Below are 49,265 nucleotides of genomic sequence, written 5' to 3' on the forward strand. Positions count from 1 at the left end.
GAGGGCTGGATGCTTTTGTCGTCCGGTCGTGGGGATCTGGAGGGTCTGCGGGGCTGGGGCCTTTTCGGGACCGTTGGCGACATGGATGTCGCCATCGAGCCCCCATGGATGGGTTCACGGCGTGTCCCGAAAAGGCCCCAGCCCCGCAGGCCGTGCAGCAACCGCAAACAGCCGACACCACCCAAAAAAGAAAGGCGGCCCGAAGGCCGCCTCTCCAACACACACAAGACACCGCAGCAGGAAATCAGAGCGCCTCGATAATCCCCGCAGCGCCCATGCCCGTGCCGATGCACATCGTCACCATGCCGTACTTCTGCTGGCGACGACGCAGGCCGTGCACGATCGTCGCGGTGCGGATCGCACCGGTCGCACCGAGCGGGTGGCCCAGCGCGATCGCGCCGCCCAGCGGATTGATCTTCGACGGGTCCAGCTGGCTGTCGCGGATCACCGCCAGCGACTGCGCCGCGAAGGCCTCGTTGAGCTCGATCCAGTCCAGCTGATCCTTCGTCAGGCCCGCCTGCTTGAGCGCCTTCGGGATCGCCGCGATCGGGCCGATGCCCATCACTTCCGGGCGCACGCCGGCCACCGAGAACGACACGAAGCGCGCCAGCGGCGTCAGCCCGTAGTCCTTGATCGCCTGCTCGGAGGCCAGCAGCACCGCGCCGGCACCGTCGCTCATCTGCGACGAATTGCCCGCCGTCACCGAACCCCCGAACTGCCCGTTGCGGAACACCGGGCGCAGCTTGCCCAGGCCTTCCAGCGACGTATCCGCGCGCGGGCCTTCATCGGTATCCACCCGCTTCTTGCGCAGCGCGATCGTGTTGCCCGCCAGGTCCGGCACGTGCGACATGATCTCGTACGGGCTGATCTCGTCGCGGAATTCACCAGCGGCAATCGCCGCCAGCGCCTTCTGGTGCGACGCCAGCGCGAACGCATCCTGCTCCTCGCGCGATACCTTCCACTCCTCGGCCACCTTCTCGGCGGTGATGCCCATGCCGTAGGCGATGGCCACGTGGTCGTCCTTGAACACCGACGGCGACAGCGCCACCTTGTTGCCCATCATCGGCACCATCGACATCGACTCGGTGCCGCCGGCCAGCATCAGGTCGGCGTTGCCCAGGCGGATCTCGTTGGCCGCCAGCGCCACGGCCTGCAGGCCGGAAGAGCAGAAGCGGTTGATGGTCTGCCCGGCCACCGTGTTCGGCAGGCCGGCCAGCAGCACGCCGATGCGCGCCACGTTCATGCCTTGCTCGCCCTCGGGCATCGCGCAGCCGATGATCGCATCGTCGATGCGCGCCAGGTCGATGCCCGGCGCCTGGGCCACGACCGAACGCAGCACGTGCGCCAGCATGTCGTCGGGGCGGGTGTTGCGGAACATGCCCTTCGGCGCCTTGCCCACCGGGGTACGGGTGGCGGCGACGATGTAGGCGTCCTGGATCTGCTTGGTCATTTCATTACTCCGGAATTCGAAGAAGGCCGCAAGCGCTGCGCATCAATTGCGCAGCGGCTTGCCGGTCTTGAGCATGTGGGCGATGCGGGCCTGGGTCTTCTCCTGCTGGGCCAGCTCCACGAAGTGCTGGCGCTCGAGCTTGAGCAGCCATTCCTCGTCCACCAGCGCGCCACGGTCCACTTCGCCGCCGCACACCACGGTCGCGATGCGGCTGGCGATCTCGTAGTCGTACTCGCTGATGAAGCGGCCCTCCAGCATGTTGACCAGCAGCATCTTGAAGGTGGCGATGCCGACGTCGCCGGCGACCTGGATGCGGTTGGCGGGCATCGGCGGGCGATAGCCACCCTCGGCCAGCGCCAGCGCCTCGGCCTTGGCGATGTACAGCGACTCGAAGGTGTTGAACACCACCTTGTCGGTCTGGCGCAGCAGGCCCAGTTCCTTCGCATTGACCGCCGAGTTGGACACCTTGGCCATCGCCACGGTCTCGAAGGTCTTCTTCAGCTCGGCGAACACGTCACCGCCCGGGCCGGCCGCTTCCGACGCGCGCACGGCCAGTTCCTTCAGGCCGCCACCGGCCGGCAGCAGGCCCACGCCGGCCTCGACCAGGCCGATGTAGCTCTCCAGCGCGGCGACCGTCTTGGCGCTGTGCATCTGGAATTCGCAGCCACCACCCAGCGCCAGGCCACGCACCGCGGCCACCACCGGCACCAGCGAGTACTTGATGCGCTGGCTGGTGCGCTGGAAGTTGGCGACCATCGCCTCGAACTCGGCGATCTTGCCGGCCTGTAGCGCGCCCAGCGCACCGGCCAGGTCCGCACCGGCGGAGAAGGGCTCCTTCTGCTGCCAGATCACCAGGCCCTTGAAGTCCTTCTCGGCGCGGCCCACCGCTTCCTGCAGGCCATCGAGCACCTGGTCGGAGACGGTGTTCATCTTGGTCTTGAAGCCGACCACGGCGATGTCGTCGCCGTCATGCCACATGCGCAGGCCGTCGTTCTCGAACACCGTCTCGCCCGGGCTGAACTTCTCGCCCAGCAGCGGATCGGGGAAGCGCTGGCGGCGATACACCGGCAGCGAGGAACGCGGCAGCTTGGCGTCGCGCGCCGGGCTGTAGCTGCCCTCGGCGGCATGCACGCCGTCGCGGCCGTCGAACACCCAGTTCGGCAGCGGCGCGTTGCTCATGCTCTTGCCGGCGGCGATGTCGTCGGCAATCCACTGCGCCACCTGCTTCCAGCCGGCGGCCTGCCAGGTCTCGAACGGGCCGAGCGACCAGCCGTAGCCCCAGCGGATCGCCAGGTCCACGTCGCGCGCGGTGTCGGCGATGTCGGCCAGGTGGTAGGCGCTGTAGTGGAACAGGTCGCGGAACGTCGCCCACAGGAACTGCGCCTGCGGGTGCTGGCTCTCGCGCAGCTTGGCGAACTTCTCGGCCGGGTTCTTGATCTTCAGGATCTCGACCACTTCCGGTGCCGCGGCGCGGTCGGCCGGGCGGTAGTCCTGCTTGGCCACGTCGAGCACGACGATGTCCTTGCCGACCTTGCGGAAGATGCCCGCGCCGGTCTTCTGGCCGAGCGCGCCCTTGGCGATCAGCGCTTCCAGCCACTTGGGCGACTTGAAGAACGCATGCCACGGGTCATCGGGCAGGGTGTCGGCCATGGTCTTGATGACGTGGGCCATGGTGTCCAGGCCGACCACGTCCGAGGTGCGGTAGGTCGCCGACTTCGGGCGGCCGACCAGCGGGCCGGTCAGGCCGTCGACTTCGTCGAAGCCCAGGCCGAACTGCTCGGTGTGGTGGATCGTGGAGAGGATCGAGAACACGCCGATGCGGTTGCCGATGAAGTTCGGCGTGTCCTTGGCGTACACCACGCCCTTGCCGAGCGTGGTGGTCAGGAAGGTTTCCAGGCCTTCCAGCACGGACTTGTCCGTGCCCTTGGCCGGGATCAGCTCGGCCAGGTGCATGTAGCGCGGCGGGTTGAAGAAATGCACGCCGCAGAAGCGGTGGCGCAGCTGCTCGGGCAGCACTTCGGCCAGCTTGTTGATGCCCAGGCCGGAGGTGTTGGAGGCCAGCACGGCGGTATCGGACACGAACGGGGCGATCTTCGCGTACAGGTCCTGCTTCCAGTCCATGCGTTCGGCGATCGCTTCGATGATCAGGTCGCAGCCGCGCAGCTGTTCCAGGCCGGTGTCGTAGTTGGCCGGGGTGATGGCCTCGGCCAGGCCCTTGGACGCCAGCGGCGCCGGGCTCAGCTTGCCCAGGTTGGCGATGGCCTTGAGCACGATGCCGTCGGCCGGGCCTTCCTTCGCGGCCAGGTCGAACAGCACGGTGTCGACACCGGCGTTGGTGAGGTGCGCGGCGATCTGGGCGCCCATGACGCCGGCGCCGAGGACGGCCGCGCGACGGACTAGCAGGGGATTGGACATATCGATAAACCCTTGATGGATAACGACTACGGTGTGAACGGCTTAGGGTTGCACGCGGGCCAGGAAGCCGGCTTCCGCGAAACGGATCAGTTCGCGCGCCGCATGGGCGCGGTGGTCGGCCTCGCTGACGCCGGGCGGGCGCTTGATCAGGCCGAAGTCGGCCATGGCGTAGGTCAGGGCGCCGGCGAGGAAATCCAGCCGCCAGTACAACGCTTCCTTGCCCAGGCCCGGCACGCAGGCCGCGATGGCCTTGCCGAACTCGCGCAGGACGTGGCCGTAATGGTCGGAAAGGAACTTGCGCAGGTTGTCGTTCTTCTCGGCATAGGCGCGGGCGATGACGCGCACGAAGGCGCCGCCGCTCTGGCGGTCCTGGGCCATGGCCAGCGCCGGCTCGACGAAGGCGGCCAGCACGGCCGACAGGTCCCCCGGCTTCTCCCGGCGGGCCTGTTCGAGCTGGTGCAGGCGGGCGGCGGTCATTTCGTCCATGCGGCGGCGGAACACCTCGTTGACCAGGTTTTCCTTGGAGCCGAAGTGGTAATTGACCGCCGCGATGTTGACGTCCGCGTGACTGGTGACCAGGCGCAGCGAGGTCCCGGCGAAACCGTGCTGGGCGAACAGCTCCTCCGCCGCGCCGAGAATGCGGTCCTTGGTGGAGAAGTGGGCGGGCTTGGGCATGGTCGGGGCAGGGCATCAATCAAACGATTGTTTGATCCTATACCCTGCCGTATGGAAGTGCATTGTGCGATGCAGCATGACTGCCGTCGGAACCGCCGCCCGCCCAGTATGCAAAGGCCGCGCCAAGGCGTTAGAATTGTCCATCGCAAGTTCGGCTAAGCCCGCGTTTTGACGCGGGTTTTTTTCATGTTAACCTCGGGCCAGTCAGTGGCCCGCCCTCGGGAGATTTTTCCATGGCGCTGGAGCGCACCCTGTCCATCATCAAGCCCGATGCCGTCGCCAAGAACGTCATCGGCGAAATCTACAGCCGCTTCGAGAAGGCCGGCCTGAAGGTCGTGGCCGCCAAGTACAAGCAGCTGTCGCGTCGCGAGGCCGAAGGCTTCTACGCCGTGCACCGCGAGCGTCCGTTCTTCAACGCGCTGGTGGAGTTCATGATTTCCGGCCCGGTGATGATCCAGGCGCTGGAAGGCGAGAACGCCGTGGCCGCGCACCGCGACCTGCTGGGCGCCACCAACCCGAAGGACGCCGCGCCGGGCACCATCCGCGCCGACTTCGCCGATTCGATCGACGCCAACGCCGCGCACGGCTCGGATTCGGTCGAGAACGCCGCCATCGAAGTGGCGTATTTCTTCGCCGCCACCGAAGTGGTTTCGCGCTAAAGAGAAGTGCCGTGAACGAGGTCGTCCGCCAACCCGAGCCGCGTGAACTTCCCGTCGTAGAGGGGAAGGTCGCCAAGCAGAACCTGCTCGACCTCGATCGCGCGGGCCTGGAGCAGTTCTTCGCCGAAACCCTCGGCGAAGCACGCTACCGTGCCCACCAGGTGATGAAGTGGATCCACCACCGCTACGTCACCGACTTCGACCAGATGACCGACCTCGGCAAGGCGCTGCGCGCCAAGCTGCATGCGCATGCCGAGGTCGTCGTCCCGAACGTGGTGTTCGACAAACCCTCCGCCGACGGCACCCACAAGTGGCTGCTGGCGATGGGCGTGGATGGCAAGAACGCCATCGAAACCGTGTACATCCCGGACAAGACCCGCGGCACGCTGTGCGTGTCCTCGCAGGTCGGCTGCGCGTTGAACTGCACGTTCTGCTCGACCGCCACCCAGGGCTTCAACCGCAACCTGTCCACCGCCGAGATCATCGGCCAGGTGTGGGTCGCGGCGCGCCACCTTGGCAACGTCCCGCACCAGCAGCGCCGCCTCACCAACGTGGTGATGATGGGCATGGGCGAGCCGCTGATGAATTTCGAAAACGTCGTGCGTGCGATGAACGTCATGCGCGACGACCTGGGCTATGGCCTGGCCAACAAGCGCGTGACGCTCTCGACCTCCGGCCTGGTGCCGATGATCGACCGCCTCTCCGTGGAGAGCGACGTCTCGCTGGCCGTGTCGCTGCACGCGCCGAACGACGCGCTGCGCGAGACGCTGGTGCCGCTCAACAAGAAGTACCCGATCGCCGAGCTGATGGCTTCCTGCGCCCGCTACCTGCGTGCGAACAAGAAGCGTGACTCGGTCACCTTCGAATACACCCTGATGAAGGGCATCAACGACCAGCCCGAACATGCCCGCCAGCTGGCCAAGCTGATGCGCCAGTTCGACAACGCCGTGCAGGCCAAGGACTCGGGCAAGGTCAACCTGATCCCGTTCAATCCCTTCCCGGGCACGCGCTACGAGCGCTCCGGCGAGGAACAGATTCGCGCCTTTCAGAAGATCCTGCTCGATTCGCAGGTGCTGACGATGGTGCGCCGTACCCGTGGCGACGACATCGACGCCGCGTGTGGCCAGCTCAAGGGGCAGGTGATGGATCGCACCCGCCGCCAGGCCACGTTCCTCCGGCAGCTGGAAGCCCAAGACGGCCATGACGCGGCGGCATGAGCTGACGTTGCTGCTCCTGATCGCGGCCGTGCTGGTGACAGCCGGTTGCGGCACCGGTTCGCGCACTGCCAAGGCCGGCAAGGTCAAGCGCATCGAGAGCGTCGCCCCGCGCTATGACGTGCGCGACGATCCCGCCACCCGCCAGCGCCTGGCGCGGCAGGAAAAGCTCGGCTTGGCGGTGAACCGCCTGCAGGGCAACGACATCGCCGCCGCCGACGCGCTGGTGCGCGAAGTGATCAAGCAGGACCCCCGCCTGGCCGACGCCTATACCGTCCAGGCGCTCGTGCGTGACCGCCAGGGCGATGCCGCCGGCGCCGGCGAGGCGTACCGCAAGGCGGCCGAACTGGCCCCCGACCAGGGCGACACCCTCAACAACTATGGCGCGTGGCTGTGCGGCAGCGGCTTCGCCGCCGAGGCGCTGGTGTGGTTCGACCGCGCCCTGGCCGCGCCCAATTACCGCACGCCCGCGGCCGCCCTGGCCAATGCCGGCGGCTGCGCGCTGCAGTCGGGGCAGGGCGAGCGTGCCGCCTCGGACCTGGACAAGGCGCTGCAGCTGGACCCCACCAACGCCTACGCGTTGGAATCGATGGCGCGCTACCAGGTGTCACAGCGTCACTATTTCGAAGCGCGGGCCTTCAACGAGCGCCGCCTGGCGGCTGCACCGGCCACGTCTTCCGTGCTACAACTTGCTATTCAGATTGAACACGGGCTAGGCGACAAGGCAGCCGCCAGCCGATATCAGCAGCGGTTGGTCCAGGAGTTTCCGCAGACCAGTACCGCCAACCCGGGGGCCAAAGCATTGTGATCAGTGAGTCCAATCCGAACCCTTTCGAACAGGAAAAGGGATGCGGACAGTACCTGCGTGAAGCGCGAGAGGCCGCCGGGCTGACGGTGGACCAGGTCGCCACCCAGCTGCGCATGCCGGTGCAGGTGGTGCGGTCGCTGGAGCAGGAGGATTGGCAGCGCCTGGGTGCCCCCGTATTCGTTCGCGGCCAGCTGCGCAGCTATGCGCGGTTGTTGAACGTCAACCTGGAACCGCTGCTGCAGCAGGCGCGCCTGGAAAGCATCGAGCCGGTCAAGCTGGTCAGCCATGCGCATACGCCGCGCGGGCGCCGGTTGTTGGAAAGCTTCGCCCGCCGCGCCGTGTATGTAGTGATCACCGGCGTGCTGGTAGTGCCGATCTGGTACGCCATCCGCAGCGTCCCGGGCGAAAGCCCGCGCAGCAACACCGCCTCGCTCGACGTCGTGCCGGGCGAAGCGGCTGCCGGCAGCGTGGCCAGCGAGCAGGCCGCCGATTCGGCTGCCGCACCGGGCACGTCCCCGGCCGCGACCACGCCGGCCACCGATGCCCCCAAGCCTGCGACGCAGACCACCCCGTACATCGCCTCCTTGACCCCGATGCCGCGCAGCGCCACCGCGCCGTCCGGCGCGGGCCTGTCGCTGCATTTCACTGGCGAAAGCTGGATCGAAATCCTCGCCCCGGATGGCAGTGTCGTCGACAAGGGCCTGGTGCGCGCCGGCGAGGATCGCAGCTACGAAGCCGGCCGCGTCGGCCGCGTGAAGCTGGGCAATGCGACGGCGGTAGAGGTTCAGCAAGGCGGCAGTATCGTCGACGTGAAACCGTTCCAGCGCGCTAACGTGGCGCGTTTTGCGGTATCCTCCGACGGCTCCGTGGTGCCCGCTGCCGAGTGACGTTGCAGGCTGCAGGCACCGCGGTTTTTCGTTTCCCCTTTGATGCTCCGGATCCGGCAAGGACGGGGTGAGAGTACGCATGGCGATCGACGATCTGCTGGACGAACACGAACAAGGCGAACGCGTTCGCTCGTGGTTGAGGAAGAATGGCGCCGGCTTGATCGGCGGTGTCGTGGTGGGCCTGGGGCTGATCCTGGGCGGGCAGTGGTGGCAGAAGCAGCAGCTCTCCCACGCGGCCGAAGCCGGCCGCCGCTATGACGCGGTGGTCAAGGGCGTGGAGGCCGGCAAGCTGGACGACGCCGCCAAGGCGATGCAGGAACTGTCCGCGGCCAAGGCCGCCGGCATCTATGTCGACCTGGCCGCGCTGGACCTGGCCAAGGCACAGGTCACCGCCGGCAAGAACGACGAGGCGATCAAGACCCTTCGCAACATCCAGGCCGACGGCGCGCTCAAGCGGGTGGTCGACCAGCGCCTGGCCAAGCTGTTGATCGACGGCAACCAGGGCGCCGAGGCGGACAAGCTGCTGGCCGGCTACGACGACGGCATCAGCCTGGAAATCCGCGGCGACGCGGCGCAGGCCCAGGGCCAGCGCGACGCGGCCCGCGACCTGTACACGAAGGCCTTGGCCCAGGTGGCGGTTGGCGCGCCGCAGCGCGCCCTGCTGGAAGTCAAGCTCACCGATGCGGGCGGCACCGTGCCCGAGCCCGCGGAGCAGATCTGATGAACCAAGTGAAGTTGAAGCAACTGGCGGCCATCGTGCTGCTTGGCGCCGCGCTGAGCGGCTGCAGCACGGTCAAGGGCTGGTTCACCAGCAAGGACGCCGCCGCGAAGAAGGCACAGGAACCGGCCGAACTGGTCGATTTCAAGCCGACGGTCGAAGTGCGCAAGATCTGGTCCACCGGCATTGGCAAGGGCGAAGGCCGTATCGGCGTGCGCCAGCATCCGGCGGTTGCCGACGGCCGCGTGTTTGCGGCGGCGGTGCAGGGCGGCGTCGTGGCGCTGGACCTGCAGACCGGCAAGCAGGTCTGGGAATACAAGCCCGAGAAGGTCAAGAAGAAGCCGAAGCTGGGCCTGTCCGGTGGTCCCGGCGTGGGCGAGGGCCTGGTGGTGATCGGCACGCTCGACGGCCAGGTCATCGCGCTCGATGCCGCCAATGGCAGCGAGAAGTGGCGCGCCCGCGTGCCGAACGAAGTCATCGCCGCCCCGGCGATCGCGCAGAACCTGGTGTTCGTGCGCAGCAACGACGGCCGCGTGACCGCGTTCGAGGCCAGCAATGGCCAGCGCCGCTGGTTCCATGACAAGGAATCGCCGTCGCTGACCGTGCGCGGCAATGCCTCCGTGCTGGCCGGCCCAGGCGTGGTGTTCGTCGGCAACGACGACGGCACCGTCGACACGCTGGCCATGCAGGACGGCCGCCCGCTGTGGTCGCAGGCGATCGGCGTGCCGGAAGGCCGCACCGAGCTGCAGCGCATGGCCGACGTCGATGGCACCCCGGTGCTGGAAGACCGCATCCTGTATGCCACCAGCTTCAAGAACGAGACCCTGGCCATCGATGGCCCGACCGGTCGCCCGGTGTGGTCGCGTGACCACGGCGGCGCGGGCGCGGTGGGCGTGTCCTCCGGCCTGGTCGTGGTGGCGGACAATGCCGGCTCGGTCTGGGGCCTGGACAAGGGCACCGGCTCGGCGATGTGGTCGCAGGCCGCACTGGCCCGCCGCTCGCTGACCGGCGCGGCGATCCAGGGTGACTACGCCGTGGTCGGCGATTACAAGGGTTACCTGCACTGGCTGCGGCTGGACAACGGCGAACTGGCGGCGCGCGAACGTGCCGGGCACGACGCCCTGGTCGGCCAGCTCATCGTCGTCGATGGCATACTGCTGGTGCAGAACACGGACGGCAAACTGATCGCCTTCCGGCTGGCCCAATAAGACAGGAGTGACGCGATGCTGCCTTTGGTCGCCCTGGTTGGACGGCCGAATGTCGGCAAGTCCACTCTATTCAACGCGCTGACGCGCAGCCGCGACGCGCTGGTCCATGACCAGCCCGGCGTGACCCGTGACCGCCACTACGGCGTGTGCCGGCTGGAAGGGCAGGAGCCCTTCATCGTCGTGGACACCGGCGGCATCGCCGGCGAGGAAGAAGGCCTGGCCGGCGCCACCGCGCGGCAGGCCCGCGCCGCGGCCGGCGAGGCCGACCTGGTGCTGTTCGTGGTCGACGGCCGCGAAGGTGCCTCGGCGCTGGACGATGAAATCCTGGCCTGGCTGCGCAAGCTCTCGCGGCCGACCCTGCTGGTCATCAACAAGATCGACGGCGTCAACGAAGACGCCGTGCGCTCGGACTTCGCCCGCTACGGCTTCGCCGACGTCATCACCGTCTCGGCCGCGCACCGCCAGGGCCTGGACGACCTGCTCGACGAAGTGCGCGAACGCCTGCCCGAAGAGGGCGCCGGCGAGCTGCTGGACGAAGACCCGGCGCGCATGCGCATTGCCTTCGTCGGCCGCCCGAACGTGGGCAAGTCGACGCTGGTGAACCGCCTGCTGGGCGAAGAGCGCATGATCGCCTCCGAAGTGCCGGGCACCACGCGCGATTCCATCGCCGTGGACCTGGAGCGCGACGGCCGCCAGTACCGCCTGATCGACACCGCCGGCCTGCGTCGCAAGGCGCGCGTGGAAGAGGCGGTGGAGAAGTTCAGCGCCTTCAAGACGCTGCAGGCCATCGAGCAATGCCAGGTCGCCGTGCTGCTGCTCGACGCCACCGAAGGCGTCACCGACCAGGACGCCACGGTGCTCGGCGCGATCCTGGAAGCCGGCAAGGCGCTGGTGGTGGCCATCAACAAGTGGGACGGCCTGACCGAATACCAGCGCGCCCAGGCCGAAGACCTGCTCTCGCGCAAGCTGAGCTTCGTCAACTGGGCCGAAGCGGTGCGCATCTCGGCCAAGCATGGCTCGGGCCTGCGCGAGCTGTTCGCCGCCATCCATCGCGCGCATGCCTCGGCGACGAAGGAATTCAGCACCGCCGAAGTCAACAAGACGCTGGAAGTGGCCTACGAGACCAACCCGCCGCCGAGCATCCGCGGCCACGTCTCCAAGCTGCGCTACGTACACCCGGGCGGCAGCAACCCGCCGACCTTCATCGTGCACGGCACGCGCCTGAAGGTGCTGCCGGAGTCGTACAAGCGCTACCTGGAGAACTTCTTCCGCAAGCGCTTCAAGCTGGTCGGCACGCCGGTGCGTTTCATCTTCCGCGAAGGCGCCAACCCGTACGAAGGCAAGAAGAACGAGCTGACCGACCGCCAGATCGCCCGCAAGCGGCGGCTGATGCGCCACGTCAAGGGCAAGTGACCGCGGCCGCGCCGATGGCCGATTTCCCGAGCCGCATTTCCGTTGACGGAGCGCAGGCGCTGCTGCGCGAGCTGGCCGCGTCGCGTCGCATGCCGGTCGAGCAGCTGGCCACCGCGCGCGCCGATGGGCGCGTGCTGGCGGCCAACATCGTCGCCGACATCGACCTGCCGGCCTTCGACAACAGCGCGATGGACGGCTTTGCCCTGCGCCATGCCGATGCGGCTGGCGGCCAGCTGCGGCTGGTCGGCGAGCAGTTCGCCGGGCGCGCCGATGCCGCGCCGCTGGGCGAGGGCGAATGCGTCCGCATCACCACCGGGGCGCCGTTGCCGCCCGGTGCCGACACGATCCTGGTCCGCGAACTAGCACGCGAGCAGGATGGCATCGTCCATTTCGATAACGTCCCTGCGCCTGGCAGCTTCGTGCGCCGGGCCGGCGAAGACGTGCGGGCTGGCGATGTCGTGCTGCAGGCCGGCAGCGTGCTGACCGCCGCGCGGATCGGGCTGGCGGCCGCCATCGGACGCGCGCAGCTGCCCGTGTTCGCCCGGCCGACCGTGGCGGTGTTCGCCACCGGCGACGAACTGGTCGAACCGGGCATGCCGCTGGGACCCGGCCAGATCTACAACGCCAACCGCGACCTGTTGATGGCGCGCCTGCGCGAGCTGGGCTACACGCCGATGGCGTGGCCGACTCTGCCGGACGACCCGGAGCGCATGGAGACCGTCCTGCGCGACGCGGCGGCGGCCTTCGACGTGATCCTGACCTGCGGCGGCGTCTCGGCCGGGGAGAAGGATCACCTGCCGGCGCTGCTGCAACGCCTCGGCCGCATCCACTTCTGGAAGGTCCGCATGCGGCCTGGCATGCCGCTGCTGTGCGGCGAGCTGGACAAGGCGGTGGTGCTGGGCCTGCCGGGCAACCCGGTTTCGGTGCTGGCCACCTTCACCGCGTTCGCGCAGCCGCTGCTGGAGGGCCTGCAAGGCCGCACCGAGCCGGCACTGCGCCTGTATGCGGCGCTGGACGCCCCGTGGGACAAGCGCCAGGAGCGACTCGAACTGCTGCGCGGGCGGCTGCACTGCGATGCCGGAACCGGCCAGCTGCGGGTGACGCCGAACGCGGCCGACGCCTCGCACCGCCTGCGCGGCGCGGCGGACAGCGACGTGCTGCTGGTGCTGGGCGAAGGCGCGCGGATGTACACGGCGGGCGAGGTGGTCGAGGTGATCCGCTACTGAGCGGCCACCCGACGCGACGCAGCGATCCGCACCGCGCACGTCGCCCACGCGGCTTTGCGCGGATAATGCGCGCATGAGCATCGAACAGATCGACCCGGCGCAGGCGCGCCGCCGCTCCACCCAGGGTGTGCGGCTGATCGACATCCGCGAAGCGCACGAACGCATCGACGGCCAGGCCGAAGGCGCGCTGGCGCTCACCCGCGCCGAACTCGAAGCCGCGCCGGGCGAACATCTCGGTTCCCCCGACCAACCCGTCATGCTGATCTGCCAGACCGGCAAGCGCTCGCTCGCCGCCGCCGAGGCGCTGCATGCGCTGGGTTGGCCGCAGGTGGTCTCGGTGGCCGGCGGCACCACGCGCTGGCGCGCCGAAGGCCTGCCGCTGGTGCGTCCGCAGCTGCCCGCCGACCAGCAGGATTTCCTCGAACGCTATTCGCGCCACCTGCGCCTGCCGCAGGTCGGCATCGAAGGGCAGCGTCGCCTGCAGGCCGCACGCGTGCTGGTGGTCGGTGCCGGTGGGCTGGGCTCGCCGGCGGCGTACTACCTCGCCGCGGCCGGCGTCGGCACGCTGCGGCTGATCGACGACGACGTGGTCGACCGCAGCAACCTGCAGCGGCAGATCCTGCACACCGACGCGCGCGTGGGCATGCCCAAGGTCGATTCGGCCACGCTGGCGTTGCAGGCGCTCAATCCCACGGTGCACGTGGAAGCCTTCGTCGAGCGCCTGCGCGCGGAGAACGTCGAGCGCGTGCTGGAGGACGTGGATGTCGTGCTCGACGGCTCGGACAACTTCCCGCTGCGCTACCTGCTCAACGATGCCTGCGTGAAGCTGGGCAAGCCGCTGGTGTACGGCGCCGTGCAGCAGTTCGAAGGGCAGGTGAGCGTGTTCGACGCCGGCCGCCATCGCGGGCAGGCGCCGTGCTACCGCTGCCTGTTCCCTGAGCCGCCTTCGCCGGAATTCGCGCCCAACTGCGCCGAGGCCGGCGTGTTCGGCGTGCTGCCGGGCATCGTCGGGCTGCTGCAGGCCACCGAGGTGCTCAAGCTGCTGCTCGACCTCGGCGAGTCGCTCACCGGCCGCCTGCTGGGCTTCGATGCGCTGGCGATGCGCTTCCGCGAACTGCGCCTGCCGCCGGATCCCGATTGCCCGGTGTGCGCGGCCGGGCGGGCGTTCCCCGGCTACATCGACTACGCCGCGTTTTGCCGCAGCGCCGACTGACCGGCTTCACCTGCCATCCACCGCGATGAATCGATCGCGGAAGTGAAGCCGGCGGCAATTGCTCTTCACCTGCATCGCATTGGCCAAGTCGCAGGCTGTTGTCATGCGATTTTCCCCATTCCTCGTGCTGGCCTGCGTCGTCTCGGCATCCGTGCCGACGGGGGCGTTCGCGCAGGTGGATCCGAACGATCCCGCCGAAGCGCGCACCCGCTATGAAGCGCCAGTCGCCAAGGCGGCCGGTTCGGACATTCCCGGCTGGCCGCAGGCGAACACGCGCGAGCGTGCGGGCCTGGGCCTGCTCAGCGTGGTGGACCAGTACCAGGCGGACCTGTCTCGCCTGGCGCTTGATCGCGGCCTCGCCGATCCGGTGCATGCCTGGGCCGAACGCATGCTCGCCGACCATGCCGCCGCCCGCGGGCGCCACGACCCCTGGTTGCCTGACCTGGGCCAGCCGCGTGCACAGGCCTGGATGCGCCGCGGCCAACGCCAGCTGGCGGCTTTTCGCGCCGCCGAAGCGGACGACGCCAGCCCGCATTACGTCCGTGCCATGTCGGTGAGCCTGGCCGAGGCATTGCAGCTGCTCGACGAGGAACTCATCCCCCAGGCCAGCTCGCCGCGGGTCCATGCCTATCTAAGTGGCCTGCGCGAACCCTTGGCCGACGACCTGGCCGCCGCCCGTCGCCTGATGGCGCGCGACGGCGCCGCAAACGGAGCATCGCCATGAAACACGAAGCACCGACCCCGCCGATGCCGCCTTCGCCCGAGAAGCCGGCCAAGGAACACCACAAGGAACAGAAGCGCCAGGACGAAGCGCTGGAGGAAACCTTCCCGGCCAGTGATCCGGTCTCGCCGTTCATCCCGGCCAAGGCGCCGGATTGATGGCGGCACGGGCGCTGAAGATCGCCACGTTCAACATCAACGGCATCACCGCGCGCCTGCCGCACCTGCTGGAGTGGCTGGCGCGCGAGAAGCCGGACGTGGTGGCGCTGCAGGAGCTGAAGGCCCTCGACACCGCGTTCCCGCGCGCCGCGCTGGAGCAGGCCGGCTATGGCAGCCGTTGGATCGGCCAGGCTTCCTGGAATGGCGTGGCCGTGCTCGCGCGCGGCCAGGTACCGGAAGAAGTGCGACGCGGCCTGCCGTGGGATCGTGGTGATACCCAGAGCCGCTATCTTGAAGTGGACGCGCACGGGCTGCGCGTATGCGGGCTGTACCTGCCCAACGGCAACCCGCAGCCGGGTCCGAAGTTCGACTACAAGCTCAAGTGGTTCGCGCGGCTGATCCGCCATGCGCGCAAGCTGGCCGAATCGGCGCAGCCGGTGGTGATGCTGGGCGACTTCAATGTCGTGCCGACCGACGAGGACATCTACGACCCGAAGGGCTGGCGCAAGGACGCGCTGTTGCAGCCGGAGAGCCGCGCGGCGTGGTTCAAGCTGCTCGACCTGGGCTGGACGGACGCGCTGCGCGCGATCCATGGCGACGCCCGCATCTACACCTTCTGGGATTATTTCCGCCAGCACTACGAGCGCGACCGCGGCCTTCGCATCGACCACCTGCTGCTCAATGCCGCCCTGGCGCCGCGCCTGCGCGATGCCGGCGTGGACCGCTGGGTGCGGGGGCTGCCCAAGGCCAGTGACCACGCGCCGACCTGGATCAAGCTGGCGCGTTGACCTTCACCCGCGCGCGACCGGGCCCGGCGTAGCGTCCGGCGCGTTTCCCAGCCGAGGAAGCCTCGATGAGCGATGACAAGCAGCAGGCTGGTCCACGCGACCGCGAACGCATCAATCTTTCCGAAGACTACGAGGTGCGCTACTGGATGCAGGCCCTGGGCGTGAGTGAGCAGAAGCTGCGCGAGGCGGTGCATACGGTCGGCACCTCCGCAGCGGCCGTGCGCGATTACGTTCGCAAATAGGCCGGCCGCGTGAGCCTGACCGAATACCGGCGCAAGCGACGCTTCGACCAGACGCGCGAACCCGAGCCGGGCAAGCGGGCCCCCGCCGGCCGCCGCCCGATCTTCGTGGTGCAGCTGCACCATGCCAGCCGCCGCCACTATGACTTCCGCCTGCAGGTGGGCGACGCGCTCAAGAGTTGGGCAGTGCCGAAGGGGCCCAGCTACGACCCGAAGGTGAAACGGATGGCGGTGGAGGTCGAGGACCATCCGCTCGATTACGCCGGTTTCGAAGGCGAGATCCCGAAAGGCCACTACGGCGGCGGCCATGTCGCGCAGTTCGACCATGGCGTGTGGTCCAGCGAGGGCGACGTGGAAGCGCAGCTGGCGAAAGGGCACCTGCGCTTCGAGCTGTTCGGCGACAAGCTCAAGGGCGGCTGGCACCTGGTGCGCTCCGGCAAGCCCGCGCGACAGCCGCAGTGGCTGCTGTTCAAGGACGACGATGCCTATGCGGGCTCGCTGGAAGCGGACGACCTGCTCGCCGGCGTCACCGCGCCGCCGGCTGCCGATGCGGCGCGCGCCGGCCGTGGCAAGGCGCACAAGCTGCGGCGCGAACGCGTGGAGACCGCGCGGCCGAAGCGGCGTCGCGATTGGGCGTCGCGCGCGGCCAAGCTGCCGGGCGCGCGCAAGGCCAAGCCGCCGACGGCCGCGTTCGAACCACAACTGGCCAGGTTGGGCGATACACCGCCGGAAGGCGAGCAGTGGCTGCACGAGATCAAGTGGGACGGCTACCGCATCCTCGCCACGATGGCCAAGGGCGAAGCGCAGCTGTGGTCGCGCAACGCCTTGCCGTGGACGGCGAAGCTGCCGGAAATCGCCGCCGCGGTGGAAGCACTGGGGCCGATGTCGCTGGCGCTGGATGGCGAACTGATCGCCGGGCAGGGGCGCAAGGAGGATTTCAACCTGCTGCAATCCACGTTGTCGGGCGAGCGACCGGGCAAGCTCGTGCTGGCGCTGTTCGACCTGCTGCACGTGGATGGCATCGACATCTCCGCCGCGCCGCTGCGCGCGCGCAAGGCGCTGCTGCAGGAGATCCTCGAACATGCCGGCAGCCCGCACCTGGCCTTCAGTTCGCATATCGAGGCCGACGGCGCGGGCGCGTATGCGCTGGCCGGCGAGCAGCACTTCGAAGGCATCATCTCCAAGCGCGCCGACCGGCCGTACCACCCCGGTCGCAGCGACGACTGGCGCAAGACCAAGCAGCTGGCCAGCGATGAATTCGCGGTGGTGGGCTACACCGCGCCGCGCGGCAGTCGCCAGGGCTTCGGCTCGCTGCTGCTGGCCAAGCCGGATGCCGAACACGGCTGGCGCTACGTGGGCAGGGTGGGAACCGGCTTCACCGACGCGATGCTCGCGCAGATCAGCGAGCGCATCGGCAAGGCGGGGGGCGCCAAGCCCACGGCCCACGTGGGGACGACCGATACCGACCTGCGGCACGCGAAATGGTTCGCGCCGCGCTTCGTGGTGGAGGTCTACTACCGCGGCATCGGGCGTCAATCGCTGTTGCGCCAGCCTTCGTTGAAGGCCGTGCGCGAAGACAAGCGGGTGGGCGAGCTGCGCGACAGTGATCGTGCGCCGGCGAAGCAAGCGCCGGCGAAGCAACCCGCCGCCACCGCCCGTGGCAGGAAGCAGCCAGCCGCGCCCGAACTCCCCGCGCTCAGCAGCCCGTCCAAGGTGCTGTATCCGGAAGACGGCATCACCAAACAGCAGGTCTGGGACTACTACCGCGCCGTCATGCCGTGGCTGCTGCCGGAGATCGCGGACAGGCCGTTGTCGATCATCCGTTGCCCGGCCGGCACCGGGCGGGCCTGCTTCTTCCAGAAGCACCACACCGCCGGGCTGGAGCGCGTCGATGCCGTGCGGTTGAAGGAAGAGGGTGGCCATGCCGGCCAGTACCTGGTCGTGCGCGACGAGGCGTCCGTGATGGAACTGGTGCAGTTCAACGCGCTGGAATTCCACCCGTGGGGTTCGCATGCGGAACAGCCCGGACGCGCGGATCGCGTGGTGTTCGACCTCGACCCGGGGCCGGATGTGCCCTTCGCCGAGGTCAAGCGCGCCGCGATGGACATCCGCCGCCATCTGGCCAGTCTTGAGCTCGAATCCTTCCTGCGCGTGTCCGGCGGCAAGGGGCTGCATATCGTGGTGCCGCTCAACCCCGGTTGCGAATGGCGGCTGGTGAAGCGCTTCGCGCAGGGCTTTGCCGAAGCGCTGGCGCAGTCCGCGCCGGACCGCTTCGTCGCCAGTGCCAGCAAGCGGCTGCGCGGCGGACGCATCTTCGTCGATTACCTGCGCAACGCCCGCGGCGCGACGGCGGTGGCCAGCTATTCGCTGCGCGCACGCCCCGGCGCGCCGGTGGCGATGCCGCTGGCATGGACGCAGCTGTCCAGGCTGGCCCGTGCCGATGCCTTCCCGCTGGCGGCGGCGCTGGCCAGCCTGCGCCGCCGCCGCAAGGATCCCTGGGAAGGTATCGATACCGTGCGCCAGGACCTGTCGCGCTGGGAGGGCTAGCCGCTGGCCTCCATGGGTTGCGGCGCACGCCCGGCGCGGCGGTGCACCCACTGGTAGAGCATCGGCAGCACCACCAGCGTCAGCAGCGTGGAGGACACGATGCCGCCGATGACCACGGTCGCCAGCGGTCGCTGCACTTCCGCGCCGGCGCCGGTGTTGAGCGCCATCGGCACGAAGCCCAGCGACGCCACCAGCGCGGTCATCAGCACCGGACGCAGGCGTGCCATCGCGCCGTCGCGCACTGCGTCGGCCAGCGGCATGCCGCGTGCGCGCAGGTCACGGATGAAGCTGATCATCACCAGCCCGTTGAGCACCGCCACGCCCGATAGCGCGATGAACCCCACGCCGGCGGAGATCGACAGCGGGATGCCGCGCATCGCCAGCGCCAGCACGCCGCCGGTGAGCGCCAGCGGCACGCCGCTGTAGACGATGGCCGCATCGCGCGCCGAACCGAACGCCCAGAACAGCAGGGCGAAGATCAGCGCCAGCGTCACCGGCACCACGATCGCCAGGCGCTGGCCGGCGGAGATCAGCTGCTCGAAGCTGCCGCCGTAACCGATCCAGTAGCCGGGTGGCACGTCGACCTGCGCCTCCACCGCCTGCCGCAGGTCCGCGACGAACCCGCCGAGGTCGCGGTCGCGCACGTTGGCGGTGATCACGATGCGGCGCTTGCCGTTGTGGCGATTGACCTGGTTCGGGCCTTCGGTCGCCGTGAGCGTGGCGACACTGGAGAGCGGCACCGCGCCGGGCGCGGCCGTGCCTGGCACCGCGCCGCCGGCTTCGTCGCGCTGGCCGCTGGCCAAGGGCGCGGCCAGCGAGATCGGCAGGTTCGCCAGCGCGGTCGGGTCCTGCCGCAGCGCTTCGGGCAGGCGCACGACGATATCGAAGCGGCGATCGCCTTCGAACAACTGCCCGGCCACTTCACCGCCTACCGCCGTGGCGACGGCACGCTGCACGTCATCCGGGTTCAGCCCGAGCGCGGCGAGCGCGCGGCGGTCCGGTTCGACCTGCAACAGCGGCAAGCCGGTGGCTTGCTCCAGGCGCACGTCGGCGGCTCCGCGCACGCCGCGCGCGACGGCTTCCAGCTTCTGGCCGACGGCCAGCAACGTGTCCAGGTCGTCACCGTAGAGGTTGATCGCCACGTCGGCGCGCACGCCGGAGATCAGTTCGTTGGTGCGCATCTGGATCGGCTGGCTGAACTCGTAGTTGTTGCCGGGCACGCGGGCCAGTGCCGCCTCCACCTCGGCCACCAGCTCCTGCTTGGTCTTGGACGGATCCGGCCACTGCTTGCGTGGCTTGACCATCACGAAGACGTCGGCCACCGAGGGCGGCATGGGATCGGAGGCCACCTCGGCGGTGCCCACGCGCGAGAACACGCGCGCCACTTCGGGGAACTGCGCGATGCGTTTTTCCACCTGCGCCTGCATGACGAGCGACTGGCTCAGGCTGGTGCCCGGCACGCGCATCGCCTGCAGGGCGAAGTCGCCCTCGTCCAGGTGGGGCACGAACTCGCTGCCCAGCCGCGTGGCCAGCCAGCCACTGCCGAGCAGCAGCACGATCGCGCCCAGGCCGATCCAGCGTCCATGGCGCAGGCTCCACTCCAGCGCCGGGCGATACGCGCGGCGCATCCCCCGCATCAGTCGGTTTTCCTTCTCCTCGACCTTGCCGCCGAGCAGCATCGCGATGGCGGCCGGCACGAACGTCAGCGCCAGCAGCATCGCGCCGGTCAGCGCCAGCACCACGGTGATCGCCATCGGGTGGAACATCTTTCCCTCGACGCCACCGAGCGCAAAGATCGGCAGGTACACCGCGGTGATGATGCCCAGGCCGAACAGGCTGGGGCGGATCACTTCGGCGGTGGCTTCGGCGGTGAGGTCGAAGCGCTCCTCGCGCGTGAGCAGCCGGCCGAGTGCATGCTGGCGCTGGCCGAAGCGGCTCAGGCAGTGCTCGATGATGATCACCGCGCCATCCACGATCAGGCCGAAGTCCAGCGCGCCCAGGCTCATCAGGTTCGCCGACACGCCGCCGCGCGCCATGCCGGTGAGCGTGAACAGCATCGCCAGCGGGATGACCGCCGCGGTAATGAGTGCCGCACGGAAATTGCCCAGCAGCAGGAACAGCACCACGATCACCAGCAGCGCGCCTTCGACCAGGTTCTTCGCCACGGTGGCGATGGTGCGATCCACCAGCGCGGTGCGGTCGTAGACCGGCGTGGCGGTGACGCCGGCCGGCAGGCTGCGCGCGGCCTCGGCCAGGCGCGCGGCCGAAGCGTTCGCGACCTCGCGGCTGTTGGCGCCGGTGAGCATGACGACCATGCCGAGCACGACTTCCTCGCCGTTCTCCATCGCCGCGCCCGTGCGCAGTTCCGAGCCCTCGACCACCTGGGCCACGTCGCGCACGCGCACCGCGACGCCGCCGCGGCGGCCGAGCACGATCTCGCCGATCTGCGGCACGCCCTCGACCTGCCCGGGCACGCGCACCAGGAACTGCTGGCCGTTGCGTTCGATGTAGCCGGCGCCGACGTTCTGCGTATTGCGCTGCACCGCCTGGACGAGATCATCCAGCGTGAAGCCCAGCGAGCGCAGCCGCTGCGGGTCGGGCGTGACGTGGATCTCGCGGCGGAAGCCCCCGAGCGTGTTGACCTCGGTGACGCCCGGCACGTTGCGCAGTTGCGGGCGCAGCACCCAATCCTGCAGCGTGCGCAGGTCGGTAGCGGTGTAGGGCGTGCCATCGGCCTTGCGCGCCTTCGGATCCGCCTTCACGGTGTAGGAGAAGATTTCCCCCATGCCGGTGGCGATCGGGCCCAGCGTGGGCTCCACGCCGTCGGGCAGCTGCGACTTCGCCTGCTGCAAGCGTTCGGCCACCTGCTGGCGCGCGAAGTAGATGTCGGTGCCGTCCTCGAACACCACCGTCACCTGCGACAGGCCGTAGCGCGAGATCGAGCGGAAGTACGCCATGCGCGGTAGCCCGGCCACGGCCATCTCCACCGGGAAGGTCACCCGCTGTTCGGATTCCAGCGGCGAATAGCCCGGGGCAGCGGTGTTGATCTGCACCTGCACGTTGGTGATGTCGGGCACCGCGTCGATAGGCAGCTGGCGGAAGCTCCACACGCCTATGCCAACGAGGATCAAGGTCAGCGCCATCACCAGCCAGCGGTGGCCGATCAACCACCGGATCAGTTTCTCCAGCATCTCCAGTCTCCTAGTGCGTGTGCGAGGCGCCGGCCTTCTCGATGTCGGCCTTGACCAGGAAGCTCTGCTCGACCACCACTTGCTGGCCGGCGCGCAGTCCCTCGGTCACCTCGACGAATTGGCCGTCGCGCTCGCCCAGGCGAACCGGCTGGGCGATATAGCGCTCGCCTTCGCGAACCAGTACCGCATCGCGGCCGTCCATCGTCTGCAGCGCGGTCAAGGGCACGCGCAGGGCGACCTCGCGATCGTCGATGCGGATGCGCGCGGTCACCGCCGCGCCGGGACGCCACAGGCCATCGTCGTTGGCGAGTACCGCGCGGGCGACCGCGCTCTGGCTGGCGCTGTCGGTGCCGGGCAGGACGCGTTCGAGCGTGATCTCGCGCGTGGCGCCGTCGTACAGCCGCGTGACCGTGACCGCCGCGCCCGCCCGCAGGTAGTGCACGTCCGCGCCGAAGGCATGCAGGTCGACCCACACGCGCGAGAGGTCGGCGATCTCGAACAGCGACTGGCCTTCGGCCACGCCCGCGCCGACCGCGACCTGCCGTGCCATCACCTGGCCGGACAACGGCGCGGTGACCGGGTAGGTGGTGAGGCTGAGGTTGCTCTCGATCAGCGCGAGCACCTGGCCCGCACGCACGTTGTCGCCGACGTTGGCACGCAGGGAACGCACCTGCCCGGGAAAGCGTGCGGTGGCGGCGCCCGCGCTGCCGTCGACCGGTGCGAGGAGACCCTGCACTTCGAGTTCGCGCACGATGCGGCCCGGCGCGGCCGGCGCGACACGGATGCCGCTGGATTCGGCGACGTCGGCGGCGATGGTGGTGCTTTCCGGCGCGTCGCTGTGTTCGGCATCGGCGGCCGCGTGATCGGCGTGGGGGACGTCGGCGTCGGCGTCGTCGCCGGCGGCATCGGCCAGGCCGCCCGGGTTGCTGCAGGCCGCGAGGAACAGCATCGCCAGCAGGAGCAGCGGCAAGGCGGGATATCGGAAAGCCATCATGGGGCGTATTTCTCCTGCGAAAGGGCGGCAGCGGCGACGATGGGCTGCCCGGTGAGGCGCTGGATTTCGATCAGTGCCTGCTGGGCCTGCGCGGCCACGTCGAGCTGGCGCTTGCGGGCATCCACGCGCATCGCCTGCAGCTGGGACCATTCGAGATAGCTGATGGCGCCGGCGCGCCAGGCACGCTCGGCGGCGAGTTCCGCGCGGGCCAGCTGCGGCAGGACATCGCTGCCCAGGCGGGCGGCTTCCAGTCGCGCGGTGGTGTACTGGCCATGCGCCGCGGCCAGCAGCGCATACAGGCGGCTTTGCTGCGCCTCGCGCTCGACGGTGTTCATCGCCAACGCGGCTTCGGCGGCCTGGATGCCGGGGGCGGCGCGCGTGGTGCTGCCGAGCGGCAGGCTGAAGCCGCCGACCAGTGCCACGGCGTCGTCGCCCCGCAGCCCGCGCATGCCGGCCTGCCATTGCAGGTCGGGCTGGCGGGCCGTGCGCGCAAGCTGCAGCTCGGCTTCGCGCACGCGTGCCTGGCCCGCCAGCGTCGCCAGTTCCGGCGTGCGTTCGAGCAGGTCGGCCAGGCGCTGGAAGTCTTCCAGCGCAGGCAGGGCCAGCGGGTCGCCGCTTGCGGTACGGAACTGGCCGTCGCGGCCATTCCACAGCGCGGCCAGGTGCAGTCGCGCGGATTCCTCGGCCTGGTAGGCGCGATCACGATCGAGTTGGGCCTGGGCGAGCGCAGCCTGCGCGGTGAGTACGGTCGATTCCGGCGAGGCACCCGCGCTCAAACGCTGCCGGGCAGCTTCAACCGCGCGCTTGCGTTGGGCGATGTCTTCCAGCGCGATGTCGCGCTGCCGCTGCGCCACGGTGACGGCGAGATAGCGGCGGGCCGTTTCGGCGAGCAGATCCAGGCGCACGATCTCGCGCTGCGGGGCCAGCGCATCGAGGTGGGCCATCGCCACGGCACGGCGCGCCTCGAGCTTGCCGCCGCGTTCGAGGACGCCGGCGAGGGTGACGGTGAGCTCGGCGCGGTCGAAGCCGCGATAGGGCCCGTTGCCGACGGCATTTTCGAGCGTGGCGCCCGCGGTCAGGGGCGGACGTTGCGCGGCCGTGGCGAGTCCGGCTTCGAGCAGCGGGCGCTGCGCGTCGGCCACGCGCAAGTCGGGATGGATACGGGCGACGCGTTCGAGTGCGTCGTCCAGCGTGAGGGAATCCAGGCGCGGTCGATCATCCTGCGCATGCGCGCAGGGTGCGACCGCGATGACGACGCATGTCGCCAATCGCAACCACATGGGGAATCTCCGGGTAGTAAGTCGAGTTCAGCCGGCGCAGCGCGCCGGGGAATCCGCTTACCCGATCGGAGGACGCAGCAGGCTGGTGCGCCGCACGGCCAGCGGCAACGCGGCGGGCCGGGGCAGGCGCTCGCGCGTGGACCACGCCGGTGCCGCCAGGGGCAGCACGGTGTTGTCGGCGGTGACGTGGGCGCAGCAGTGGGCGGCGTGTTCGAGGGCGAACAGCAGCGAATCGGCGGCTGGCTCGCTGGCCTGCGGGCCTTGCGCCGCATTGGCCTCATGCGCGTGCAGGCTGGCCCCGACCAGCGCGGCGTGCGCATCGCCGATGACCGTCAGCGCCGGGTTGAGCAGCATCGCCAACGCCAGCAACCACAGCGCCCAGAGGCGCTGTGGTCGGCGGGATCGCGCGGGGCGTAGGCGGGGCCACATGCGCTGAATGCTAATCGGGGCGCGACGGGTTAGACAATTGCGTTTGATCCGCCGGCTCAGACTTCACGCAGCCGCTCGAACTGCAGGCGGCTCTCCACCGGGACCGCCACGAGGTTCTGGTGCACCCAACCCGGGAACATGTTTTCTTCCTGGCCGTTGTAGTTGTCCGGGTTGTACAGGTAGGGCAGGTGCGACCAGCAGCGATAGCCGCGTTCCTTGAGCGTGCGCACGTCCTGCACCGCCTGCTCCACGGCGGGGCCCAGGCGCAGGTAGAGCGTGGGACGATGCTGGCGAAGGGTTTCGTCGGCACCGGCCAGTACCGAGGACAGGCTGCCGGGGATGTTTACCTTCAACAGGTGCAGGGCCTCCAGGCCCAGGCTGTCCACGCTGATGCTGCGCATCTGCTGCACCTCGCCGCCCTGCGGCAGCAGTTCGATCGACCCGCCTTGCTCGCCCAACCAGGCCGCGTGCGTATAGGCGTTGGTGATGCCGTTGAGGGCGAGGTTGGCACAGGCCCGCTGCAGGTTGAGCCGGTGTGGCTCGGCAATGTGCACGCTGCCGCGCTCGCCCACCGCACGCGACAGCCACAGCGCATGCGCGCCGAACTCGCCGCCGAACTCCAGTACCGTCTCGCCTTCCTGCACGAAGCTGCCGAGCAGGTCCAGCTCCTGTTCCATCCATTCGCCATAGCGCATGAGCGAACGTGCGACGGCATTGTCCTGGGGCAGGGCGGTGCTGATGCCGTAGCGGATCGGGGTGAGGCGATGGTCGACGAGGTCGCCGCCCTGCGTTGCGTGTTGCATGTCCATGATGTGTTCTCCTGGCTAGGGGTTCGGGGATGCGGGCCGTCAGCAGGAGCTGGCAGCCAGGCGGAGCAGGCGATGCTGGTGTTCCCACGCACTGCGTTCGGCACTTTCGACAAGCTGGTGTGCCCATTCGGCATCTGCATGCCGCCACCCGGGCAGCAGGGCGTGGCTTTCGACACCGGCCTCCCAGGCCGCGGCGCTCAGGCGCGCGGCCTGGGCGACATCCCGGCCAGCCAGCGCGGCGGTGGCCAGCAGGCGCAGGGTGTCGGCCGACGGCGGCACGTCCGCCTGCGCCAGCCACTGGGCCACGAGGGCGATCTGCTGCGCGCGCGTGGGCACGGGCTGGTGCTGCTGCCAGCCCAGCAATGCGGCCAGCAACACGCGGAATCCCGCGACACGGGTCTGCGGCAGGTCGGTGGCGGTAGTGGCGTGGCGCGCGGCGAGGTCGAAGTACGCCGACGCATCGCGACCTTCGCGGGCCTGTGCGAGCGCGACTTCGGCCTGTTCCAGAATGACCGCGGGCTGGGCAGGGAAATCCGGTTCGTCGCGCAGGCCTGCCAGCAGTGACGCTGCCTGGGCGAGCACGTCGCGTCGCGTGCTGGCGGACTCGTGCGCGGCACGCAGCCGCAGGTAGTAGGCGCGCGCGAAGGTCACCGCCTGGCGTTCTTCCGGCGCCTCGGTGGAACGCGCTTCGAGCCGCGCCAGCAGGGCATCGGCTTCGCCCAGGCGCTGGCGTGCGGCCGGCCCCTGCAACCATTGCGAGGTGTCGGCCAGCACGTGCACCCAGGCAAGCCAGGGGTCGTTGCCCTGTGCTTCGGCCAAGCGGGCGGACACGCGCTGTGAAAGCGAGCGGAAGCCGTTGCTGCGCGCCGCCGGTGAGAGCAGGTTGAGGTAACGCCGTTCCGCGCCGATCGATTCGGCCATCCAGGCATCGCGCATGGCGGGGTCTTCCGATGTGGCGTGGGCCCGCTCGGCGTGCACGGCGGCTTGGCCATGCCAACGATCACGCTCGGCGGCGGTGGCGGCGTCCAGGGCATGCAGCCACGCCGCGCGGGCGCGCTGGCGGCTCCATCCCGCGGATGCGTGTGCATCCTCCGGGCCGCGGGCGAGCACGGCGTCCAACCGCGCCAGCAACGCGGCGCGTTCGGAAGTCGTGGATGCCGCGGATTCGTGAAGCGCCTGCGCCCACTCCAGCAAGGCCGACTCGCTGGACATGCCGTGTGCAAACCCACGTTCGTAGGCTTCCACCGCCGCCGCCAGGTGCGCCTCGCGATGGGCGGGAAGGTCCACGTCGGCCTGCAGCAGGTGACAGCGACCCACCATGCGCGCCAGCGCGCCTTCGCGTGCTGGATCGATGGTCGCGGCACGCTGGAATGCCTGGGCCGCTTCGGCCGCCAGTGCAAGCGGCGCGGGCGACAGCTCCGCGAGGTTCCAGGCGCACCAGCCCGCCATCGCCCAGGCGGTGGCGGGCGCATGGTCGTCGAGCAGCGGGCGGAGTACGGCGAGCGCTTCGGCCTGTCGCCCCTGCGCGGCCAGGCGCCGGGCTTGCGCGCAGGCGTGGTCGATGTCGGTTGCGGGTACGGACGCCGCGTCGGCTTCGGCGATCAATGGCGCGGGTCCAGACGCAGGCGAGGGCGATGCTTCGATGACGCGGGTCTCCGCGCTCGCAGGCGCTTCGGGTAATGCGACGGGGCTGGCCGTGTGTTCTGAAGGAAGGCTGGAAAGGCGCGCGGCGGTGTCGACGCGCACGGTCACCGGTGGCGCCGGCGGCGACAGCAGCGAGGCGCCGCGCACGGGCCCCAGCCGGGTGGCATACCCGGGCGAAGTCATCGGGACATCGGCAGCCATGAGTGGCTTCGAAGAAGCGGGCGACGTGGGCTTCAGCGCGGGCGGGGCGGGCTCGTCATTCGCCTCGTCCCGACCCGAGGCTCCAACGGAGGCTTCCACGTCCGCGGGCGGTGAGGCGAGAGGTGCGGGCGCCAATGCTTGCGACGCGGGCGTGATCCGTCGACGAATCGTCGCGTTCGCCAGCCATGCCGGAGGTTCGAGTACTTCGTCGACGGCGGCGACTTGGCTCTCCGCATCCCCCCTGCGGCCTGGATGCCACACCCGCAGTTCGGCGCGTCGTGCCTTGCGGCGTCGCAGCCGCCACATCCAGAGCAGCGCGAGCAGCAGGACGGCCACCCCGGCCAGCGAGCCGTAGAACGCCGAAGGATCGGAAGGTGACAGGCGGCCGATCACATCAGAAAGGGAAAAGGACATGGCGGACGCTCCGGTCCGTTCGGGAGACAGGGGAGGTGGGGTGTGCGCGGGCAACGCGTTGTTGCTGGCAGGAGGCGCATCGGGCGGCGCAGGCGCGGCCGGCTGCAGTTCCGGGCCGATGAACGCGCCTTCGGATAACGCAGTGGATGGCGCCGCCGCGGGCATGGCGGGCGCACCGGCAAGCGAAGTCGCCACGGGCGCAACCACTGCGCGCCTGGACGTTGAGGGCGGCGTCGCAATCGCAACGTCCGCGCCGCTTGGCGACGCCCACCCCGAGGTGCGTGTGGCGCGGGGCATGTCCGCCGAACCTGCGCGCAGCCCAACGCTTACCGCATCCGGCCGCGTGGAAGGAACCGGCCCGGCGACAGGCGACGCAGGCGTCAGCGTGCGCGCAGGTGTCGTGCCGGGTGAGCGGGTGTCGGGCGAAAGCAGGCAGCCCGCGATGAGCAGGCAGATCCAGCCAGGCAGCGTGATCGCAACGAACTTCATGTTCGTTCCCTCCGCGTCGCGTCACGAAAGGCGCGACGCGCGGAATGGATCAACCGACAGGGTAGAACGCAGCGCGACCTTTTCCGGGGGGCGGTGCGGCAACGGAATGCGCGTGACATTAGCGCATCCGTTGCGCTCGTGGATGCGCGAGTTGGCGGTTGTGCGGATTCATGATCCGCGCATCGTAGGCAGGCCGATCTGAAAGGCCGCCTTCGCCTCCGGATGACGTTTGACTCTTCTAATTGCCCTCGTGAACAGGGGGCAATCCGGAAAAAAACAAAGCCCGGCGCTAGGCCGGGCTTTGAAGAAGTGGCGTCCCCACGGGGATTCGAACCCCGGTCGCTACCGTGAAAGGGTAATGTCCTAGGCCTCTAGACGATGGGGACGCTGTGAAACTTGTGCTGACGGACAGGCCTGGTGTCCGAAAGTTGGTGGAGCCAGCCGGGATCGAACCGGCGACCTCTTGCATGCCATGCAAGCGCTCTCCCAGCTGAGCTATGGCCCCACGATGCTGCGAGCCGCCTATCATAGCGGCCCCGGAGACGCTTGGGAAGGGGGTGGTGAAACTCCCGCTTCGAACCCTCCGGCCGCCCGGGCTGATCCGGTGGACGGAGCCAAGGCTCCTACAAAAAGCAAAACCCGGCGCGAGGCCGGGTTTTGGCAGATGGCGTCCCCACGGGGATTCGAACCCCGGTCGCTACCGTGAAAGGGTAATGTCCTAGGCCTCTAGACGATGGGGACGTTTTGTTTCTTTCGCGATCCGGACAGGCCTGGTGTCCGAAGTTGGTGGAGCCAGCCGGGATCGAACCGGCGACCTCTTGCATGCCATGCAAGCGCTCTCCCAGCTGAGCTATGGCCCCACGTCGCTGAGGAGAGAAATCATATCTGCGGGTTCATGCGTTCGCAAGTTTTTTTTCACTTCGATGAAGCCGTGCATCGCGACGCGGACATGCGGTGCGTTGTCCACGTCGCGATGCGTCGATCAATGCACCAGCGTCTGGATCGCGTGCGCCGGAATCTCCACCTGCGCCGACTCGGTGCCCACGTAGAAGTTGTAGGTGATCGCCTTGTCGGTGGGGTTCATCACGATGGTGGCGAGCTTGCCATCCTGGTTGACGAAGCCGGTGGCGAGCAGGTTGCTGCGGCTGCTGGCCACGCTCACGCGACGCGCTTCGGGGCGCACGAAGCGCGAGAAGTGGCCGATGACGTAATAGCTCGGCGTGTAGATCAGCTCGCCGGTGCGGGTGTCGGCATGGATCGGCGCGAAGCACCAGTTGCCGACGTGGTTCGGGCCACCCTTTTCATCGAGCAGGATGTTCCAGTCGGTCCAGCCGACCACGCCGTTGTTGAAGTCGTTGATCATGCTCTGGCCGTAGCGCTCGCCGTTGGCCCAGTCCTGCAGGCGCGCCGGGTCGTACTTCTCCACGGACGCTTCGGTCAGCAGGATCGGCTTGTCGGCCCAGGCCTCGTGCACCTTGCCGACGTTGTCGAACATCGGGTTGAAGCCGGCCCAGGTTTCATACCAGTGGAAGCCCATGCCCCAGGCGTACTTGGCCGCTTCCGGGTCGCCGAAGATCACCTGCGCGCGGTAGTTCATCATGTCGCGGTTGTGGTCCCACACGATGATCTTCTTGTCGCCGTAGCCGGCCTTGGCCATCACCGGGCCGAGGTGGTCCTTGAGGAAGTCGCGCTCCTGCTCGGCGGTGTAGATCATCGACTCCCACTTCTGCACGGCCATCGGCTCGTTCTGCAGGCTGATGCCCCAGATCGGGATGCCCTCGGCCTCGTAGGCCTTGATGAACTTGGTGTAGTAGGTCGCCCAGGCGTCGGCGTACTGAGGCAGCAGCGAGCCGCCGCGCAGCATGTTGTTGTTGGTCTTCATGAAGGCCGGCGCGCTCCACGGGCTGACGAACATCGTCAGCTGGCCGCCGGCCGCGGCAATGGCCTGCTTGATCAGCGGAATGCGGAACTGGCGGTCGTGGTCGATGCTGAAGGTCTTCAGCGCCTTGTCGCCTTCCTTGATGTAGGTGTAGCTGGCCGAGCTGAAGTCCGAGCTGTGGATGGTGGTGCGCGCCAGCGTGTAGCCGATGCCCTGGTTCGGGTCGTAGTAGGCCTTGAGGAACTCGGCCTGCTTCTCCTTGGAGAGCTTGGCGAACACCTCGGCGCTGGAATCGGTGATCGCCCCGCCGATGCCCATCACGGTCTGGAAGCGCTTGGCCGGGTCGACGAACACCGAGTTCTCGACTTCCGTCAGCGCGTGGCCCGGCTTGAGCTGCACGTCCTGGCCGCGGGCCAGGCGCTGGTCGGTGCCGGCGGCGGAGGTGAACACCTGTACCGAGGCGGCGCCGGCCGGCGCGGCCTGTGCCGAGGCCGACAACGAGGTGCCCAGCAACAGGGCGGACAACAGGGCGGTGTGCTTCATGGGGTCGAAACCTCTCCTTGCGGGGCGCGTCACCCGCGCCGGCACGGCCTGCCGGCGCATTCATCGCGCATGGGAAGCGGGTTGTTTAACGGCTGGGGGCGATGAAGTCTTGCCGCATTGCGGCATGACATCCCGGCCCGGGCATGGGTCATGACAGCGCTTGGCATCGCCGGCCCGGTATACCTTACGATCCGTCACCGCCACACCCGCCCGACACCGCCCGGATTCCATGCCCACCCTCGTCTCCCTGTTGCTGGATGCAGCGATCTTCATTGGCCTGGCCTGGGCCGTCTGGCGGCTGTGCGGGCGGACGTTCCCGTTCGCGATCGTGCCGATCGCCCTCGGCCTGGCCATTGCCGGCTTCGGCGGGCTTCCGGCCGGGTGGGGCGTGCCGTCGGCGAGCGGGCAGACGATTGGCTGGGTCGGCGTGCTGCTGCTGGCCTTCACCGCCGGCCTGGAGACCCGTCATGCGATGAGCGAACGGCCCTCCACGGTGGAGCAGGGCGCCACCGCGCGACGCGTGATCATCTCGGCCGGCGTGGCGATGCTGCTGCCGTTCGTGGCTGGCGCGCTGCTGGCCTATTTCGTGCTCGACGGCGTCGCGCAATGGTCCGCCGGCACGGCGCACCCGGTACTCGGCGCGTTGGCGGTGGGCTTGTGCGTGGCGGTGAGCGCGCTGCCGGTGCTGATCGGCATCGTGCGCGAACTGGCGCCCGCGCATCGGCCATACGGGCGCATCGCGGTGCGCATCGCGGTGATCGACGACGCCGCGTTGTGGATCGGCCTGACCGTGCTGCTGTTGCTGGCGCAGCGTGGCGCGGGCTGGAATTTCTCGATGTGGCATGCCGTGGCGCTGTGCGTGCCGGTGCTGCTGCTGGCGCTCGGGCGAGCCCTGCGTGACTGGACGCCGCCGGCGTGGGCGTTGCTGTTCCTGCTGCCGGCCTACCTCGCGGTGGGTGCATGGGCCAGCACGCAGCTGGGCCTGCACGAACTGCTGGGCGCGTACTTCGCCGGCACCGCGGTGCCGGTGGCGTGGTTGCGCCGCGTGCCGATCGAACGCCTCGGCCAGCTGGCACTGATGGTGCTGGCGCCGATGTTCTTCGGCCACAGCGGCCTGAAGGTGCAGGGCGATGCATTGAACTGGAGCACGCTGCAGGTCGCGCTGCTGGTGCTGGGCGTGTCGGTGCTGGCCAAGCTGCTGGCGGTGGTGCTGTACCCGCCGATGCGCCAGGGCAGCCGGCAGGAGACGCTGGCGATCGGCGTGCTGCTGCAGTGCAAGGGGCTGATGGAGATCGTCGCGGCGACCATCCTGCGCGATGCGGGTTTGATCTCCGAATTCGCCTTCGCCGTGCTGACGACGCTGGCGATCGTCTCCACGCTGTTGACCGGCCCGCTGTTCCGCTGGCTCATGCGTGGCCACGCGGCCACGCGCGAAGCGGGCGCTGCGGTGCACTGATCGTCCGGACGCCTCGGCGGCCGTCAAAGGATCGTCACGCTGCTGTGACGGCATCGCCCATCATCCTGAACCGTCCGCAACGGCCAGGGAGCACCGACCATGTCGTCGAACGTGCAAACGATGTCGCGTACGCAGCTCACCGCGATGGTGGTGGGCGGCATGATCGGAGCCGGCATCTTCTCGCTGCCGCGCACGTTCGCCGGCGCCACCGGCCCGTTCGGCGCCATCATCGCCTGGCTGATCGCCGGCACCGGCATGTACATGCTGGCGCGGGTGTTCCAGTTCCTGGCCGAACGCAAGCCACAGCTCGACGCGGGCGTGTTCGCCTACGCCAAGGAAGGATTCGGTGACTACGCCGGCTTCCTGTCCGCCTTCGGCTACTGGATCGGCAGCTGCATCGGCAACGTCTCCTACTGGGTACTGATCAAGTCCACGCTGGGCGCGTTCTTTCCCGTCTTCGGCGATGGCAACACCGTGGTGGCCATCGCGGTGGCCTCGGTCGGCATCTGGCTGTTCCACTTCATGATCCTGCGCGGCGTGCAGCAGGCCGCGGCGATCAACAAGATCGTCACCATCGCCAAGGTCATCCCGATCCTGGTGTTCCTGGTCATCGTCGCGTTCGCGTTCAAGATGGACGTGTTCCGCTTCAACTTCTACGGCGGCGACCTGACCAACGGCGTCTTCGAACAGGTCAAGGCGACCATGCTGGTCACCGTGTTCGTGTTCCTCGGCATCGAAGGCGCCAGCGTGTATTCGCGCTATGCCCGCGAGCGCAAGGACGTCGGCTTCGCCACGATCAGCGGCTTCCTCATCGTCACCACGCTGATGGTGCTGGTGACGCTGCTGCCGTACGCGGTGCTGCCGCGCGCGGACATCGCCGGCATGCGGCAGCCTTCGATGGCGGCGCTGCTGGAAGCGGTGGTGGGCCATTGGGGCGCGATCTTCGTCAGCATCGGCCTGCTGGTCTCGGTGCTGGGCGCCTACCTGACCTGGTCACTGATCTGCGCCGAAGTGCTGTTCGCCGCCGCCCGCACCGGCGACATGCCGAAGGTATTCGCGCGCGAGAACGCCAACGGCGTGCCCTCGGCGGCGTTGTGGGCGACCAACATCGTGATCCAGCTCATCGTCATCAGCACCTACTGGTCGCGCGATGCGTTCTCGCTGATGCTCAACCTCACCAGCGCGATGTCGCTGATCCCGTTCCTGCTGGTGGCGGCCTACGGCTGGCAGATCACCCGCCGCGCCGAGGGCTACGATGCCGCCACCTCCGCGCGCAACCGCGACCTGGTGCTGGCGATCCTCGCCACGATCTACACGGTGTTCCTGCTCTACGCGGGCGGGGTGAAATTCATCGTGCTCTCGGCGGTGCTCTACGCGCCGGGCAGCCTGCTTTACTTCTGGGCGCGCCGCGAGCAGAACGCGCCGGTCTTCACCAAGGCCTCCGACGGCGTGGTGCTCGGGCTGGCGACGATCGGCCTGCTCGTCGGCATCTGGTGGATCGCCACCGGCTACATCGAGATCTGAGCCGGGCGACGCGCGCCCATGAGCTCGCTGGCCCCGAACAAGCAGCTCTCGCGGTTCGAGCTGACCGCGCTGGTGGTCGGCTCGATGATCGGTTCGGGCATCTTCGCGCTGCCCGCCGCGTTTGGTCGTACCACCGGGGTATACGGCGCGCTGGTCGCCTGGGCGATCGCCGGCGGCGGCATGCTGTGCCTGGCGCTGGTGTTCCAGTCGCTGTCGCGGCGCAAGCCGGCGCTGGATACCGGCATCTACGCCTATGCACGCGCCGGCTTCGGCGATTACGCCGGCGTGCTCTCCGCGCTGGGCTACTGGATCGGCTGCTGCCTGGCCGATGTCGCCTGCCTGATCCTGATCAAGGCCACCCTCGGGCAGTTCTTCCCGATCCTGGGCGATGGCTCGACCGCGGCGGCGATCGTGTCGGCCTCCCTGCTGCTGTGGGGTTTCCATTTCCTGATCCTGCGCGGCATCAAGCAGGCCGCGCTGCTCAATACCATCGCCACGGTGGCCAAGCTGGTGCCGCTGGCGGTGTTCCTGTTCGTGGTCGCGCGTGGCTTCCAGCGTGACGTGTTTGCCTGGAATGGCTGGGGCGGCGATACGCCCGGCACCGGCACGCTGTGGTCGCAGGTGCGCGGCACGCTGCTGGTGACGGTGTTCGTGTTCGTCGGCATCGAAGGCGCCAGCGTGTACTCGCGCTTCGCCCGCGACCGCCGCGACGTCGGCTTCGCCACCGTGCTCGGCTTCCTCGGCGTGCTGTGCCTGCTGGTGCTGGTGACGATCCTCTCCTACGGCATCCTGCTCCGCCCGGACCTGGCCGCGCTGCGCAACCCCTCCATGGCTGGCGTGATGGAGGCGGTGGTCGGGCCGTGGGGCAGGGTGTTCGTCAGCGTCGGCCTGCTGGTGTCGGTGCTGGGCAACTACCTGTCCTGGTCACTGCTCGCCGCCGAAGTGCTGCATTCGGCCGCCCTCAACGACGCCATGCCGCGCGGGTTGTCCCGGGAAAACGCGGCCGGCGTGCCCTCGGCGGCGTTGTGGCTCACCAACGGGGTGATCCAGGCCTTCCTGCTGGTCACCTGGTTCGCGGAATATGCCTTCACGCTGGCGCTGAAGATGACCAGCGCGATGACGCTGGTGCCGTACCTGCTGGTCGGCGCCTACCAGTTGAAGCTGGCCCTGCAGGGCGAAACTTTCCAGGGCGATCGCGCGGTGGTGCGGACGCGTGCCGGTGTCATCGCCGCGATCGCCACCGCCTACGCGCTGCTGATGCTGCTGGCCGGCGGCAGCCGCTACCTGCTGCTCTCGGCCCTGCTGTACGCCCCCGGCTCGGTGCTGTTCTTCCTGTGGCAGCGCGAACGCGGCGCCGCGCGGCTCAACCGCTACGAAGCGACCGCATGCGTCGTCCTGTGCGCCGCCGCGCTGTGGGCGCTGTGGGCCCTGGCCAGCGGACGCCTGCGGCTGTGAGCGCGGTGCAGCCACGGACGGGGCGATGGCGCCGGCTGGCGGCGAGCGCCCGCGCGCGCTTCGGTCGCCGGCCGTGCATCGCCGGCATGCTGCTGGCCACGCTGTTCTTCATCTGCTCGCTTTCGCCGAGCCTGATTCCCCGCGGCTCCATTGCGCAAGGCCTGCTCTCGGGCGTGTGCATGGCGGTGGGCTACGCGCTCGGCGCGGCGTTGCAGTGGCTGTGGACTTACCTGCAACTGCCGCGCGTGCTGCGCCATGCCCGCCTGCGTCATTGGCCCAGCATGCTGCTGGCGCTGTGCGCGGTGGCCGGCATCGCGACCCTGTGGCTGGCGCGGGCGTGGCAGAACTCGGTGCGCGCGGTGATGGAACTGCCGCCCATCGACGAGGCCTATTCGCTGCGGCTGCTGGTGGTGGCCGTGCTGACGTTGCTGGTCCTGCTGCTGCTGGGCCGCCTGTTCGCGTGGATCGCCGGCGGCGTGGGCCGGCGCGCGCAGCGCGTGCTGCCGCCACGTGTGGCCCGCGTGCTCGGCGTGGCCGCAGCCGCGTTGCTGTTCGTGCTGGTGACCGACGGCGTGATCCTGCGCGGCGCGCTGCACGCGGTGGATGCTTCGTTCCGGCAGGCCGATGCGCTGATCCCGCCCGACCGCGCGCCGCCCAAACTGCGGGGGCGCTCGGGCGGCCCCGGCTCGCTGCTGGCGTGGCCGGACCTGGGCCGCACCGGGCGCGACTTCGTCACCAATGGCCCCACCGTGGCCGACATCACCGCTTACGGCGGCGAAGCGATGACGCCGATCCGCGTCTACGTCGGCCTGCCGGCGGCGCAGGATGCCAATGCCCGCGCCCATCTGGCCTTGCAGGAACTCCAGCGCCAGGGCGGCTTCTCGCGTTCGATGCTGGTCATCATCACCCCGACCGGCACCGGCTGGGTCGACCCGGCCGCCATCGACAGCCTCGAATACCTGCAGCGCGGCGACGTCGCCAGCGTGGCGATCCAGTACTCCTACCTCTCCAGCCCGATGTCGCTGATGATCGAACCCGGCTACGGCGAGGAGAGTGCGCAGGCGTTGTTCCGCGAGGTCTACGGCTACTGGCGCACGCTGCCGAAGGCGAGCCGCCCCCGCTTGTACGTCCACGGCCTGAGCCTGGGCGCGATGAACTCCGAGCGCTCGATGGCGTGGTTCGAGCTGTTGGGCGACCCCATCGATGGCGCGCTGTGGAGCGGGCCGCCGTTCGAAAGCCGCCATTGGCGCAGCTTCACCGCGGCGCGCGATCCCGCCTCGCCGCAATGGCTGCCGCGGGTGGGCGACGGGCATTTCGTGCGTTTCATGAACCAGCACGGCTCGCCCGTGCCACGGGACGCGCCGTGGGGGCCGACACGGGTGGTGTACCTGCAATACGCCAGCGACGCGATCACCTTCTTCGACGCCCACGATGCATGGCGCCCCCCGGACTGGATGGCGCCGCCGCGCGCGTTCGACGTCTCGCCCTCGCTGCGCTGGTATCCGCTGGTCAGCATGTTCCAGCTCGCGCTGGACATGCTGCTGGCCGATGGCACGCCGATGGGCTACGGCCACGTGTTCGCGCCATCGCATTACATCAATGCGTGGCTGCAGGTCACCGGCGCGCGCGATTGGTCGCCAGCGCAGCTGGACGAACTGCGCCACCAGCTCGACGCCGAACGCAACGCGCAAATCGAGGCGAACCGGCGCGCCGACTGACGCGCGCCGGCGCCCGTGAAAATCAGCGGCTGCGCGCCGGCAGTTCGGCCAGGGTCTGCGCGGCAATCGCATCCAGCCGCGCCTGGCTGCCATCGCTGCGCCGCACGGTGCCGCGGTTGATGCCGCCCCACAGCACCTGCGCCGAATGCGGGTCGATGGCCTCGACCTGCAACGCACCTTCCACGTAGCTCACCCGGCGCATGTCCAGCGTCAGCGAGCCATCGTTGCCGGGCACCACCAGCTGCGAACAGCCGCTGCTGGTGCACTGGATGGCATTCATGCGCGTCGGCCCGCTGCCGCCGCCCTGCGCGGCGGGCACCATGCGCTCCTGGTCGCGCACGCCGACGCGGTAGGCGGCGAGCCAGTCGGCCTGCGCGGTGTCCTCCACGCGCTCGTAGCCCTTGGCGGCCAGCGCGCTGTCCATCGCGTTGCGCAAGCGCTGGCGGAACGCGGTATCGAGCACGCGCGGGTCGGCCTGCTCGGTGTATTCGGTCGGCATCGGCGCCCACGCGTAACGCGCGCCGGGCAACTGCGTGGCCGCCACCGTCACCTGCACGCCACCGCCCTGGGGCGCGCCCGCGCCGCCATCGCTGGCGCAGGCGGACAGGCCCGCGGCCAGCAGCGCGACGGCCATCAGGCGGGGAAGGGAAGAACGGCGTGGTGCGGCAGCATGCATGGTCGAAACTCCATCGGCGGGAAAAGGAGGCGTCACCGGCCCGTGGGCGGCGGCGACGCGGCAGGAGGGGACGGCGCGGAAGGCGTGCGCGGCGAGATGCGGTCGGAGATCGCCAACACCAGCGCCGACAGCATCAGCGTGCCGTGGATGATGGTCATCCAGATCAGCGTATAGCGGTTCATCGGCGCGCCTTCTTCCAGCTTCATGAAGATGCGCAGCAGCGCGATGGCGGAAATCGCGGTGATCGAGCCCATCAGCTTCATCTTCATCGCGCCGAAGTCCACCGTGCCCATCCACGAGGGGCGCTTCTCCTCGCCGGACTCGATGCGCGCCACGAAGTTCTCGTAGCCGGCGAGGGTGACGATCAGCAGCAGGTTGGCCACCAGCGAGAGGTCGATCAACGCTAGCGCCATCAGGATCACGCTGGTGGGCGTGAGCTCCAGCAGGTGCGCCAGGTGCCAGAACAGTTCGCGCAGGAACACGAACAGCAGCGCGACCAGTGCCAGCACCAGCCCGAAGTAGAACGGCGCCATGACCCAGCGCGCATCGAACAGGCTGCGCGAGAGGAAGCGGTTGAGCCAGGTGCCGGCGGTCATCGCGCGCACGCCGATGGCGGCCGCGGCGAGCCGCGCGCGCAGGCAGGGCGGCGTGCGCGCGCCCGGCTCAAGGCATGCCGCCCGTATCGGCGCCGCCTTCCTCCGGCTCCGGCTGCACGTCCTGCGGTCGATCGGTGAACTGCGCCTCGCGGATCTCGCGCTTGGCCTCGCGCAGCGCCTGCCCGTCGAGCGGGCGGATGCGGCTGATGCGGCAGCCGGGGGATACCGGGCTGATCGTGCCGGGCGTGCGCAGGATCACGCTGTCGAAACGTGCCGAGACCGTGCCGAACTGGTTGGTGATGCTGATGCCCTGCGCGGTGGACAGGCCGCTGCAGCGGGTGCGGAATTCCAGCAGGTGGCCGCGGCTGGGGCTGCTCCACAGCGCCATCGCCTGGTCGCCCAGCGGCGTCCAGTCGCTGCGTCGCACCATGCGGTTGAGCTGCAGCGAAGGCACCGGCGCGCCGGCATGTTGCTGGTACAGCGCCAGGCGCTGGTCCGGCGTCATCGTGGCGGTATGCGCGCAGCCCGCCAGCAACATGGCGAGCACGCTCAGGGCAATGACCTGGCGCATGTCGAACTCCTTGTGCGTGGCGCCGCCGTGCAGGCCGGCGTCGGGATTCAGCGGGTGACGCGGGTGGTCACGCCGTCGCTGGCCACCTGCACGCGGTCGCCCACGCGGAAGTCATTGGGCTGGCCATCCTGGGTCACGGCGATGGTGCGGCCGGACTGGTCCAGGCGCACGGTCACTTCCACGCCGGCGCGTGCGGAGCGCGACATCGCGTTGCCCGCCGCGCCGCCCGCCACCGCACCGGCCACCGCGCCGGCCGCATTGGCGCGGCTGCTGCCGCCGATGGTGCTGCCGGCGATGCCGCCCAGCACCGCGCCGGTGGCGGTACCCACGCCGCGCGAGTCGTTCTGGATCGTGACCTGGCGTACCGCTTCGACCACGCCCCATTCCACGCTCTGGGCACGGCCGACTTCGGAACGGTTGAAGGTAGTGGGGGTGGTGTGGGTCGCGCAGCCGGCCATCGTGGCCAGCACGAGCAAGCCTGCCGCGCCCGCAAGATGCTTGGTGCTCATCGAGGTTTCTCCCAACGCATGTGGATGGATGAGACGATTCGCCCCCGGCAGCCATGCCCCCTGCATCCGCCGGCAAGACGCACTAACGCCTTCGCGCGTCAAACCAACGTGAAGCCGAATCTGCCGAATTTGCGTCAAGGATTCTTCACGATGCGGTGACATCGGCCGCATTTACTCTCGGTTCACTCCGTCGCCCGCGGCGCACACGCGCCGCCCTCGACATCGCGACCACGCAAGGCCGAGCTCTCGCCGCGATGCGCGTTGCATCGCAATGAATGGAAACGCCGGGGAACCACCCATGCCTTCCTTCAGCTGCCCGCCGCGCCAGGCGCTTTCCCGCCGACGCTCGCCCGCCTGAGAAATCCCCGCGTTCCGCCCTTCCGGCGGCGCCACCGCCGGCTCCCTCCAGGAGATCGCGTCCCATGTCCAGCCCACAGAAATATGGCGTCCATTCCGAGGTAGGCCAGCTGCGCAAGGTGATGGTCTGCGCGCCCGGCCTGGCGCACACGCGCCTGACGCCACGCAACAAGGACGAGTTGCTGTTCGACGACATCATGTGGGTGGACAACGCCAAGCGCGACCACTTCGACTTCATGGCCAAGATGCGCGACCGCGGCGTGGAAGTGCTGGAGATGCACAACCTGCTGGCCGAGACAATGGCCATTCCCGAGGCGCGCGCCTGGGTGCTCGACCACCAGGTCAACGCCAACGAAGTCGGCCTGGAGTTCATGCGAGAAGTGCGCGCCTACCTGGAGAGCCTCGCCCCGCGCGACCTGGCCGAGATCCTGATCGGCGGCCTGAGCGCGCGCGAGCTGCCGGACGATTTCTCCAGCAGCATCCTGTCGGTGGCGCGTGAACACCCGGACATCGTCGGCTACCTGCTGCCGCCGTTGCCGAACACCCTCTACACCCGCGACACCACCTGCTGGATCTACGAGGGCGTGACCCTCAACCCGCTGTACTGGCCGGCGCGGCACGAGGAAACCATCCTCACCACCTGCATCTACAAATTCCACCCGGATTTCGCCAACGCCGGTTTCCCCATCTGGTACGGCGATCCGACCCAGGACCACGGCAACGCCACGCTGGAAGGCGGCGACGTGATGCCGGCCGGCAACGGCGTGGTGCTGGTCGGCATGAGCGAGCGCACCTCGCGCACCGCGATCACCCAGCTGGCGCAATCGCTGTTCAAGCAGAACGGCGCCAAGCGCGTGATCGCCGCCTCGATGCCGCGGCTGCGTTCGGCGATGCACCTGGATACGGTGTTCACCTTCGCCGACCGCGACGTGGCCACGATCTACAGCGGCATCGTCGACCAGATCAAGCCGATCTCGCTGTATCCCAGCGACAAGGCGCCGGGCTTCGAGGTGGTGTTCGAGGACAAGCACTTCACCGACGTGGTGGCCGAAGCGCTGGGCCTGAAGAAGCTGCGCCTGGTGGAATCGGACGAGTACTACGGCGCCGAGCGCTCGCAGTGGAACAGCGGCAACAACCTGGTGGCGCTGTCGCCGGGCGTGGTGGTGGCCTACGACCGCAATACCTCCACCAACACCGCGCTGCGCAAGGAAGGCATCGAGGTCATCACCATCGTCGGCGCCGAACTCGGGCGCGGGCGCGGCGGTGGCCACTGCATGACCTGTCCGCTGGTGCGCGACGCCGTGGACTTCTGAGGACCCGGGCGTTCCCGGCACGGCCTGCCGGGAACGTCGCAGCGGGGGCATGGGCCGGGTTCGGCGGCCGCTTTGGGGGAAGCGGCGAGGGCAGCCGGAGGCATCAAGGATGCGTACCAGGCAACGGATGGGGTGGCTGTGGCTCGGCTGCGCGTTGGCGTCGCTGGGCGGATGCGGGGGCGATACAGGACCGAACGCGGCCGCCATGCCGCCCACGGTGGTGACCGTCGAGGAAGTCCACGCGGCGGCCGTGCCCAACCTGGTGGAGTTGCCCGGCCGCGTGGAAGCGGTGCGCATGGCGCAGGTGCGCGCGCGCGCCGATGGCATCGTCGAGCGCCAGCTGTATGTCGAAGGCACGGATGTGGCCGCCGGCACGCCGCTGTTCCAGATCGACCCGCGCGACCTGCAGGCCCGCCTGCAGCAGGCGCGTGCATCGCTGGCGTCGGCCCGCGCGGCGCGAGGGCAAACCGCCAGCCTGCGTGCGCGACTGTCCACGCTGGTGCAGCGCAAGGCGGTCAGCGTGCAGGAATACGAATCGGCGCAGGCCTCGTTCCAGCAGGCCGATGCCGCATTGCTTGAAGCGCAGGCCGCGGTGGATCGCGCGCAGCTGCAGCTCGACCACGCCACCGTGCGCGCGCCCATCGCCGGCCGCGTGGGCCGCGCGGCGGTCAGTGAAGGCGCGCTGGTCAGCGCCGCCTCGGCCACGTTGATGACCCAGGTCGACCAGCTCGACCCGGTCTACGTGGTGTTCCAGCCCTCCAATGCCGCCTTTACCGAGCTGGAGCGCGGCATCGAGGCCGGCCGCATCACGCTCGGCGACGGCAAGCACATTGGCGTGACCGTGCTCGACGATGACGGCACGCCGCTGCCGGTCCAAGGCGTGGTCGATTTCACCGAGAAGGCCGTGGATCCGTCCACCGGCAGCCGCACGCTGCGCGCCTCTTTCGACAACACCCCGCGACGCCTGCTGCCCGGCCAGTTCGTGCGCGGCATCCTGGCCGTCGGCACGGTGCGCGACGGCATCAGCCTGCCCGAGCGCGCCATCAGCATCGCCGAGGACGAGGCCAGCGTGATGACCGTCAACGCCGACGGCGTGGCGATGCGCCAGCCGGTGACGCTGGCCGGGCAGGCCGAAGGACGCTGGGTGGTGCAGTCCGGCCTCAAACCCGGCCAGAAGGTGATCGTGGACGGCTGGCACAAGGTGCAGCCGGGCCAGCATGTGCAGGCGCGCGCGGCGCAGGCGGCGGCGCCGGCCCCATGAGTGGCTTCTTCGTCTATCGGCCGGTGCTGGCCTGGGTGGTGGCGCTGTTCGCGCTGCTGTTCGGCGGCATCGCGCTGCATTCGCTGCCGGTGGAGCAGTACCCCGATGTCGCGCCGCCTTCGTTGAGCATCGCCGCCACCTTCGTCGGCGCCGACGCGCAGACGGTGGACCGCACCGTGACCTCGGTGATCGAGAACGAACTCAACGGCGTGGACGATTTCCTGTTCATGACCTCCACCAGCCGCGCCAACGGCACCGCGCAGATCCGCGTGACCTTCCGCAGCGGCACCGACCTGGACCGCGCGCGTTCGCAGGTGCAGGACCGCCTGGCGCGGGTGGAGCCGCGGCTGCCGGAAGAAGTGCGGCAGATGGGCGTGCACGTCACCCAGTCCTCCACCGGCTTCCTGATGCTGATTGCCCTGCAATCGCAGGGCGGGCAGCGCAACGCGCTGGAACTGGGCGACTTCGCCGCGCGCAACATCGCCGACGAACTGCGCCGGCTGCCCGGCGTGGGCGATGTCTCGCTGTTCGGTTCCGGCTATGCGATGCGCATCTGGCTGGACCGCGAAAAGCTCGTCAGCTTCGGGCTGAGCCCGGCCGAGGTGATGGCCGCCATCCGCGAGCAGAACGCGCAGACCGCCGGCGGCGGCCTCGGCCTGCAACCGGTGGCGCCGGGCACCGAGACCACCGCGCAGATCGTCACCCGCGGCCGCTTCAGCAGCGCGGCGCAATTCCGCCAGATCATCGTGCGCGCCACCCCGGACGGCGCGACGGTGCGCCTGGGCGACATCGCGCGGGTGGAACTCGGCAACGACACCTACGCCTTCAACCTCACCCTCAACGGCGAAGAGGCCGCCGGCCTGGCCGTGTCGCTGAGCAGCGGCGCCAACGCGCTGGCCACCGCGCGGCTGGTGCGCGAGCGCCTGGAATCGCTGCAGGCCACGTTCCCGCCCGACGTGCGCTGGAGCACCCCGTTCGACACCACGCCGTTCATCACCGAATCGGTCAGTGGCGTGGTGCGCACGATGATCGAGGCGATGGTGATGGTCTCCATCGTGGTGCTGCTGTTCCTGCAGAGCTGGCGCGCGATGCTGCTGCCCACGCTGGTGGTGCCGATCTCGCTGGTCGGCACCTGCCTGGGCCTGCTGGCCTTCGGCATGTCGATCAACCTGCTGTCGCTGTTCGCGATGGTGGTGGCGATCGGCATCCTCAACGACGATGCCATCGTGATCGTCGAGAACGTCGAGCGGATCATGCGCGAGGACGGGCTGGAAGCGCGTCCGGCCACCGCCAAGGCGATGGGCCAGCTGAGCGGGGCGATCATCGCCACCAGCATGGTGCTGTGGGCGGTGTTCGTGCCGATGGGGTTCTTCCCCGGCTCGGCCGGTGGCATCTACCGCCAGTTCGCGGTCACGCTGAGCGTGTCGCTGGGCGTATCGACGATCCTCTCGCTGACCCTGGCCCCGGCGATATGCGGCGCCACGCTGCGCCCGCACGACCCGGCCGCGCCCGGCCCGGGGCGGCGCCTGTTCGGCGCGATCAACCGGGCGCTGGAAAAGAGCAGCCGCTTCTATGCCGATGGCGTCGGCAAGCTGCTGAAGCGGCCGTGGCTGTGGGTGGGCGTGTTCGTCGCCGCCGTGCTGCTGACCGGCCTGCTCTACGCGCGGCTGCCCGGCGGTTTCCTGCCGGAAGAAGACCAGGGCTACCTGTTCGTGGCCTACAACGGCGCGCCCGGCGCCACCGTGGCGCGCACGCGCGAGGCGGTGCGGCAGGCCGAGGCGATCCTGCGCCAGCAGCCGGAGGTGCGCAACGTCGCCACCGTGGTCGGTTTCAGTTTCTTCGGCCAAGGCCAGAACGTCGGCATGTCGTTCGTGGATCTCAAGCCCTGGGCCGAACGCGGTGGCGCGGCGCACGGCGCCACCGCGCTGGCGCGGCGCATGAACGGGGCGATGCTCGGCATTCCGCAGGCGCAGGTATTCGTGCTCAACCCGCCGGCGATCCAGGCATTGGGCAATGCCTCCGGCTTCACGATGAAGATCGAGGACCGCGGCGGCGCGGGCGAGCGCGCCCTGCAGGCCACCGCGATGGCCCTGGCGCAGCGCGCCGCCGCCAGCGACCAGGTGGCCGGCGTGCGCCCGGAAGGCATGCCGCGCGCGCCGCAGTTGTTCGTGGACATCGACCGCACCCAGGCGCGCGCGCTCGGCGTGCCGCTGGGGCAGGTCAACCAGGCGCTGGGCGTGATGTTCGGTTCGGCCTACGTCAACGACTTCGTCCACCAGGGCAACGTCGCGCGCGTGTTCGTGCAGGGCGAAGCCGCCCAGCGCATGCGCGCCGAGGACGTGGCCGACCTGCGCGTCATCGGCAGCAGCGGGCAATCGGTACCGTTCTCGGCGTTCGCGCGCACGCACTGGACGGTGGGCGAGCAGCAGGTGGAACGCTACAACGGCTTCCTTTCCGCCACGGTGTCCGGGCAGGCGGCGCCGGGGGTCTCCAGCGGCGCGGCGCTGCGCGAGATGGAACGGCTTGCCGCCGAGGTGTTGCCGCCGGGCATGCGCTTCGAGTGGACCGGCACCGCGCGCGAGGAGCAGGAGGCGGCCGGGCAGGTAGGCCTGCTGCTGGGGCTGGCGCTGCTGGTGGCGTTCCTGCTGCTGGCCGCGTTGTACGAAAGCTGGACCACGCCGGTGGCGGTGTTGCTGGCGGTGCCGTTCGGCATCCTCGGCGCGGTGGTGTTCACCGGCGCGCGCGGGATGTCGGCCGACGTGTACTTCAACGTCGGGCTGGTCACCATCATCGGCCTGGCCGCGAAGAACGCGATCCTGATCGTGCAGTTCGGCCTGGACGAGGAAGCGCGTGGCGTGCCGACCGACCAGGCCATCCTCGCCGCCGCGCACCAGCGCCTGCGGCCGATCCTGATGACCAGCCTGACCTTCATCGTCGGCATGCTGCCGCTGGTGTTCGCCGTCGGCGCGGGCGCGGCGAGCCGGCAGGCGGTGGGCACCGGCGTGCTCGGCAGCATGTTCACCGCCACGTTGTTCGGCATCTTCTATACGCCGTTGTTCTACTACCTGCTGCGTCGCCGGGCCGGCGCGCGCACGCCACCGCCGCAGGCCGCGCCATGAAGCGCGCATGCCTGGTGCTGGCGGGCGGGCTGTTGGCCGGTTGCAACCTGGCGCCGACCTACGCGCCGCCGCCGCCGGATGTTCCCCCGCGGTTTCCCGCCGCGACGGGCGATGCCACGCAGGCCGGCAAGGCCGCCACCGAGATCGAATGGCAGGCGTTCTTCCAGGACCCGGTGCTGCGCGGGCTCATCGCGCAGGCGCTGGAGAACAATCGCGATCTCGGTGCCGCCACCGCGCGCATCGAACAGGCGCGTGCGCAGTTCCGCATCCAGCGCAGCGAGCGCCTGCCGGGGCTCGAAGCAGGCGCCTCCGCGCAGCGGCTGCGCACGCCCGTCAGCGTGGCCGATGGTGCAACGCGCGTCACCGTGGACAGCTACGCGGTGCAGGTCGGCATTCCCACCTTCGAGCTGGATTTCTGGGGCCGCGTGGCCAACCTCACCGAATCGGCGCGGCGCCAGTACCTGGCCACGGTGGAGGCGCAGCAGGCGTTCCGGCTGTCGCTCATCGCCAACGTCGCGGCCAGCTACTACGCGCTGCGTGCGAGCGAGGAGGGCATCGTGCTGGCGCAGCGCTCGCTCGACAGCCGCAAGGAAACGCTGGAACTGGCGCAGCTGCGGATGGACGTGGGGCTCACCTCTTCGGTGGATTACCACCAGTCCTACGCGCTGGTGACGCAGGCGCAGACCCAGCTGGCGCAGTTGCAGCGCAGCCGCGAGCTCGCCCAGCACCTGCTGCAATGGCTGGTCGGCGTGGCGCTGCCCGATCCGCTGCCGCCGGGCCTGCCATTGGGCGACGAGCATCAGCTGGCCGCGCTCGATCCCGGCCTGCCGTCGGCCCTGCTGCAAGACCGCCCCGACATCCGCATGGCCGAGCACCGGTTGCTGGCGGCCAATGCCAACATCGGCGCGGCGCGGGCGCTGTATTTCCCGATCATCGGGCTGACCGGCAGCGGCGGTTACGCCTCGTCCGAACTCTCCGGGCTGGTGTCGGACAGCCACAAGGTCTGGTCCTTCGGTGCCGGCGCGGTGCTGCCGCTGCTGGACTGGGGCCGGCGGCGCGCGCGCGTGGACCAGGCGCGCGGCGAGCGCGACGAACGCGAGATGGCCTACCAGTCCACCGTGCAGAACGCCTTCCGCGAAGTGGCCGACGGGCTCAGCGCGGCGCAACGCAATGCCGAACAGATCGCCGCGCAGCAACAGGCCGTGGCGGTGCAGGGCGCGTTGGTCGCCACCGCGCAGGACCGCTACGAAGTCGGCCTGACGCCGTATCTCGAAGTGCTGGATGCCGAACGCAACCGCTTTTCCGCCGAACAGGCCCTGCTGCAGCTGCGTGCCGGGGCACTGCAGGACCGCGTCAATCTCTACACCGCGCTGGGCGGCGGCGACCTGCCGCGTCCGGCCGAATGAACCCTCGCAGGAGATTCCCTCATGCCGATGTCCCTGCCGATCCGAACCCTCAGCGTCGCCATCGCCCTCGCGCTGCCCGCCATGGCCCACGCGCAGGCCACCGATGCGCAGCGCGACGCGGAAATCGCCCGCCTGCGGCAGACCGTGGACAACCTGATGCAGCGCATCGAGGTGCTGGAATCCGAACGCGGCACGCCTGCGCCAGCACCGGTCGCGACGGGCGCGGGCAGCACGCCGCCCGCCACGCCGCCCGCGACCACCGCCGCTCCACCACCGGCGCCCACGGCGCCCGTCGCGTCGGCGCCCATCGCCTCGTTGGCCACGCTCGGCGTCGAAGCCTCGCCCTTGCCCGCGCACACGCCGTTCGACGAGGACGACCAGGCCGGCGGCCGCGTCGACAACGAAGCGCCGCCCGGCGACAACCTCGAAGGCTTCTTCGCCATCCCCGGCACCACCACCTGGCTGCGCCTGAGCGGCTACGCCAAGCTCGACGCGATGATGGACGACGACGACGCGGGCGACAGCGACCAGTTCATCACCTCCGACATCCCGGTCGGCGACCAGCGCGGCGATGCACGCTTCAACATGCACGCGCGGCAGACCCGCTTCACGATGGAAGCGCGGCGCGAGACCAGCGCCGGCCAGCTGCGCTTCCTGCTGCAGAACGACTTCTTCGGTTCCGGCGGCAGCTACGGCTACCGCCTGCGCCATGCATGGGGGCAGTTGGGCAACACCTACGCCGGCTTCGGCTGGTCGGCCTTCATGGACCTGGATTCGGGCCCGGACACGCTGGACTTCGCCGGCCCCGGCGCCTCGCCCTCCGCGCGCCTGGCCAGCATCCGGCAATACTTCCCGCTGCGCGGCGGCAACCAGATCATCCTGGCCGCCGAACACCGCAGTGGCGAAATCCGGTTCGACGACCCGGACGGCCGCGAGCGCACCGCCGCGCCCAACCTCGTGCTGGCCGCGCGCCACGAGGCCGACTGGGGCAACGTGCAGCTCGCCGGCCTGCTGCGCTACCTGAGCTACGACGCACCCGGCGGCAGCGACAGCGCCGTGGCCGGCGGCGCGGCGCTCACCGGCAGCTGGGGCGCGGAAAGCGGCGATTACTTCGTCTATGGCGTGATCGGCGGGCAGGGCATCGCCGCGTATGTCGGCGACCTCGGCGGGCTGGACCTCGATGCGGTGGTCGATGCGCGCGGCCAGCTGGACACGCTGCAGGAGTGGGGCGGCTGGGTGGGCTACACGCACCTGTGGAACAGCCGCTGGCGCTCGACGCTCACCTACAGCCGCCTGTACCTCGAACGCGATGCGCTGCTCGCGGCCAGTGCGTTCCGGCGCAGCGACTACGCTGCCGCCAACCTGGTGTGGGAACCGGCGCCGAGCTGGAGCTGGGGCGTGGAGCTGCTGTACGGAAAGTTGCAGCAGCAGGATGGCGAGTCCGGCGATGCGATGCGCCTGCAGACCTCGCTCAAGTACGACTTCATCAAGTGAGGGAACCGCGATGACACGTCCCTGTTCCCGTTCGCCCCTCGCGCTCGCCACGGGCGTGCTGTGCACGGCGCTGCTCGCCTGCATGGCGCCGCCGGCCCACGCGCAGGACGCCATGCTCGGCAACCTGCTCGAAGACCCCGGCAGCGGCGCGGCCGGGCTGGGCTTCCTCGGCCGCATCGAGAGTTCCCCGTATCGCGGCGCCGACCCGCGCGTGGACCTGATGCCGCTGTATCTCTACGAGGGCGAGCGCTTCTTCCTGCGCTCCAATACCGCCGGCGTGCGCGTCACCGGCGACCATGCCGCCGGGCTGGAACTGTTCGTCGAGCGCCGTCTGGAAGGCTTTCCCGAAGACGAAACCCCGGACGTGCTCGAAGGCATGGAGACGCGCAACAGCGAGGCCGACCTCGGCGCGCGCTACTACGGCGAATCCGGCCCGCACCATTGGGATGCCAGCGTTCGCCAGGACATCTCCAGCACCTCGCACGGCACCGAACTGCGCGGCTCCTATGGCTACCTGTGGCAGGACGATCGCTGGAGCGTGCAGCCCGTGCTCACCGCGGCGTGGCGCAGCAGCAAGCTCAACGACTACTACTACGGCGTGCCGGCGGCCGATGCCACACCGGACCGTGCCGCGTACTCGGCCGGTTCCGGCTTCAACCTCACCGCCGCGCTGTATGCGCGCTACCGCATCTTCCAGCACTGGAGCCTGCTCGGCGGCGTGTTCGTCACCGGCTATTCCAGCGAGATCCGCGACAGCCCGGTGGTGGACGAGAACGTGCAGTGGGGCGCGATGCTCGGCGCCGCCTACGACTTCGGCAACGGGCAGGTGCGCTGGGACGACGAGCACGTGCCCACCTACGTCAAGCTGTTCTACGGCCGCGATACCGGCGAAGGCTGCCACCTGATCCGGATCATGACCTTCAAGTGCGCCAGCTTCAACGACGAGGACGCCACCGACATCTGGGGCATCCACGTCGGTCGCCCGTTCGTGTCGCGGCTCAACGGCTGGCCGCTGGACCTGGTCGGCTACGCCGGCATCGTGCGCCACCTGGAAAAGGGCTATCAGCGCGATGCCTGGCAGATCGACGCCTACATGAAAGGCTACTACTACGGCTTCCCCTGGTCGCACCGGGTGATGACGCGCATCGGCTTCGGTTTCGGCCTGTCCTACGCCGAGCGCGTGCCGTATGCCGAAGTGGTTTCGCAGGCGCGGCGCGAGCGCAACACCTCCAAGCTGCTCAACTACCTGGATCCGAGCATCGACATCAGCCTCGGCGACCTGTTCGGCAGCGAGCGCTGGCACGAGCTGTATTTCGGCTTCGGCGTCTCGCACCGCTCCGGGATCTTCGGCACCGCGCAGATGCTGGGCACGGTCGATGGCGGTTCCAACTACCTCTATGCGTATGTCGAAGCAGCGCTGTGAGCGCCGGCTTCGCGTCCTGTCCGTCACTGCTTGAGCCGGAGCCACCATGAACACCGCATATCGAAACGTCGTTGCCGGAATGCGCCTGGGCACGCTGCTGCTGGTCGCGCTGGGGATGGGGGCTTGCGGCGGAAGCGGCAGCGGCGATCCTTCGCCGTTCCCCACCGCCAACGCC

37 protein-coding genes, 4 tRNA genes and 1 pseudogene are annotated in these 49,265 nt (G+C 69.3%); 24 read left to right on the forward strand and 18 right to left on the reverse strand.

From position 1 onward, the window contains the following. Positions 1–244: 244 nt before the first annotated feature. From ARC20_RS09970 to ARC20_RS09980, 3 genes are read right to left on the reverse strand one after another with little or no spacing between them, the layout of a single operon-like run. Positions 245–1,450, reverse strand: a complete 1,206-nt coding sequence (locus ARC20_RS09970) for an acetyl-CoA C-acyltransferase (protein ID WP_057646644.1) — start codon at positions 1,448–1,450, stop codon at positions 245–247. 42 nt (positions 1,451–1,492) lie between these two features. Further along, positions 1,493–3,865, reverse strand: a complete 2,373-nt coding sequence (locus tag ARC20_RS09975) for a 3-hydroxyacyl-CoA dehydrogenase/enoyl-CoA hydratase family protein (protein WP_057646646.1) — start codon at positions 3,863–3,865, stop codon at positions 1,493–1,495. Positions 3,866–3,907: 42 nt separating this feature from the next. After that, positions 3,908–4,540: a TetR/AcrR family transcriptional regulator gene (locus ARC20_RS09980; RefSeq protein WP_057646648.1), complete on the reverse strand. Its 633-nt coding sequence runs from the start codon at positions 4,538–4,540 to the stop codon at positions 3,908–3,910. A gap of 233 nt (positions 4,541–4,773) precedes the next feature. Between ARC20_RS09980 and ndk the strand changes: the two genes are divergently transcribed. From ndk to ligD, 14 genes and pseudogenes are all read left to right on the forward strand, one after another. Then, complete coding sequence (gene ndk / locus ARC20_RS09985; RefSeq protein ID WP_022973082.1) at positions 4,774–5,199, forward strand: nucleoside-diphosphate kinase; 426 nt, start codon at positions 4,774–4,776, stop codon at positions 5,197–5,199. An 11-nt stretch (positions 5,200–5,210) separates the two neighbouring features. Then, positions 5,211–6,416, forward strand: a complete 1,206-nt coding sequence (gene rlmN, locus ARC20_RS09990) for a dual-specificity RNA methyltransferase RlmN (RefSeq protein ID WP_057646649.1) — start codon at positions 5,211–5,213, stop codon at positions 6,414–6,416. A 16-nt stretch (positions 6,417–6,432) separates the two neighbouring features. After that, positions 6,433–7,221 (forward strand): type IV pilus biogenesis/stability protein PilW, encoded by a 789-nt coding sequence (gene pilW / locus ARC20_RS09995; RefSeq protein WP_425478466.1) that lies wholly within the window; start codon positions 6,433–6,435, stop codon positions 7,219–7,221. Beyond that, the gene (locus tag ARC20_RS10000; RefSeq protein WP_057646654.1) at positions 7,218–8,108 is read left to right on the forward strand and encodes a helix-turn-helix domain-containing protein; all 891 of its coding nucleotides are present in this window, start codon (positions 7,218–7,220) and stop codon (positions 8,106–8,108) included. The genes pilW and ARC20_RS10000 overlap by 4 nt, the downstream gene beginning before the upstream one ends. A 79-nt stretch (positions 8,109–8,187) precedes the next feature. Continuing rightward, complete coding sequence (locus ARC20_RS10005; protein WP_057646656.1) at positions 8,188–8,829, forward strand: YfgM family protein; 642 nt, start codon at positions 8,188–8,190, stop codon at positions 8,827–8,829. Continuing rightward, a complete protein-coding gene (gene bamB, locus ARC20_RS10010; RefSeq protein ID WP_057646658.1) occupies positions 8,829–10,034 on the forward strand; it encodes an outer membrane protein assembly factor BamB in 1,206 nt (401 codons plus the stop codon). Before ARC20_RS10005 ends, bamB begins: the two co-directional genes overlap by 1 nt. A gap of 15 nt (positions 10,035–10,049) precedes the next feature. Further along, complete coding sequence (der, locus tag ARC20_RS10015) at positions 10,050–11,447, forward strand: ribosome biogenesis GTPase Der (RefSeq protein WP_057646660.1); 1,398 nt, start codon at positions 10,050–10,052, stop codon at positions 11,445–11,447. Between the two features lie 14 nt (positions 11,448–11,461). Further along, positions 11,462–12,673 carry a molybdopterin molybdotransferase MoeA gene (locus tag ARC20_RS10020; RefSeq protein WP_057646709.1) on the forward strand — a complete coding sequence of 404 codons (1,212 nt, stop codon included), beginning with the start codon at positions 11,462–11,464 and terminating at the stop codon, positions 12,671–12,673. 73 nt (positions 12,674–12,746) lie between these two features. Beyond that, the gene (moeB, locus tag ARC20_RS10025; protein WP_057646662.1) at positions 12,747–13,886 is read left to right on the forward strand and encodes a molybdopterin-synthase adenylyltransferase MoeB; all 1,140 of its coding nucleotides are present in this window, start codon (positions 12,747–12,749) and stop codon (positions 13,884–13,886) included. 103 nt (positions 13,887–13,989) lie between these two features. After that, the gene (locus tag ARC20_RS10030) at positions 13,990–14,610 is read left to right on the forward strand and encodes a DUF4142 domain-containing protein (RefSeq protein ID WP_081418137.1); all 621 of its coding nucleotides are present in this window, start codon (positions 13,990–13,992) and stop codon (positions 14,608–14,610) included. Beyond that, the gene (locus ARC20_RS18625; RefSeq protein WP_181360129.1) at positions 14,607–14,765 is read left to right on the forward strand and encodes a hypothetical protein; all 159 of its coding nucleotides are present in this window, start codon (positions 14,607–14,609) and stop codon (positions 14,763–14,765) included. The genes ARC20_RS10030 and ARC20_RS18625 overlap by 4 nt, the downstream gene beginning before the upstream one ends. Then, positions 14,765–15,544: pseudogene (gene xth, locus ARC20_RS10035) on the forward strand (exodeoxyribonuclease III); the annotation flags it as partial. The gene ARC20_RS18625 and the pseudogene xth, both read left to right, overlap by 1 nt. Before the next feature lie 74 nt (positions 15,545–15,618). Beyond that, complete coding sequence (locus ARC20_RS17980) at positions 15,619–15,795, forward strand: DUF3606 domain-containing protein (protein ID WP_081418138.1); 177 nt, start codon at positions 15,619–15,621, stop codon at positions 15,793–15,795. Positions 15,796–15,804: 9 nt separating this feature from the next. Beyond that, entirely contained in the window at positions 15,805–18,339 is a 2,535-nt protein-coding gene (gene ligD / locus ARC20_RS10040) for a DNA ligase D (protein WP_057646668.1), read from the forward strand. Here ligD and ARC20_RS10045 read toward each other — a convergent pair. The 11 genes from ARC20_RS10045 to ARC20_RS10095 form a co-directional block, all read right to left on the reverse strand. After that, a complete protein-coding gene (locus tag ARC20_RS10045) occupies positions 18,336–21,530 on the reverse strand; it encodes an efflux RND transporter permease subunit (RefSeq protein WP_108143312.1) in 3,195 nt (1,064 codons plus the stop codon). The two genes, ligD and ARC20_RS10045, sit on opposite strands and share 4 nt — an antisense overlap. Positions 21,531–21,540: 10 nt before the next feature. Further along, entirely contained in the window at positions 21,541–22,524 is a 984-nt protein-coding gene (locus ARC20_RS10050) for an efflux RND transporter periplasmic adaptor subunit (RefSeq protein WP_057646672.1), read from the reverse strand. After that, positions 22,521–23,804 (reverse strand): TolC family protein, encoded by a 1,284-nt coding sequence (locus ARC20_RS10055; protein WP_057646674.1) that lies wholly within the window; start codon positions 23,802–23,804, stop codon positions 22,521–22,523. Before ARC20_RS10055 ends, ARC20_RS10050 begins: the two co-directional genes overlap by 4 nt. A gap of 57 nt (positions 23,805–23,861) precedes the next feature. After that, the gene (locus tag ARC20_RS10060; RefSeq protein ID WP_237642562.1) at positions 23,862–24,233 is read right to left on the reverse strand and encodes a hypothetical protein; all 372 of its coding nucleotides are present in this window, start codon (positions 24,231–24,233) and stop codon (positions 23,862–23,864) included. A 56-nt stretch (positions 24,234–24,289) separates the two neighbouring features. Further along, entirely contained in the window at positions 24,290–25,042 is a 753-nt protein-coding gene (locus tag ARC20_RS10065) for an FkbM family methyltransferase (RefSeq protein ID WP_057646677.1), read from the reverse strand. Between the two features lie 39 nt (positions 25,043–25,081). After that, positions 25,082–27,790 (reverse strand): hypothetical protein, encoded by a 2,709-nt coding sequence (locus ARC20_RS18320; RefSeq protein ID WP_146165791.1) that lies wholly within the window; start codon positions 27,788–27,790, stop codon positions 25,082–25,084. A 310-nt stretch (positions 27,791–28,100) separates the two neighbouring features. Next, positions 28,101–28,176 (reverse strand) — tRNA-Glu (locus tag ARC20_RS10075). A 43-nt stretch (positions 28,177–28,219) separates the two neighbouring features. After that, positions 28,220–28,295, reverse strand: a tRNA-Ala gene (locus ARC20_RS10080). 160 nt (positions 28,296–28,455) lie between these two features. Further along, positions 28,456–28,531, reverse strand: a tRNA-Glu gene (locus ARC20_RS10085). Between the two features lie 43 nt (positions 28,532–28,574). Beyond that, a tRNA-Ala gene (locus ARC20_RS10090) sits at positions 28,575–28,650 on the reverse strand. 122 nt (positions 28,651–28,772) lie between these two features. Further along, positions 28,773–30,212 carry a glycoside hydrolase family 30 protein gene (locus tag ARC20_RS10095; protein ID WP_081418139.1) on the reverse strand — a complete coding sequence of 480 codons (1,440 nt, stop codon included), beginning with the start codon at positions 30,210–30,212 and terminating at the stop codon, positions 28,773–28,775. 229 nt (positions 30,213–30,441) lie between these two features. Here ARC20_RS10095 and ARC20_RS10100 point away from each other — a divergent pair, with 229 nt between their 5' ends. From ARC20_RS10100 to ARC20_RS10115, 4 genes are all read left to right on the forward strand, one after another. Further along, complete coding sequence (locus ARC20_RS10100) at positions 30,442–31,668, forward strand: cation:proton antiporter (protein ID WP_057646682.1); 1,227 nt, start codon at positions 30,442–30,444, stop codon at positions 31,666–31,668. A gap of 99 nt (positions 31,669–31,767) precedes the next feature. Beyond that, complete coding sequence (locus tag ARC20_RS10105) at positions 31,768–33,192, forward strand: basic amino acid/polyamine antiporter (protein ID WP_057646684.1); 1,425 nt, start codon at positions 31,768–31,770, stop codon at positions 33,190–33,192. An 18-nt stretch (positions 33,193–33,210) separates the two neighbouring features. Beyond that, positions 33,211–34,647: a basic amino acid/polyamine antiporter gene (locus ARC20_RS10110; RefSeq protein ID WP_057646686.1), complete on the forward strand. Its 1,437-nt coding sequence runs from the start codon at positions 33,211–33,213 to the stop codon at positions 34,645–34,647. Positions 34,648–34,733: 86 nt separating this feature from the next. Further along, the gene (locus tag ARC20_RS10115; RefSeq protein WP_057646687.1) at positions 34,734–36,365 is read left to right on the forward strand and encodes an alpha/beta hydrolase; all 1,632 of its coding nucleotides are present in this window, start codon (positions 34,734–34,736) and stop codon (positions 36,363–36,365) included. A 22-nt stretch (positions 36,366–36,387) separates the two neighbouring features. On the opposite strand, the gene ARC20_RS10120 is transcribed toward ARC20_RS10115, so the two are convergent. The 4 genes from ARC20_RS10120 to ARC20_RS10135 all read right to left on the reverse strand — a co-directional run bounded on the left by ARC20_RS10120 (position 36,388) and on the right by ARC20_RS10135 (position 38,717). Then, positions 36,388–37,041: a DUF4136 domain-containing protein gene (locus tag ARC20_RS10120; RefSeq protein ID WP_081418141.1), complete on the reverse strand. Its 654-nt coding sequence runs from the start codon at positions 37,039–37,041 to the stop codon at positions 36,388–36,390. A gap of 32 nt (positions 37,042–37,073) precedes the next feature. Then, complete coding sequence (locus tag ARC20_RS10125; RefSeq protein ID WP_057646693.1) at positions 37,074–37,637, reverse strand: TIGR00645 family protein; 564 nt, start codon at positions 37,635–37,637, stop codon at positions 37,074–37,076. Between the two features lie 67 nt (positions 37,638–37,704). Then, entirely contained in the window at positions 37,705–38,208 is a 504-nt protein-coding gene (locus tag ARC20_RS10130; protein ID WP_057646695.1) for a DUF6491 family protein, read from the reverse strand. 47 nt (positions 38,209–38,255) lie between these two features. Next, on the reverse strand, positions 38,256–38,717 hold the full coding sequence (locus ARC20_RS10135; protein WP_057646697.1) for an outer membrane lipoprotein: 462 nt from the start codon (positions 38,715–38,717) through the stop codon (positions 38,256–38,258). A 422-nt stretch (positions 38,718–39,139) separates the two neighbouring features. Between ARC20_RS10135 and arcA the strand changes: the two genes are divergently transcribed. From arcA to ARC20_RS10165, 6 genes are all read left to right on the forward strand, one after another. After that, positions 39,140–40,387 carry an arginine deiminase gene (gene arcA, locus ARC20_RS10140; RefSeq protein WP_057646698.1) on the forward strand — a complete coding sequence of 416 codons (1,248 nt, stop codon included), beginning with the start codon at positions 39,140–39,142 and terminating at the stop codon, positions 40,385–40,387. Positions 40,388–40,592: 205 nt separating this feature from the next. Then, on the forward strand, positions 40,593–41,648 hold the full coding sequence (locus ARC20_RS10145) for an efflux RND transporter periplasmic adaptor subunit (protein WP_161809486.1): 1,056 nt from the start codon (positions 40,593–40,595) through the stop codon (positions 41,646–41,648). Further along, a complete protein-coding gene (locus ARC20_RS10150) occupies positions 41,645–44,767 on the forward strand; it encodes a multidrug efflux RND transporter permease subunit (protein ID WP_057646702.1) in 3,123 nt (1,040 codons plus the stop codon). Before ARC20_RS10145 ends, ARC20_RS10150 begins: the two co-directional genes overlap by 4 nt. Further along, positions 44,764–46,173, forward strand: a complete 1,410-nt coding sequence (locus ARC20_RS10155) for an efflux transporter outer membrane subunit (protein WP_057646704.1) — start codon at positions 44,764–44,766, stop codon at positions 46,171–46,173. Before ARC20_RS10150 ends, ARC20_RS10155 begins: the two co-directional genes overlap by 4 nt. Before the next feature lie 21 nt (positions 46,174–46,194). After that, positions 46,195–47,667, forward strand: coding sequence for a DcaP family trimeric outer membrane transporter (locus tag ARC20_RS10160; protein ID WP_057646705.1), 1,473 nt, complete (start codon positions 46,195–46,197; stop codon positions 47,665–47,667). Between the two features lie 10 nt (positions 47,668–47,677). Beyond that, complete coding sequence (locus ARC20_RS10165) at positions 47,678–49,090, forward strand: MipA/OmpV family protein (protein ID WP_057646707.1); 1,413 nt, start codon at positions 47,678–47,680, stop codon at positions 49,088–49,090. The last annotated feature ends 175 nt before the right edge of the window (positions 49,091–49,265 follow it).

This window comes from Stenotrophomonas panacihumi, from assembly GCF_001431645.1.
GTDB lineage: Bacteria > Pseudomonadota > Gammaproteobacteria > Xanthomonadales > Xanthomonadaceae > Stenotrophomonas_A > Stenotrophomonas_A panacihumi.

Excerpts from the sequence above, each read along its gene's own strand:
- ARC20_RS10130 (WP_057646695.1), bottom strand. The coding sequence starts at position 38,208 with ATGCGCCAGGTCATTGCCCTGAGCGTGCTCGCCATGTTGCTGGCGGGC.
- ARC20_RS10060 (WP_237642562.1), bottom strand. The coding sequence starts at position 24,233 with ATGTGGCCCCGCCTACGCCCCGCGCGATCCCGCCGACCACAGCGCCTC.
- ARC20_RS10145 (WP_161809486.1), top strand. The coding sequence starts at position 40,593 with ATGCCGCCCACGGTGGTGACCGTCGAGGAAGTCCACGCGGCGGCCGTG.
- ARC20_RS10110 (WP_057646686.1), top strand. The coding sequence starts at position 33,211 with ATGAGCTCGCTGGCCCCGAACAAGCAGCTCTCGCGGTTCGAGCTGACC.
- ARC20_RS10095 (WP_081418139.1), bottom strand. The coding sequence starts at position 30,212 with ATGAAGCACACCGCCCTGTTGTCCGCCCTGTTGCTGGGCACCTCGTTG.
- ARC20_RS10115 (WP_057646687.1), top strand. The coding sequence starts at position 34,734 with ATGCTGCTGGCCACGCTGTTCTTCATCTGCTCGCTTTCGCCGAGCCTG.
- moeB (WP_057646662.1), top strand. The coding sequence starts at position 12,747 with ATGAGCATCGAACAGATCGACCCGGCGCAGGCGCGCCGCCGCTCCACC.
- ARC20_RS09970 (WP_057646644.1), bottom strand. The coding sequence starts at position 1,450 with ATGACCAAGCAGATCCAGGACGCCTACATCGTCGCCGCCACCCGTACC.
- ARC20_RS10165 (WP_057646707.1), top strand. The coding sequence starts at position 47,678 with ATGACACGTCCCTGTTCCCGTTCGCCCCTCGCGCTCGCCACGGGCGTG.
- ARC20_RS10065 (WP_057646677.1), bottom strand. The coding sequence starts at position 25,042 with ATGGACATGCAACACGCAACGCAGGGCGGCGACCTCGTCGACCATCGC.
- ARC20_RS10125 (WP_057646693.1), bottom strand. The coding sequence starts at position 37,637 with ATGACCGCCGGCACCTGGCTCAACCGCTTCCTCTCGCGCAGCCTGTTC.
- ARC20_RS09980 (WP_057646648.1), bottom strand. The coding sequence starts at position 4,540 with ATGCCCAAGCCCGCCCACTTCTCCACCAAGGACCGCATTCTCGGCGCG.
- ARC20_RS10005 (WP_057646656.1), top strand. The coding sequence starts at position 8,188 with ATGGCGATCGACGATCTGCTGGACGAACACGAACAAGGCGAACGCGTT.
- ARC20_RS10100 (WP_057646682.1), top strand. The coding sequence starts at position 30,442 with ATGCCCACCCTCGTCTCCCTGTTGCTGGATGCAGCGATCTTCATTGGC.
- ARC20_RS09975 (WP_057646646.1), bottom strand. The coding sequence starts at position 3,865 with ATGTCCAATCCCCTGCTAGTCCGTCGCGCGGCCGTCCTCGGCGCCGGC.
- ARC20_RS10050 (WP_057646672.1), bottom strand. The coding sequence starts at position 22,524 with ATGATGGCTTTCCGATATCCCGCCTTGCCGCTGCTCCTGCTGGCGATG.
- ARC20_RS10055 (WP_057646674.1), bottom strand. The coding sequence starts at position 23,804 with ATGTGGTTGCGATTGGCGACATGCGTCGTCATCGCGGTCGCACCCTGC.
- ARC20_RS10150 (WP_057646702.1), top strand. The coding sequence starts at position 41,645 with ATGAGTGGCTTCTTCGTCTATCGGCCGGTGCTGGCCTGGGTGGTGGCG.
- ARC20_RS17980 (WP_081418138.1), top strand. The coding sequence starts at position 15,619 with ATGAGCGATGACAAGCAGCAGGCTGGTCCACGCGACCGCGAACGCATC.
- ARC20_RS18625 (WP_181360129.1), top strand. The coding sequence starts at position 14,607 with ATGAAACACGAAGCACCGACCCCGCCGATGCCGCCTTCGCCCGAGAAG.
- ARC20_RS18320 (WP_146165791.1), bottom strand. The coding sequence starts at position 27,790 with ATGAAGTTCGTTGCGATCACGCTGCCTGGCTGGATCTGCCTGCTCATC.
- ARC20_RS10120 (WP_081418141.1), bottom strand. The coding sequence starts at position 37,041 with ATGCATGCTGCCGCACCACGCCGTTCTTCCCTTCCCCGCCTGATGGCC.
- ARC20_RS10160 (WP_057646705.1), top strand. The coding sequence starts at position 46,195 with ATGCCGATGTCCCTGCCGATCCGAACCCTCAGCGTCGCCATCGCCCTC.
- der (WP_057646660.1), top strand. The coding sequence starts at position 10,050 with ATGCTGCCTTTGGTCGCCCTGGTTGGACGGCCGAATGTCGGCAAGTCC.
- ARC20_RS10105 (WP_057646684.1), top strand. The coding sequence starts at position 31,768 with ATGTCGTCGAACGTGCAAACGATGTCGCGTACGCAGCTCACCGCGATG.
- ARC20_RS10045 (WP_108143312.1), bottom strand. The coding sequence starts at position 21,530 with ATGCTGGAGAAACTGATCCGGTGGTTGATCGGCCACCGCTGGCTGGTG.
- ndk (WP_022973082.1), top strand. The coding sequence starts at position 4,774 with ATGGCGCTGGAGCGCACCCTGTCCATCATCAAGCCCGATGCCGTCGCC.
- ARC20_RS10155 (WP_057646704.1), top strand. The coding sequence starts at position 44,764 with ATGAAGCGCGCATGCCTGGTGCTGGCGGGCGGGCTGTTGGCCGGTTGC.
- arcA (WP_057646698.1), top strand. The coding sequence starts at position 39,140 with ATGTCCAGCCCACAGAAATATGGCGTCCATTCCGAGGTAGGCCAGCTG.
- ARC20_RS10135 (WP_057646697.1), bottom strand. The coding sequence starts at position 38,717 with ATGAGCACCAAGCATCTTGCGGGCGCGGCAGGCTTGCTCGTGCTGGCC.
- ARC20_RS10030 (WP_081418137.1), top strand. The coding sequence starts at position 13,990 with ATGCGATTTTCCCCATTCCTCGTGCTGGCCTGCGTCGTCTCGGCATCC.
- bamB (WP_057646658.1), top strand. The coding sequence starts at position 8,829 with ATGAACCAAGTGAAGTTGAAGCAACTGGCGGCCATCGTGCTGCTTGGC.
- ARC20_RS10020 (WP_057646709.1), top strand. The coding sequence starts at position 11,462 with ATGGCCGATTTCCCGAGCCGCATTTCCGTTGACGGAGCGCAGGCGCTG.